General features: G+C 60.4%; 46 protein-coding genes (1 of these 46 cut by a window edge). 33 read left to right on the top strand and 13 right to left on the bottom strand.

From position 1 onward, the window contains the following. Positions 1-77 precede the first annotated feature (77 nt). The 4 genes from GR702_RS11770 to GR702_RS11755 all read left to right on the top strand — a co-directional run bounded on the left by GR702_RS11770 (position 78) and on the right by GR702_RS11755 (position 4,976). The gene (locus tag GR702_RS11770; RefSeq protein ID WP_160986094.1) at positions 78-752 is read left to right on the top strand and encodes a TolC family protein; all 675 of its coding nucleotides are present in this window, start codon (positions 78-80) and stop codon (positions 750-752) included. Between the two features lie 50 nt (positions 753-802). Beyond that, positions 803-2,533 (top strand): type I secretion system permease/ATPase, encoded by a 1,731-nt coding sequence (locus GR702_RS11765; RefSeq protein ID WP_160986070.1) that lies wholly within the window; start codon positions 803-805, stop codon positions 2,531-2,533. A gap of 6 nt (positions 2,534-2,539) precedes the next feature. Beyond that, positions 2,540-3,889, top strand: a complete 1,350-nt coding sequence (locus GR702_RS11760; protein ID WP_337192591.1) for an HlyD family type I secretion periplasmic adaptor subunit — start codon at positions 2,540-2,542, stop codon at positions 3,887-3,889. 283 nt (positions 3,890-4,172) lie between these two features. Further along, positions 4,173-4,976 (top strand): sugar transferase, encoded by an 804-nt coding sequence (locus tag GR702_RS11755; protein WP_237449678.1) that lies wholly within the window; start codon positions 4,173-4,175, stop codon positions 4,974-4,976. A gap of 138 nt (positions 4,977-5,114) precedes the next feature. Here GR702_RS11755 and glgX read toward each other — a convergent pair whose 3' ends face one another. From glgX to GR702_RS11720, 7 genes are all read right to left on the bottom strand, one after another. Beyond that, entirely contained in the window at positions 5,115-6,929 is a 1,815-nt protein-coding gene (gene glgX / locus GR702_RS11750) for a glycogen debranching protein GlgX (protein WP_160986069.1), read from the bottom strand. Beyond that, entirely contained in the window at positions 6,926-8,401 is a 1,476-nt protein-coding gene (glgA, locus tag GR702_RS11745) for a glycogen synthase GlgA (RefSeq protein ID WP_160986068.1), read from the bottom strand. Before glgA ends, glgX begins: the two co-directional genes overlap by 4 nt. 116 nt (positions 8,402-8,517) lie before the next feature. Continuing rightward, the gene (gene glgC, locus GR702_RS11740) at positions 8,518-9,777 is read right to left on the bottom strand and encodes a glucose-1-phosphate adenylyltransferase (RefSeq protein ID WP_160986067.1); all 1,260 of its coding nucleotides are present in this window, start codon (positions 9,775-9,777) and stop codon (positions 8,518-8,520) included. A 49-nt stretch (positions 9,778-9,826) separates the two neighbouring features. Then, positions 9,827-12,001 (bottom strand): 1,4-alpha-glucan branching protein GlgB, encoded by a 2,175-nt coding sequence (gene glgB, locus GR702_RS11735; RefSeq protein WP_160986066.1) that lies wholly within the window; start codon positions 11,999-12,001, stop codon positions 9,827-9,829. Next, a complete protein-coding gene (locus tag GR702_RS11730; protein WP_419880297.1) occupies positions 11,998-14,403 on the bottom strand; it encodes a glycogen/starch/alpha-glucan phosphorylase in 2,406 nt (801 codons plus the stop codon). The genes glgB and GR702_RS11730 overlap by 4 nt, the downstream gene beginning before the upstream one ends. Positions 14,404-14,646: 243 nt before the next feature. Continuing rightward, positions 14,647-15,663 (bottom strand): acyltransferase family protein, encoded by a 1,017-nt coding sequence (locus tag GR702_RS11725; protein ID WP_337192590.1) that lies wholly within the window; start codon positions 15,661-15,663, stop codon positions 14,647-14,649. A gap of 162 nt (positions 15,664-15,825) precedes the next feature. After that, positions 15,826-17,391: a carbon-nitrogen hydrolase family protein gene (locus tag GR702_RS11720; protein ID WP_160986063.1), complete on the bottom strand. Its 1,566-nt coding sequence runs from the start codon at positions 17,389-17,391 to the stop codon at positions 15,826-15,828. A gap of 144 nt (positions 17,392-17,535) precedes the next feature. Here GR702_RS11720 and GR702_RS11715 point away from each other — a divergent pair, with 144 nt between their 5' ends. Continuing rightward, positions 17,536-17,808, top strand: coding sequence for a hypothetical protein (locus GR702_RS11715; RefSeq protein WP_160986062.1), 273 nt, complete (start codon positions 17,536-17,538; stop codon positions 17,806-17,808). Between the two features lie 15 nt (positions 17,809-17,823). Here the strand turns inward: GR702_RS11715 and queF are convergent, their stop codons facing one another. Together queF and GR702_RS11705 are read right to left on the bottom strand one after the other, a co-directional pair. Beyond that, entirely contained in the window at positions 17,824-18,315 is a 492-nt protein-coding gene (gene queF / locus GR702_RS11710; RefSeq protein WP_202408216.1) for a preQ(1) synthase, read from the bottom strand. Between the two features lie 475 nt (positions 18,316-18,790). Further along, positions 18,791-18,985 (bottom strand): hypothetical protein, encoded by a 195-nt coding sequence (locus tag GR702_RS11705; protein WP_160986061.1) that lies wholly within the window; start codon positions 18,983-18,985, stop codon positions 18,791-18,793. On the opposite strand from GR702_RS11705, the gene GR702_RS11700 reads away from it, so the two are divergent. The 4 genes from GR702_RS11700 to GR702_RS11685 all read left to right on the top strand — a co-directional run bounded on the left by GR702_RS11700 (position 18,975) and on the right by GR702_RS11685 (position 23,476). Continuing rightward, positions 18,975-19,733, top strand: coding sequence for a hypothetical protein (locus GR702_RS11700; protein WP_160986060.1), 759 nt, complete (start codon positions 18,975-18,977; stop codon positions 19,731-19,733). The genes GR702_RS11705 and GR702_RS11700 overlap by 11 nt on opposite strands. A gap of 72 nt (positions 19,734-19,805) precedes the next feature. Continuing rightward, positions 19,806-21,002: a cystathionine beta-lyase gene (gene metC / locus GR702_RS11695; protein ID WP_160986089.1), complete on the top strand. Its 1,197-nt coding sequence runs from the start codon at positions 19,806-19,808 to the stop codon at positions 21,000-21,002. Beyond that, positions 20,999-22,009, top strand: a complete 1,011-nt coding sequence (locus GR702_RS11690; RefSeq protein ID WP_237449677.1) for a mechanosensitive ion channel family protein — start codon at positions 20,999-21,001, stop codon at positions 22,007-22,009. Before metC ends, GR702_RS11690 begins: the two co-directional genes overlap by 4 nt. Before the next feature lie 165 nt (positions 22,010-22,174). Beyond that, positions 22,175-23,476 (top strand): tyrosine-type recombinase/integrase, encoded by a 1,302-nt coding sequence (locus tag GR702_RS11685; RefSeq protein ID WP_160986059.1) that lies wholly within the window; start codon positions 22,175-22,177, stop codon positions 23,474-23,476. Positions 23,477-23,806: 330 nt separating this feature from the next. On the opposite strand, the gene GR702_RS11680 is transcribed toward GR702_RS11685, so the two are convergent. Then, complete coding sequence (locus GR702_RS11680) at positions 23,807-24,010, bottom strand: hypothetical protein (RefSeq protein ID WP_160986058.1); 204 nt, start codon at positions 24,008-24,010, stop codon at positions 23,807-23,809. Between GR702_RS11680 and GR702_RS11675 the strand changes: the two genes are divergently transcribed. The 5 genes from GR702_RS11675 (at position 24,009) to GR702_RS11655 (ending at position 25,569) form a co-directional block, all read left to right on the top strand. Continuing rightward, complete coding sequence (locus GR702_RS11675; protein ID WP_160986057.1) at positions 24,009-24,257, top strand: hypothetical protein; 249 nt, start codon at positions 24,009-24,011, stop codon at positions 24,255-24,257. The two genes, GR702_RS11680 and GR702_RS11675, sit on opposite strands and share 2 nt — an antisense overlap. After that, a complete protein-coding gene (locus GR702_RS11670) occupies positions 24,247-24,441 on the top strand; it encodes a hypothetical protein (RefSeq protein ID WP_160986056.1) in 195 nt (64 codons plus the stop codon). The genes GR702_RS11675 and GR702_RS11670 overlap by 11 nt, the downstream gene beginning before the upstream one ends. Beyond that, positions 24,438-24,677, top strand: coding sequence for a hypothetical protein (locus GR702_RS11665; RefSeq protein WP_160986055.1), 240 nt, complete (start codon positions 24,438-24,440; stop codon positions 24,675-24,677). Before GR702_RS11670 ends, GR702_RS11665 begins: the two co-directional genes overlap by 4 nt. A gap of 86 nt (positions 24,678-24,763) precedes the next feature. Further along, positions 24,764-24,994: an HNH endonuclease gene (locus GR702_RS22765; protein ID WP_160986088.1), complete on the top strand. Its 231-nt coding sequence runs from the start codon at positions 24,764-24,766 to the stop codon at positions 24,992-24,994. A gap of 26 nt (positions 24,995-25,020) precedes the next feature. Continuing rightward, positions 25,021-25,569, top strand: a complete 549-nt coding sequence (locus tag GR702_RS11655; protein ID WP_160986054.1) for a hypothetical protein — start codon at positions 25,021-25,023, stop codon at positions 25,567-25,569. Positions 25,570-25,847: 278 nt separating this feature from the next. Here the strand turns inward: GR702_RS11655 and GR702_RS11650 are convergent, their stop codons facing one another. Then, positions 25,848-26,636 carry a hypothetical protein gene (locus GR702_RS11650; RefSeq protein ID WP_160986053.1) on the bottom strand — a complete coding sequence of 263 codons (789 nt, stop codon included), beginning with the start codon at positions 26,634-26,636 and terminating at the stop codon, positions 25,848-25,850. A 171-nt stretch (positions 26,637-26,807) separates the two neighbouring features. Here GR702_RS11650 and GR702_RS11645 point away from each other — a divergent pair, with 171 nt between their 5' ends. The 4 genes from GR702_RS11645 (at position 26,808) to GR702_RS11630 (ending at position 30,819) form a co-directional block, all read left to right on the top strand. Continuing rightward, entirely contained in the window at positions 26,808-26,984 is a 177-nt protein-coding gene (locus GR702_RS11645) for a P27 family phage terminase small subunit (protein ID WP_160986052.1), read from the top strand. A gap of 135 nt (positions 26,985-27,119) precedes the next feature. Beyond that, the gene (locus GR702_RS11640) at positions 27,120-28,331 is read left to right on the top strand and encodes an IS256 family transposase (RefSeq protein ID WP_099231114.1); all 1,212 of its coding nucleotides are present in this window, start codon (positions 27,120-27,122) and stop codon (positions 28,329-28,331) included. Positions 28,332-28,600: 269 nt separating this feature from the next. Beyond that, on the top strand, positions 28,601-30,196 hold the full coding sequence (locus tag GR702_RS11635; RefSeq protein WP_160986051.1) for a terminase large subunit: 1,596 nt from the start codon (positions 28,601-28,603) through the stop codon (positions 30,194-30,196). A gap of 182 nt (positions 30,197-30,378) precedes the next feature. Next, positions 30,379-30,819, top strand: coding sequence for a hypothetical protein (locus tag GR702_RS11630; RefSeq protein ID WP_160986050.1), 441 nt, complete (start codon positions 30,379-30,381; stop codon positions 30,817-30,819). Positions 30,820-30,888: 69 nt separating this feature from the next. Here the strand turns inward: GR702_RS11630 and GR702_RS11625 are convergent, their stop codons facing one another. Further along, a complete protein-coding gene (locus GR702_RS11625) occupies positions 30,889-31,185 on the bottom strand; it encodes an addiction module antidote protein (RefSeq protein ID WP_202408214.1) in 297 nt (98 codons plus the stop codon). Beyond that, positions 31,185-31,478, bottom strand: coding sequence for a type II toxin-antitoxin system RelE/ParE family toxin (locus GR702_RS11620; protein WP_160986049.1), 294 nt, complete (start codon positions 31,476-31,478; stop codon positions 31,185-31,187). The genes GR702_RS11625 and GR702_RS11620 overlap by 1 nt, the downstream gene beginning before the upstream one ends. A gap of 93 nt (positions 31,479-31,571) precedes the next feature. Here GR702_RS11620 and GR702_RS11615 point away from each other — a divergent pair, with 93 nt between their 5' ends. The 15 genes from GR702_RS11615 to GR702_RS11545 form a co-directional block, all read left to right on the top strand. Beyond that, a complete protein-coding gene (locus tag GR702_RS11615; RefSeq protein ID WP_160986048.1) occupies positions 31,572-32,897 on the top strand; it encodes a phage portal protein in 1,326 nt (441 codons plus the stop codon). Then, positions 32,894-33,496 (top strand): HK97 family phage prohead protease, encoded by a 603-nt coding sequence (locus GR702_RS11610; protein ID WP_160986047.1) that lies wholly within the window; start codon positions 32,894-32,896, stop codon positions 33,494-33,496. The genes GR702_RS11615 and GR702_RS11610 overlap by 4 nt, the downstream gene beginning before the upstream one ends. Positions 33,497-33,567: 71 nt before the next feature. After that, positions 33,568-34,731, top strand: coding sequence for a phage major capsid protein (locus GR702_RS11605; protein WP_160986046.1), 1,164 nt, complete (start codon positions 33,568-33,570; stop codon positions 34,729-34,731). An 89-nt stretch (positions 34,732-34,820) separates the two neighbouring features. After that, positions 34,821-35,033, top strand: a complete 213-nt coding sequence (locus GR702_RS11600; protein ID WP_160986045.1) for a hypothetical protein — start codon at positions 34,821-34,823, stop codon at positions 35,031-35,033. Next, a complete protein-coding gene (locus GR702_RS11595) occupies positions 35,033-35,572 on the top strand; it encodes a head-tail connector protein (protein ID WP_160986044.1) in 540 nt (179 codons plus the stop codon). The genes GR702_RS11600 and GR702_RS11595 overlap by 1 nt, the downstream gene beginning before the upstream one ends. Then, on the top strand, positions 35,572-35,928 hold the full coding sequence (locus GR702_RS11590; RefSeq protein ID WP_419880296.1) for a phage head completion protein: 357 nt from the start codon (positions 35,572-35,574) through the stop codon (positions 35,926-35,928). The genes GR702_RS11595 and GR702_RS11590 overlap by 1 nt, the downstream gene beginning before the upstream one ends. A 7-nt stretch (positions 35,929-35,935) precedes the next feature. Next, positions 35,936-36,334, top strand: coding sequence for an HK97 gp10 family phage protein (locus tag GR702_RS11585; RefSeq protein ID WP_160986042.1), 399 nt, complete (start codon positions 35,936-35,938; stop codon positions 36,332-36,334). Beyond that, a complete protein-coding gene (locus tag GR702_RS11580) occupies positions 36,331-36,702 on the top strand; it encodes a DUF3168 domain-containing protein (RefSeq protein ID WP_160986041.1) in 372 nt (123 codons plus the stop codon). The genes GR702_RS11585 and GR702_RS11580 overlap by 4 nt, the downstream gene beginning before the upstream one ends. Before the next feature lie 59 nt (positions 36,703-36,761). Further along, entirely contained in the window at positions 36,762-37,190 is a 429-nt protein-coding gene (locus tag GR702_RS11575) for a phage tail tube protein (protein WP_160986040.1), read from the top strand. Between the two features lie 33 nt (positions 37,191-37,223). Beyond that, a complete protein-coding gene (locus GR702_RS11570) occupies positions 37,224-37,616 on the top strand; it encodes a gene transfer agent family protein (RefSeq protein ID WP_160986039.1) in 393 nt (130 codons plus the stop codon). Positions 37,617-37,841: 225 nt separating this feature from the next. Beyond that, the gene (locus tag GR702_RS11565) at positions 37,842-40,778 is read left to right on the top strand and encodes a tape measure protein (RefSeq protein WP_160986038.1); all 2,937 of its coding nucleotides are present in this window, start codon (positions 37,842-37,844) and stop codon (positions 40,776-40,778) included. A 30-nt stretch (positions 40,779-40,808) separates the two neighbouring features. Further along, positions 40,809-41,378 carry a hypothetical protein gene (locus tag GR702_RS11560; protein WP_160986037.1) on the top strand — a complete coding sequence of 190 codons (570 nt, stop codon included), beginning with the start codon at positions 40,809-40,811 and terminating at the stop codon, positions 41,376-41,378. Beyond that, a complete protein-coding gene (locus GR702_RS11555; RefSeq protein ID WP_160986036.1) occupies positions 41,378-42,025 on the top strand; it encodes a hypothetical protein in 648 nt (215 codons plus the stop codon). The genes GR702_RS11560 and GR702_RS11555 overlap by 1 nt, the downstream gene beginning before the upstream one ends. Positions 42,026-42,067: 42 nt before the next feature. Then, positions 42,068-42,484, top strand: coding sequence for a DUF6950 family protein (locus GR702_RS11550; RefSeq protein ID WP_160986035.1), 417 nt, complete (start codon positions 42,068-42,070; stop codon positions 42,482-42,484). Continuing rightward, a protein-coding gene (locus GR702_RS11545; RefSeq protein ID WP_160986034.1) for a hypothetical protein crosses the window boundary here: on the top strand, positions 42,484-49,315 show its 5' portion. 3,308 nt of this gene lie beyond the right edge of the window; only the first 6,832 of its 10,140 coding nucleotides appear in the window; its start codon is at positions 42,484-42,486; its stop codon lies beyond the right edge, outside the window. Before GR702_RS11550 ends, GR702_RS11545 begins: the two co-directional genes overlap by 1 nt.

Genomic DNA, 49,315 nt, shown 5'->3' with positions numbered 1-49,315 from the left:
GACCACGACACGATCAGATCCGCCTGCACATCACCATCACGTCGCATCGCCATCGTCGCTGACCGCCTTCTTTCCGTATCCAGGCTGAATCAGATCACACCGACTTCGTCAACGCGCTGTTAAGTAGGTCAGCACTGACGATCGAACGTGATGATCCAAAGGAGCTTTCCGCCCAGGTCCAGGTCGGACTCACGGTGCCGTTATATTCGGCTGGGCTGCTCTCCTCCCGGGTACGGGAAGCGAGGGAATTGGCTGATGCAGCCAGCCAGCGATTGGAGCAGACATCGCGAGACGTGCGTGAGGATATCGCAAGTTACTGGGACCAACTGGCGGCCACTCGTCGCGCACTGCCGGCTTATGCGCGCGCCGTCGCCTCTGCACAAAGCGCGCTCGATGGCGCCCGGGAGCAGCAACTTGCGGGCCAAGTAACCTCCCTCGATGTGCTGGATACGGCTCGCGATCTGCTGACTTCACGGCAGGCTAGGGCGCAGGCCCAGGCGCAGCTGTACGTACAGCATGCCTTGCTCCTGGGAGCCATGGGACAGCTGCGGATCGAGAGTTTCGCCGAGAGCCTGCCGCCCTTTGATCCCGATTCATACCGGCCAGCCCTTCCAGCGGGTCTCCCCGCCGGGCCGATTATCGAAGCGCTGGATGCAGTCGCCCTTCAAACCGGATTCCGCCCTTCCCCCGTTCAGTTGGAGAACGACGCAGAAGCTGGCCACGAAATGGCGCCTGAGCCGACGGAGCAATGAGGATGCGGAATGTGAAAAAGGTTCCTCCATCGGCTGCAGGACGTCACTGAATGGATCCGCTACGAGAAAACCTGCTTTCCGGCGTGCGTGGCATGCTGCAAGCCGTACTCCCCGTCCTCTGGCCGATCCTGATGTTCAGCGCCGTTTTCAATGTGCTGCTTCTTGCAGGCTCATTCTTCATGCTGCTGGTATACGACGATGTGCTGGCAAGCCGCAGCGGCGCAACCCTCGCGGGCTTGCTGCTCATGGTGACGGTCGCGTATGGGTTTCAGGGCGCCATCGACGTGATCCGCTCGCGTGTCCTGCTACATGCTGGCGCGAAGGCCGATCGACGCCTGTGCGACCGTCTTTATGATGTCATCAGTCGTTACGAGCAGGAGATCGGCCCTCTCCCTTCAGGCGCGGCGCCCGTGCGCGATCTTGATGTGATCCGAGGGTATATAACCGGGCCCGGTCCCTTGGCTCTTCTAGACCTCCCTTACGTTCTGATGTTCCTTCTGATCCTCACCCTGTTCCACTGGGCGCTGGGCTTGGCAACGCTCGGGGGTGTGCTTGTCATGGTTTCCTTGATGGTTCTGGGGGATCGACGGACTCGAACGCCCGCCCTGCAGGCGGCCGCGATTGCTGCAGCCCGCTTCAGCATGGCTGAGGACATCCGGCGTAATGGCGAGGTCCTGCGTGTCCTTGGGATGGGTGGGCGTCGCCGCGCGAGTTGGGACACTGTGAGCCTGAACCTGATCGCCGCACATGACGAATTGGCCGACGTCGCCGGCCGCACGCAAGTGCTGAGCAAGGCCTTCCGCCTGTTCCTCCAATCCTTCGTCCTCGCGGTAGGAGCATTTCTCGTGATCGAAGGTGATGCGACAGGAGGCGTCATCATCGCAGGCTCGATCCTGAGCGCGCGCGCCCTGATGCCCGTCGAGCAGACTATCGGCCAATGGAAACAGATGACCGAGGCCAGCCAGGCGTGGCGCCGGCTCAACGCCCTGCTTGATCGAGTCCCTTTGCGTGAGCCGCCCATGCCGCTTCCACGTCCGCACAACAGCCTTGAGGTTCAGGGAGTCGTCTGCGGCCCACCCGGACGCCAGAAAGTGACAGTCTCCAACATCTCCTTGAAGCTGGCTGCAGGAGAAGCGCTCGCCGTGATAGGCCACAGCGGATCGGGCAAGTCCACGCTGATGCGGGCGGTGACTGGCGCCTGGCCCTTGTTGCGGGGTGCCGTAAGGCTGGATGGAGCCTCGCTCGAGCAATGGGATCCTGTCCAGCTTGGCCGCGACATTGGCTACGTGCCCCAAACGATCGAGCTTTTCGATGGCACTGTCGCCGAGAACATATCCCGCTTCGAAAAGAACGCCGATCCTGAAGCCATCATCAGGGCCGCGCGCGCTGCGGCCGTGCATGACATGATCGTAGCTTTGCCGGGTGGGTACGAATACATGCTGGGAGGCTCCGGGGGAGGTGGGCTTTCCGCCGGACAGAAGCAGCGCATCGCCCTCGCACGGGCCCTTTACGGCGATCCTTTCCTGATCGTCCTGGACGAGCCGAACTCGAACCTGGATGCGGCGGGAGAGGACGCGCTGGTCGAAGCTGTGCGCGCAGCCAAGCAGCGGGGTGCAATCATCGTGATTGTCGGTCATCGCCCCACCGTGTTCGCGCACGTCGATCACGTGATGATCATGGCCAATGGAAACGTCGTGCAGATGGGAGAACGCGCCGAGGTGCTGAAACGCATCAACTTCAATCCCGCGCCTCAAACCATGCCTTCTCCTTCAAGCGAGTAAAGCGCCGTGTCCAATCCTGCCATCCAATATCGCGGTAAGCCCACCGACGCGTCTCCTCCCTCCTACCAGCCGGAACGAAGCCTGCGGAAGGAAGTGCGTACCGGCCTTATTCTTTGTGGCGCACTGGTCTTGGGCCTTGGCGGCTTGGCGGCTTTTTTGCCGATGACAGGTGCGGTCATCGGTCCCGGCGAGGTCACGGTTTCAAGTTACGTCAAGCAAATCGGGCATCCTTCAGGAGGGGTAGTGGCAGACATCATGGTGCGAGACGGCGACCATGTTGCGAAGGGCCAGGCGTTGATGCGCCTGGATTCGCGAGTCACAGGTGCGACTGCGGATTACACTGGTGAAAATGTTGATCAGCTGCTTGCCCGTGCAGCGCGGCTCGCCGCCGAACGAGATGGGGCCAGTGCCATTTCCTTCCCTGCCGAACTGACCGAACGCGCCGGAAATCCCGCGATTGCAGGGTTGCTTGAACAAGAACGTAAAACCTTTGCTTTGCGGCGGGACGCGCGTCGATCCATGATTGCCCAATTGGCACAGCGGATCAGCCAGACCCAGGCGGATGTTGCGAGTGCCCGAACGAAGGCGCGAAGTTACTCCGAACAGGCAGCCCTGATTACCGGCGAGCTCGACGCTACCCGGCGGCTCTACGAAAAACGCTACACCACGCTTGATCGCCTGAATGCCTTGGAACGATCGGCCTCGGGCCTAACCGCAGAGGCAACAAGTGCACAGGAAGGCGCAGTTTCAGGCGTTGCACGGATCGGCGAACTGCGCTTGCAGATGGGCTCGATCGAAGCTGAAGCGAGAAGTTCAGCGGCCAGCGAGTTGATGGACCTTCTTTCGCGCATCAGCGAGCTGCGGCGAGCACAAGTCGCCGCCGACGACAGCTACGATCGCTCGATCATTCGGGCGCCGCAAGCCGGTGTCGTTGACAAGCTCGCGTTTCGGACGGTTGGAGGCGTGATCCCCGCAGGACAGACGATCCTGGAGCTTGTTCCTGACGACGAGAACATGGTTGTCGAGGCTACGGTGTCACCGACTGACATCGATCAGGTGCGCGTGGGGCAGACAGCGGTCGTTCGCTTCAGCGCCTTTTCCGCGCGCACCACGCCTGAACTGATGGGAACCGTGAGGCACGTCTCGGCAGACCGCACCGAAGATCAGGCGAGTCAAAGCGCGTTCTACCGGGTCACGGTTTCGTTGGACAAGAACCAGATCGCCCGACTGGGCGAACTTCGTTTGCGGCCCGGAATGCCTGCTGAGACCTTCATCCAGACTGGTCGTCGTACAATGCTCAGCTACATACTGAAGCCGTTGTCCGATCAACTCGCCCGAGCTTTCCGGGAAGGGTGAGCACAGCGGAAGCATGTGGCTCCGCACTGCAAAACGTCCTTTCCAACGCACAACCATCGCCAGCACTTCATACCTGAACGAGGTGACTTCTCTTCAGATTTATGAGTGATACAAAATCTACAGACAGTTATAAGTACAAATCCGCAAGCGTGTTTATGTTCATCCAAATATATGTACAAACATTCATTTTCGATCAGTTAGTCATACCGCATTGCAGCAAGCCCTTATTGACCTGGCCTTAACTTCTATTACCATGCCGTCAACCATAAGGGGATGGTATCTCATGATCCGCAACTCGGTTGAAATCTGCTTGGATGGATCGACGGAAGCTGCACCGGCTCATCGCGGTGAGGCGATGCGTACCGGCCAAGTCGTGCCTTTCACGATGTATCAGAGCAGTTCCTGCACCGACTTCACAGAAGCCCGGCAGGATGGCGTTCCGCTGGATAGCGGCGAGATGGACGAGCTTCGTGTCGGGACCAGTCCCCGTGGGCGAGCTTTCGACATCTGCGTGGCATTGGCAGCCATCCTAGTTTTTCTGCCGTTCCTCATTCTCTCGGCTCTTGCGATCAAGCTTTCCGCGCCAGGCCCCGTCCTGTTCGTGCAGCACCGCGTGGGCCGAGACGGCAAGCTGTTCCCCTGCCTCAAGTTCCGCACGATGGTCGTCAATTCGCAAGAAGTTCTGGAATCTCTTCTCGATTCATCGGCTGATGCACGAATAGAGTGGGAGCGGGATCAAAAACTCCGAAATGATCCTCGCATCACGCCAATTGGCGCTATTCTACGCAAGAGCAGCCTGGATGAACTCCCGCAATTGTTCAACATCCTTGCAGGCCATATGAGTGTTGTAGGCCCCCGCCCCATAATCGAGGGGGAAATCTGTCGCTACGGCGGCCGGTTCGGCGCCTATTGTTCGGTACGTCCTGGGCTGACCGGACTTTGGCAGGTCAGCGGGCGTAACGAAGTGTCGTATGAGGCGCGGGTGCGTCTGGATGCTCTTTATGCCCGCCGCAAATCCACGCGCTACGATCTCTCCATCTGCCTGCGAACTGTTCCTGCCGTACTTGCCTCGCGTGGAGTGTACTGAAAGGCAGCACTTCGATCAGATACCTGCCGTCAGGCGCTTTTGAATGTCATCGAGCGGAGACATGAGCTTCGGGCGGTGTGTTATCGCCTCACCTGCAAAGCTAAATATCATTGCACTTTCAATCGGGCGCAGGCGTTTTTATTCATCACTACTATTGTCACATACTACGGAGCGACGGCTACGATCTATTATGAATGCGCGGCAATTGTCGCCCTCAAGCACTTCATAACGTATCCAGCTTTCGCCAGGCCGCTCCCAGTCTTCGATTGTCATCGGTGCGCCATCTCGGCGCAGCCACCTGATTTCCTTGGCGAGTTCCCGATAGCTTGTGATTTCCTTGGCGCGATCGGCAGAGAGGACGGCGACCTCTTCCTCAAGCGTCAGATCCCGCGCTGCCCAGTTGATCCAGCTGAGCGGGTTGTCCTGGCAGTATGCATTGTTGTTGCCCTTCTGAGTACGGCCAAACTCGTCGCCTGCCGTCAACATGATGGTGCCTGTGGAAGCAAACAGCGTCCTCAGAAGCGCACGCAGGTCCTCCGCCCGGCGGGCGATTACATCATCTACATCGCTGGCGCCCTCAACGCCGTTGTTCCAGCTAAGGTTCTCTGCATGGCCATCCCGGTTGTTCTCACCATTGGCTTCGTTGTGCCGTTGCTCGTACGACACGACGTCTGCCAGAGTGAATCCGTCATGAGCCGCAAGGAAATTGATTGATCGGCAGGGCTGCCCGGGAGGTGGATGCCCGAAAATGTCGGTCGATCCGGCAAGCCGAGAGGCCAAGTCGCCCAGCTTCCCATCCCCTCTCCAGAAACGGCGTACGTCATCGCGGAACCGATCATTCCATTCCAGCCAGTTTGGTGGAAACCTGCCTAGCTGATACCCACCCGGGCCTGTGTCCCAAGGCTCCGCAATAAAGATGCGATCCGCCAACAAGGGATCGATGGCGACTTCTTCGAAGAAGGGCGCCGCAGGATCGAAACCCGGAGCGCGAGCGAGCACGGGCGCAAGATCGAAACGAAAGCCGTCCACGCCACATTGCGCGACAAAGTGGCGAAGCGTTTCAAGAGCCAGCTTGCGAACAGCGGGGTTTGCGAAGTCCAGCGTGTTACCGCAGCCCGTGTCGTTGATCAGCTGTCCGTCCGCTGCCCGCGAGTATGCAGCATCGTCCAGCCCCCGCAGCGATAGAACGCCGCCCTGCATATCGCTTTCGCCAGAGTGGTTGAGAACGAGGTCGAGAATGACGCCGATACCCTCGGCATGAAGTGCGGCTACCGTATTGCGCAGCTCCGCCACGCCGCCGGGGCACAGGCCGGGGTCAAGCGCCATCATGGCGACCGGGTTGTACCCCCAGGCATTCACGAGTCCGAGCGGCGGCAAATGCCGCTCATCGATCCACGCCACTATCGGCATCAGCTCGACAGCGGTGACCGACAGCTTCTTGAAGTGCGCCAGGACGGCAGGGTGCGCCAAAGCCGCGATGGTGCCGCGCAGGTGCGCTGGCACTTCCGGGTGCAACATTGTGAAGCCGCGGACATTGAGTTCGTAAATCAGCCCGCCGTGCGCGAACCGCGGGGGCTTGAGAGACACAGGCTGCATCGCCTTCGGAACGATCGCACGCGGAACGATGTCGGCGGTATCATCGCCGAAAATCGTTAGTTTAGGATCCTGTAGGAAGCGCCGGTCAAGCTCCAGCGCATAGGGGTCGACCAGCAATTTGGCGGGATCGAACCATGCTCCTCGTTCCGGAGCCCATTCCCCGGCCGCACGATAGCCGTAGCACGTGCCGGAAAGCTCCCCCGAGACTTCCAACACCCAGTCCAGTCCGCGTCGCTCCATCGGAAAGCGCTTTTCCGCCGCTCCCTCGAACAGGCACAGCCAGACCATGTCGGCAAGCGGCGAGCGGACCGCAAAGTGCGTGGTGCCCGAGAGAACCCGTGCGCCAAGTGCATTCATGCGCTCAGTGCAGCGTACAATTCCGCGTATGCCTTGCCACTGGCTTTCCACGAAAAGTCGCACTTCATCGCGTTCTTCTGCATGCGCTGCCATACTTGCGGCTGCCGATAAAGCGCGACCGTGCGGCTCAATGCGGCAGCAAGTCCATCATAGTTCACGCCCGTGAACTGGATGCCCGTGGCGCAACCTGCCGCGAGAGCTGCCGGGTTGGCATCAATCACGGTATCCGCCAACCCACCCGTGCTTGCGACCACAGGAAGGCAGCCGTAGGCAAGGCCATAAAGCTGGGTCAAACCGCAAGGCTCGAAGCGCGAGGGGATGAGAATGGCATCGCCCCCGCCCTGCATTCGATGCGAAAGCGCCTCGTCATAGCCAACCCGTATGCCCACTCGCCCGGGATGTCGCGCAGCAGCATCGAACAGCGCGCGTTCAATCGCCGCGTCGCCTGAACCCAGCAGCGCCAACCTGCCACCAATCCCCACGAGATGATCGATCGCCTCGCACAGGACGTCCATGCCTTTCTGCCAAGTCAGCCGCGTCACCACGATGAACAGCGGGCCATCACCCTCGATGCTGGGGTCCAGCCCGAACTCAGCCTCCAAGGCTCGCTTGTTGAGGCGGCGGCGCTCAAGCGTGCGGTGGCCATATCGGGACGGAAGAGCGACGTCCGCTGCGGGATTCCATACCTCCGCATCAATGCCGTTGAGAATGCCGTGCACGGCGTCCCCGCGCTCCACGATAAGGCCCTCAAGCCCCATTCCAAACGCGGCGGATCGAATCTCGCGGGCGTAGGTCGGGCTGACGGTAGTTACGGCGTCGGCGCAGGAAAGCCCGGCCTTCAGCATTCCCACGCCCCCGTGGTACTCCACACCATCGAGCGCCCATGCCTCAGGAGGCAGACCCAGGCGTGGAAACACTTCCGGGCCGGACCAGCCCTGGAAGGCCATGTTGTGGATCGTGATGACGGAGGGCCGCCGTCCTTCCGCGCCATGCGGCGCAAAGCGCAAGTACGCAGGCGCGAGTGCCGCCTGCCAATCGTGGGCATGGACCACGTCGAACTGCTGTCTCTTTCCACGCTTCAAGATGGCGCCGCCCGCGATATCCGCGGCAGCCCTGCCAAGCGCGGCGAAGCGTTGCCAGTTGTCGCCCCAGTCGCGTCCGGCAGCATCGGTGTAAGGCGCACCTTCGCGCGCGTAGAGAGCCGGTGCGTCGAGGACGAACAGCGGATGCCCCTTGTCGTCCAGATCGCCTGCGAGCAGGCGGGCTGGCGTACCGACTAGCGAAGGCCAGCTATGCAGAACGCGTGGGCGCCGTAGGGTCGAAAGAACAGCCGGGTAGCCCGGCAACAGGGTCGTCACGTCGACGCCATGCGGAGAAAGCGCGGCCGGCATCGCTCCGACCACGTCGGCCAGGCCGCCCGTCTTAACAAGCGGAACGGCCTCTGAGGCGACAGACAGAACCTTGAGTGTCATGACCGGATCGAAATCATGGAGCGTTTCTTCTTGAGGTTCGAAGGACTGGTACAGGTCCGCTCAAGGGCATTGCACGCAAGGCATTTCGCACGCGAACACATCCCGCTTTCAGTCGATTACAGGTCCAACCGGTCGATCATCGGCTTCGTGATGAGGCAAACGCCATTCTCGGTTCGCCGGAAACGCTGCGCGTCGAGTTCCGGGTCATCACCTACCACAAGCCCTTCCGGAATACGGACGCCGGAATCGATGATCACGCGTTTCAGGCGGGCATGGCGCCCGATGTTGCAATGGGGAAGAACCACCGCCTCCTCCACACAGGAGAAGCTCCCCATCTTCACGCCCGTCATCAGCAACGAGCGCTTGGCGAGCGCGCCCGAGACGATGCAATCGTTCGAAATGAGTGACGAAATTGCATGGCCGCGGCGGCCATCTTCGTCATGGACGAACTTGGCAGGAGCAGCGACGACGGCATCGGACCAGATCGGCCACTCACGGTCGTACATATCCAGCTTCGGCACTGTATCGGTCAGATCGAGGTTGGCTTCGAAATATGCGTCGAGAGTACCGGCATCGCGCCAGTATTCCTCTATTTCTTCCGCAGCGCGGATGCAGCTGTCCGTGAAACGATGCGCCTGGGCATGGCCGTGCTTGACGATGTACGGGATAATGTCGCCGCCAAAGTCGCGCTTGCTGTCGGGGTCGGCCGCATCCCGGCGCAGTTGGTCGAACAGGAAGTCGGTGTTGAAGACGTAGATGCCCATGGACGCCAAGGCCATGTCTTCCTGGCCCGGTATGCCGGGCGGATCGGCAGGCTTCTCGACAAAGGCGGTGATGCGGTCTGAATTGTCGACATGCATGACGCCAAACGCCACTGCTTCCATGCGCGGTACGACAAGGCATCCCACCGTCACGTCGGCCCCGGAGTTGACGTGCTGCTGCAACATCAACTCGTAGTCCATTTTGTAGACGTGATCCCCCGCCAGGATGACCATGTACTTGGGATCGTGCACTTCGATGATGTCGATGTTCTGGTAGACGGCGTCGGCCGTGCCTTCATACCAGAGGAGTTCCGAAATACGCTGACTTGCCGGAAGAATGTCGAAGCTTTCGTTGCGCTCCGGCCGCATGAAGTTCCAGGCGCGTTGCATGTGCCGGATCAGACTATGCGCCTTGTACTGCGTGGCGACACCGATACGGCGGATGCCCGAGTTGATGGCGTTCGAAAGAGCGAAGTCGATGATGCGCGCCTTGCCCCCGAAGTAAACCGCAGGCTTGGCCCGATTATCGGTCAGCTCCTTGAGACGGCTGCCGCGCCCGCCGGCAAGGACGTATGCCATGGCTTCGCGCGCAAGCGGGCCTGACGGTGTTCTCATCGCTCACTCTCCATGGTCGCCATGCGACGGGTTATCGTTGTGCCGTTGCTCAGCCGGCATACTCGAGCATGATCGTGGCCATCGGGGGCAGTGTGACGCTTGCCCGGCCGCCATTTGCCTTCACCTGGCCCAGGTTGCCCTTGCCGGTTCCTCCGTAGTGAACGGAGTCGCTGTTAAGGACCTCGTTCCAGTTGCCGTCATGAGGGAGAGGCACGTCATAGCCGCTGTGCATCTTTGGAGTCATGTTGGCGATCACTGCGACCGGATTGGCGCCCGGCGCCTTTCGCAGCCACGCGAAGACAGAGTTCGCGGCATCATCCACGATCAGCCACTCGAACCCGCCTGCATCACAGTCTCCGGCGTGAAGGGCTTGTTTCGTGCGGTACAGGCGATTCAGATCCTTGACGAGGTTGCGCACGCCCTCGTGAGCCGGCGCGCCTCTTAGATCCCAATCGAGCGCACGATCCTCGCTCCATTCCCGGCGCTGAGCAAACTCCTGCCCCATGAAGAGCAGCTTCTTGCCCGGATATCCCCACATAAAGGCATAGTACGCGCGCAGGTTTGCGAACTTCTGCCAGTCATCACCGCTCATCTTGCCGAGCAGCGAGCCCTTGCCGTGCACCACCTCGTCGTGGCTGAGCGGAAGGACGTAGTTCTCGGAGAAAGCATACATCAGGCCGAACGTCAGATCGTCATGATGGTAACGCCGGTGCACGGGATCGCGCGCCATATAGCGCAGCGTGTCGTGCATGAAGCCCATGTTCCATTTGAAGCCGAAGCCGAGAGCGGTTTCCTTGCCCTTGCCGTCGCCCTCATAGGCCGGCTGGGTGACCCCCGGCCATGCCGTGGATTCCTCGGCGATGGTCATGAAGCCGGGATGCTGGGCATAAACGGCGCGGTTCGTTGCCCTCAGGAACTCCACGGCTTCCCAGTTTTCGCGGCCACCTTCCTTGTTGGGTATCCACTCCCCCGCTTTGCGCGAGTAGTCGCGATACAGCATTGAGGCCACGGCATCGACGCGCAGACCATCGACGTGATAGCGCTCCGCCCAGAACAGGGCGTTGTTGACGAGGAAACTCGATACCTCGCGGCGACCGAAGTTGTAGATCAGCGTGTTCCAGTCGGGCTGAAAACCGAGACGGGGATCCTCGTGCTCGTAAAGGGCGGTGCCGTCGAAACGCACGAGCCCATGATCGTCCTTCGGAAAGTGTGCCGGCACCCAGTCGAGCAGAACGCCGATACCGGCGCGATGGGCGCCATCGACGAAGCGGGCAAAGCCGGCCGGTTCACCGAAGCGGGAACTCGGCGCGAACAGGCCGGTCGTCTGGTAACCCCACGATGGATCGTAGGGATGCTCGCTGATGGGCATGAACTCGATGTGAGTAAAGCCCATCTCTACCACGTAGGGGATGAGCTGGTCGGCAAGGTCATCCCAGTTGAGGAACCAGTCCCAACGGTCGCGCTGCCAGGAACCGGCGTGCACCTCATAGATGGAGATCGGCGTCTTGCGCGCATCGACCGATGCCCAGTGCGACCGGTGCGCCTCATCCCCCCAGTCGAGCTTGGCCGGAAGCGCTGTCATCGACGCGGTCGCTGGGCGAATCTCCGACATGAAGGCGAAAGGATCAGCCTTCAGCGGCTGCACCGATCCATCGGCGCCGACGATGTGATACTTGTAGGCGCGATAATCGCCGATGTCCGGGATGAATATCTCCCACACACCAATGTCGATGCGGTTGCGCATGACGTGGCGGCGGGGGTCCCAATCGTTGAAGTCCCCAACCACGCTGACGACCTGGGCATTTGGAGCCCACACGGCAAAGTGAACGCCTTTCGCGCCCTCGTGCTCGATGATGTGGGCACCCAGCTTGTCGAACAGACGGAAGTGCGTACCTTCGGCGATCAGCAGATCGTCCACCGGTCCCAGGACCGGACCGAAGGTGTATGGGTCGGTGATCAGCCAGTCATGCTCCTGCGCGCTGCAGCGGTAGCGGATAGGCTGAGGCTTGATCCGTAGACGGCCCTCGAACAGGAAGCGTTCGTCGACCTTCTCGAGAGTACCGAGGCGCCGCCCGTCCAGGCTGAAGGCCTCGACGCATTCGGCGCCCGGCAGGATTGCACGAAGATATGTTCCGTCGGGCGCGGCATGTGCACCCAGCAGGGAGAACGGGTCGGAGTTTACCCCGTGAAGCAGCGTATCGATGGCACTTTCGGATGGCTTCACAGGACTTTCCAGATTTCCTTGGCGTACTCACCGATAGTCCGGTCCGAGGAGAACCACCCTACATTGGCAATGTTCCGTATCATGGAAGCCCGCCAACCGGCTTTATTCTCCCACCGGTCGTCGACCTCGCGCTGGGCGGCGGCATAGGCGTCGAAGTCCGCCGCGCACATGAACCAGTCGTTTTCGTAGATGCCGTTGATCAGGCTGTGATAGCGGTTGGGATCGTCGGGCGAAAACACGCCCGAAGCGATCGCGGAAAGCGCCTGTGAAAGCTCGCGGGATTGTTCGATCAGCTCACGCGGGTTGTACTCCCCCGCCCGCTTTGCCGCGACTTCCTCGGCTGTCAGACCGAAGATGACGATGTTATCGTCGCCCACGCGCTCCTTGATTTCCACGTTCGCACCATCAAGAGTACCGATGGTGAGCGCGCCGTTCAGCGCGAACTTCATGTTGCCGGTACCGGAGGCTTCCATTCCGGCCGTAGAGATCTGCTCCGAAAGATCGGCAGCGGGAATGATCCGTTCCGCATAGCTCACATTGTAGTTGGGAACATAGACCACCTTCAGCAGGCCACCGACCGAGGGATCCGAATTCACGCGTCGGGCAATGTCGTTCGCCAGTTTGATGATCAGCTTGGCGTTGTGATAGCTTGGCGCCGCCTTACCGCCGAAGATCTTTACGCGCGGCACCCAGTCGCGTTCGGGATGACTGCGGATCTGGTCGTACAGCGCGACAGTCTCGATCAGGTTGAGCAGTTGGCGCTTGTACTCGTGGATGCGCTTGATTTGCACGTCGAACAGTGCACCCGGATCCAGCCGAATGCCCATGGTGCGACGGATATGCTCGGCAAGAGCGACCTTGTTCGCCCGCTTGACCTCGTCGATGCGCTCGCCCAGCGCGGCATCCTCTGCCATCGCCTGGAGGTCTGAAAGCCGGGCTGCATCGTCCAGGAAGGCAGGCCCGATCGCGTCCTTTATGACCTCGGTGAGCCCCGGATTGCACTGCTGCAGCCATCGGCGAGGCGTGACGCCATTGGTCTTGTTATTGATGCGCGTGGGGTAAAGCGCATGGAGATCGGCGAAAACGGTCTCCTTCATCAGCTCGGTATGAAGCGCCGCCACGCCATTGACGGAATGAGCGCCCACAAAGGCGAGGTTCGCCATGCGCACCCGCCGTTCGCCGCTCTCGTCGATGAGGGAGATCGCGGCAATCTGCGCGTCGGTACAACCGGTCTTGCGCGCTTCACGCAGGACGCGACTGTTGATCGCATAGATGATCTGCATGTGCCGGGGGAGCAACCGCTCGAACAGCGGCAAGGGCCAGGTCTCGAGCGCTTCCGGCAGCAATGTATGGTTGGTGTAGGAGATGGTCTTCTTGCAGACTTCCCACGCCTCGCTGAATTCAAGCCCATGGACGTCCACAAGCTGGCGCATCAGCTCGGCGACAGCAACCGATGGGTGCGTATCGTTGAGCTGTATCGCGGCCTTTTCGTGCAAGGTCCGCACGTCTCCGGCGTACTGGACGTGCCGGCGAACGATGTCCTGAATGGAAGCGGCGGTGAAGAAGTACTCCTGTCGCAGCCGCAGTTCCTGCCCGGCCGCGCTGGAATCCGCTGGGTAGAGCACGCGCACAAGGCTTTCGGCCCGCATTTGCTCCGACAGCGCCCCCAGGTGGTCTCCCGCGTTGAACGCGTCCAGCTTGAGAGGGTCGACCGGATTGGCTGTCCACAGGCGCAACGTGTTTACGCGCTTCCCCTTCCATCCAACCACCGGCGTATCGACTGCGGTCGCTTCCACTTTCTCGGCCGGGTCCCACACCACGCCGTCCCCATGCGCGACAACTTCTCCTCCGAAGCCGATGAGGTAGGTGCTCTCCACCCGCTCGAACTCCCAGGGGTTGCCGTGAGCAAGCCAGGTTTCCGGTAGCTCGACCTGCCAGCCGTCCTCGATGCGCTGGCGGAACATGCCGTTCACATAGCGGATGCCGTAGCCGTAGGCCGGAATATCGAGAGTGGCGAGGCTCTCCATGAAGCAAGCCGCGAGCCGGCCCAAACCGCCGTTGCCGAGCGCCGCATCTGGCTCCATCTCCTCGAGCTCGGCAAGGTCAAGGCCGTGGGCGGCCAGGGCTTTTTCCATCTCGCGGGTCAAGCCCATGTTCGACAGGGCGTCGCGCAGCAAGCGCCCGATCAGGAACTCCATGGAAAGATAGTACACCCGCTTTCCGCCTGCATCGTATGTGCGGCGGGTGGATTTGAACCAGGCATCGATGATTTCGTCGCGCAGGGCATAGATCGCCGCGCGGTACCAGTCGTGCTGCTTCGCCGCGCGCTCGTCCTTGCCCACCCGATTGCGGAGGACGCGCATGATGTGCTGGTCCAGTTCGGAGGACGTGACGGGCTTGATACCGAGCTCGGATTCACTGGCCACGAGAGCACTCCTTGACTTGCTGCGACGAGCGCCGGAACGCGGCTGCCCCGAGACGCCAAGATCAACGTCGGAACGCCCGAGCGATGCCTTGCCTGTCCTGAGCGCCAATGGCTAGCACAGGCCCCGCTAGCGGCAAGAGCCATTGTGCAATGCGGCATGATTCTCGATTTGAGGCACGGCACGGACGATGACATCGAGTGCAACTGCCGCGCTGGACCTCTACCCGGCCGTATTCGGAGATGGCCGCAAAGTCCGTACGTCCATTCGAAATGGAAAGCCGCGGCCGATCACCCACTGGCTGGGTGGGACCAGTCTTTGGAGGAGCCAGGTCGCACCCAAGGCGCAAAGGAACGCGGCCGTGACGGTCGTGTAGCTGCCCTCGCCGCTCACACGATAGAAAACGGCAAGCCAGAAGATGTGAGAGAGGTATACCCCAAGCGTGCACGACGAAAGCGGCTGCACGTCGAGGTTGGCCGGAAGACGCCACCTGTGCCCCGCAATAGCTATCGCCGCTGCCAGCGTTCCCACCAGATAAGGGCCACTGACGCCCGGCACGATCCCGAAGGCAAGGCAGATCAACGCCGTTCCGACCAGCGTCGCAGCAAACGCCCGTGCGGTGAAGGAAAGCTGGCCCGCCAGACCGAGCGCCACTCCGATCAGGAGCCCCGGCGCGGCATGTATCCACTGGCCAAGTGGTGGGACGAGCCCTGCCCCGGCGCTCCGCCAAACAGGTGCACTCGCCAGAAGCAGGGCCGCGCCAAGCGCCGAAATCCAGAACAGCACAGGCACCGGAATACGCTTCGTAAGGAAATTTAGCAGCGCGATAGCAATGAAGACGGCAGGCAGAAACCACAGGTGCTCGCTTGTGCCGTAAAGCAAACCCGCGACGGGATTTTCGACCGGAAGCAGCGGCCTCCCCCATTTTAGGTTCAGCATGCCATAGAACAGTAGCCAGAACAGCCATGGCACGAGGTAAGCCACCGCAAGGCTCCTGACGCTCCGGGCCTTCTTGCGGTTTCCGGCCAGGCTCACGTACGGCGCAAGGATCAGGAACACGACCAAGCCCGCATACGTAACTTCCCTGAACGGCGCGCCTGCGTGGTAAGCCACGATCCCGTAGGCGGCGACGATGCGGAGGAGTTCGATGGCCTGATTGCGACGGGGCGGGACGCGATACGACGAAGGCTCATCGCGGCCCGGGCACGTGCCCCGTCTTACATGCGCACGGCTGTCCACCCACTGCTCCCGCTACCGCAAACGAGAAACTCAGCATGTGAGATGTCACCCGGGCGCGCCATTGTCGGAAATGGGAAGTGGATTATCCCGGGTCAGCCGTTGACCGTTGCCGGTACCCTTGAAACGTTCGTCCTGCTTACGCCCGCACCAGGTCTCGCCACATCAACCGCCGGTTTGTGTCCATTCCACGCGATAGAGGTCGAAGCGACGGTCCTTGAGGTTCTGCACGGCACCAGCCTGACGCGCCGTCAGCAGAGCGTCCAGGCTGAGATCGGCTATCGCTATCGTCTCGGTATTTGGCGCGGTGTCTGCCGCAACCCCGTCACGCGCGAATGGGAAGTCGCTGGGCGTCAGGATGGCGCTCTCGGCGTAATGGACATCCATGTTCTCCACGTTGGGGAGATTGCCGACGACCCCTGAGGTGACCACGTAACACTGGTTCTCCACCGCCCGCGCCTGTGCGCAATACCGCACGCGCAGGTACCCTCGCCTCTCGTCCGTGCAGAACGGCACGAACAGCATCAGTGCACCCTGGTTGACCAGATGCCGTGCAATTTCGGGGAACTCGCTGTCATAGCAGATCATCACGCCGATCGGACCGCAGTCAGTCGGGATGACATTGGCGCCGTAGCCGCCCCTGATGTTCCACCATCGCCGCTCCGAGGGCGTGGGGTGCAACTTCTGCGTCTCGTGGACCGATCCATCGCGAAGAAAGGTATAAGCGATGTTGCGAATCTCGCTCTTGCCTTGCCCCAGCCTCACGCGGGTCGGGTGCGAGCCACCGATGATGTTGATGTTGTAGCTCACCGCCATTCGCTGCATGAACTCGACGAACCGTTCCGTGTAGGTAGCCACCTTCTCGATAGCTTCGACCGGATCGAGCTTGGTCTCCTCGATGGAGAGAAGCTCCAGAGTGAAAAGTTCAGGAAACGCCACGAAGTCGCTCTCGTAATCGGCGGCCACGTCTATCCAGTACTCGACCTGATGCTCGAACTGGTCGATCGTCTCGATCTTGCGCATCTGGAACTGGACGGTCGCAACCCGCACGCTCGAGGGCACGCGCTCCTTGAGGCCCGGAACGGCCTTGCCAGTGTCGAGCGGAGCGAGAGGATTGGTCCAGTACATCAAGACCGCGTTGCCTCCGCTCTCGCGGTCGGTGGGGATATAGTCGGGCAGGATTCCCCGGGGCTCGTAGCCCTCGTTCATCTGGAAATTTATGACCTGGTCACGAAGCTTCTTGTCCTTCACGGCCTGAACATAGTCGGCCGGATCGGGGTACTGCCGCTTGCGACGCATGTAGCCCGGCATTCGCCCTGCGAAGGCGATGCCCTTCAACTCGAAGTACTGGCACACCTCCCGGCGCTTGCGATACAGGCGCTGGCCGATGCGGAGCCGGCGATAGTCGGGATCGACGCATACCTCGAAGCCGTAGAGCACATCCCCTTCCGGCGCAGGAGGGCGACCGTAGCCGCCGTTGCTGATCTCTTCCCAGGTATGCGGCTTGAAGGCGAGTTCCGAGGTGACGATCATCGTGGCGCAGTGACCAACGACCTTGCCCTCGTATTCGGCCACGAACTGGCCTTCCGGAAAGTTGATGACCTGTCCGCGGATTTCCGCGCGGGTGAACGCGTCTGCCTTGCCATAGACCTTGACGGAAAGACGGGCGATCGCGTGGGCATCCGCCACACTGGCCTGACGGATGACGAGCTTTGCTTTGGTCTGGTCCATGAGTGCGCATACTACGCCCGGGCGGCGGCATGGTTCCCGGCACGAAGGCGACCGTCACGATATTGATCGGATTCGGCTTTTTCAGTGCCGACCGGGATACATGTAGTGGGCCAGCCGTTCTCTTTGCATGGAAGGAGACACACTATGAGCGCTACTCTCTTCGCCCTTGCACTGTTCGCCTGTTCGGACGACGGCAAGGCTTGCGAGCGGCTCGCTACTCCGGTCCAGACCTATGAAACCAAGTCGCTCTGCAATGCCCGGCTGGACGATGCGCTAAACACCGATGCAGCGCGCCGTGCCGAGGCTCCGACGGTGTACGCCCAGTGCCTCAGCAATCGGCAGATGGCGTCGATCGGCACCGGCGTGATCGACCTGACGCGCGTCAACGGCGCGCGCTTTGCCGATGCGGCCTATTGACCGATAGCGCTGGGGTCAGCCGCGTCCCCGGTAGCTTTGCACGCCCTGATCCGGCACCCAAAGGCCTTCCGGCGGAGTATCAGACTGCCAGAACACGTCGATCGGAATGCCGCCTCTGGGATACCAATATCCTCCGATGCGCAGCCACCTCGGCTTCATTTCATCGAAAAGGCGCTGCCCGATCCCGACCGTCACGTCTTCGTGGAAACCGCAGTGATTGCGGAAGGAGCCGAGGAAAAGCTTCAGGCTCTTTGATTCGACGATCGACTCGTCTGGCGCGTAATCCAGAACCAGGTGCGCGAAATCGGGCTGTCCCGTCACCGGGCAAAGCGACGTGAACTCAGGCGCTGCAAAACGCACGAGATAGAGGCTGCCTGCGCGCGGATTCGGCACATAGTCCAGCACAGCCGCTTCGGGAGATTCGGGCAGCTTGCTTGCCTGCCCCAGATGCAACGGCATTTGCGCCGCATCGCTTTCGGAAGATGGTCCACTCATGGCATCAGCCATGCCGCCAAGCCCGCAGCATGACAAGGCATCTCTCGTGCTATCGGCCGGGACAATGAACAGTCTGTCGTGTAGAGACGCTGCATTAACGCTCGGTTCACGGGCGCTCGGGCGACGATGGCAGGGTCATGAGGGGCAACATCTACACTTCGCGCGCAAGGCATGCGGCCGCCGCACTGCCTATTGTTCTTACCGGCATGCTGGCCGGTGCCCAGGTGGCTTCGGCACAGTCGGCTGAAAACTGGAGCCTGCCGGAACCCACCAGTTCTCCAAGTACACCCACGGTGCAGGGGCCGATCGACGGGGAAAACCCGGTTGTGCGTCCCCGATCGGTGCCAAGTGCGGTACCCACACCCACCCTGAACGTGCCGCCGCCCGCGCCCACAACGCCCCTCCCGCGCCCGTCGCCGACGGCAAGGGATGCGCCAGCCCCGCAGCCAGCGCCCCCCACCTCACCTGCCACGCAGCCGTCCTCTACTCAGACGGCCGCGCAACCCGAGCCCGTGACGACGACTGCTCCGTCTGCAGTTCCTGCACCTGAGCCGATTGCCGCGGAGCCGACGGGATCGCCAACCTTTGCAGGCACGCCTGCCGTTCCCTCGGAAGCCGCGTCCCCGGCGGTATCCTCTCCCATTCCAGCGTGGTGGTGGGCCGTTCCTCTGATGCTGCTCATCGGCCTCAGCGTCTTCCTGACGCTACGCAGGCGAAAGTCGGAGGCCGTGGCTCCTCGCAGCTCAAGCACCGATGATGGACCGGAACGGACCGCCGAAGATGTACAGAACACGCGCGTGCTCTCCAAGGCTCCCCAGCCCTCGCCTGCCGCTCCACTGCCTTTCGCGGCTGACCGGCGCCCGCCGTCGCGCGTCGAACCGCGCGCCAACATACCCGTGGCGCAAGAGCCCGGTGGCCTTGCCGCGCTTACACTCGAGCCTGCATGGCTTCGCCTTTCGCTCGTCTATGCCACGCTGCAGTTCCGAATCTCCATCGCGCCGGAGCACGACTTTGCCGGAGGACGCCTCCTCGGCGACATGATCGGCGCTCATGCGTCGATCTCGCCGGATCAACAGCTGGCACCTGCTATCGAGGCCTTGGCGCTGCTGAAAACCGTGCCTGCCGCACCCGCCGGCGAGACAGTCGAACTGACGGGCCAGATCCAGTTGCCCCTCAACGCCATCCCGCCGTTGCAACAGGCAAATGCCACGTTCTTCGTCCCACTGGTGCGGATCGCAATCGTCGACGCGAGCGGGGCACCGCTGCTTCGCCGCGTGTTCACGGTAGGACAGGACAGCGGCGCTGCCGCACTTGCACCCATTCGCACCGACCTTGGTCCCCGTGAAATGCGCGAACTTGCAGCGCGCGAGGTCGAAGCCGCGCGCTCCTATCCCCTCCTCGCCACCGATCTCCAGCGGGCCGCCGGATGACTTGCCGCCTCGTTGAAAACTACTAGTTTGTCCGTCCAAAACCTGGAGATTGAGTTGGACAGCAGCAAGGACATGGACGATGTGGCGGCAGCGACGCGGATCGTGAATGCCGGGCGACGCGCCGCCTGGACCGGAGCGGTGGTCAATCCGCCGGTCTGGCGTGCCAGTACGCACCTGTACCAGGACACGGCCGCACTATTCGAAGGCCGCCGCACGAATGAGGAAGGCCGCTTCTTCTACGGAAGGCGCGGAGCTCCTACTCAATGGGCCCTCGCAGATGCGCTGACCTCGCTCGAACCGGGCGCTGCGGGCACGGTCCTGTACCCGTCAGGCGTGGCGGCGATCGCTGGCGTCATGCTCACGCTTCTTCGTCCAGGTGACGTTCTGCTCGTTGCCGACAATGCTTACGACCCGACTCGTTCGATGGGCACCGGTCTTCTGTCGGACCTGGGGGTCGAAACCCGCTTCTACGATCCGCTCGATCCGAAGGCCTACGCAGCCCTCTTCTGCGAACGCACGCGGGCTGTGCTGCTTGAGGCACCGGGAAGCCTCTCCATGGAAGTCTGCGACGTCCCGCTTCTCGCCAGTATCGCGCGGGAAAAGGGTGCCACCTCGGTGCTGGACAACACCTGGGCAGGCCCGCTTGGCTTCCAGGGGCTGGAGCGCGGCGTCGATGTGGTGGTGATGGCGCTCACGAAACATGTGGGCGGACATTCCGACCTCATGATGGGCAGCGCCAGCGCGGGTCCCCAGCTCTACGCGCAGCTACGCGAACGCGCGCAGCAGCTGGGCAACATCGTGTCACCGGACGATGCCGCTCTCGCGCTTCGCGGGTTGCGCACGCTCCATCTGCGGCTGAAGCAGGAAACCGAAAGTGCGCTGACGATCGCGGGGCATCTGGCGGAACGGCCGGAAATCGCGCAGGTGCTTTGCCCGATGCTTCCCGGCGCGCCCGGACATGAACTGTGGCAGCGCGACTTCACGGGTGGCTGCGGATTGTTCAGCTTCGTCTTCAGGGGAAGCAGCGCCGCGGCGCGCAACCGCTTCGTCGATGCCCTGCGGCTGTTCGGGATCGGCTATTCCTGGGGCGGGTTCGAAAGCCTCGTGGTTCCGGTCGAACCCTCGGGATACCGCAGCGTCATGTCATGGCCGCCGGGCGGCGCAGACGGCGACGATCGTTACGGCGTTCGATTGTCAATTGGGCTGGAAGATCCGGCCGATCTCATCGCCGATCTCGAGCAGGCGCTCGACGCCTGGCGCGAAGCTTGAACACTCCGGCCGCCACTCCGACACCTACAGCTACTGCCACGGCGGTGGTGATCGAAGAACCACAGATTTCCGGTGCCGATGGCATCAAGGAAGCCGTCTCGTCACGCAGTGATACGGTCGGGGACGTCGTCGACACGCTCGACAGGCTGGCATTGCAGGTAGGCTCGGCGCGCCTGTCGCTTTGGGATTTCGTAGTCGTCGTATCGGTGCTTGCACTGGTCGTCACGCTTGCCTGGAGCGCCAGCCGACTCTCAAGCCGCCTGCTCGCGCGAGCGAAGAGGCTCGACCTCACTCAGCGCCTGCTGATCGAGAAGATGGTCAGTCTTCTGATCTGGACGGTCGCTTTCCTCGTCGGCGTGGACGTGCTGGGGATCGACCTGACCGCCCTTACGGTATTCTCGGGTGCGTTCGGCCTCGCGATCGGCTTTGGCCTGCAGAAGACCTTCGGCAACCTCATCGCGGGAATAATCCTGCTGATGGACAAGTCCATCAAGCCGGGCGACGTCATCGCCATCGCCGACCAGAGCGGACAGTACACTTTCGGGCAGATCCGCCGCATCGGGATCCGTGCCGTCTCGCTTACCACGCGCGACCAGAAAGAATATCTCATCCCGAACGAAAACCTGATGGTCAATCAGGTGGAGAACTGGTCCTATTCCTCGAAGAACGTGCGTATCCAAGTTCCGGTATCGGTTCCCTATGCGACCGATCTTGAGGAGGCCGAAGGCTTAATGCTCGAGGCCGCGCGCTCGGTGAAGCGTGTTCTCGCGGCACCTCCACCGACCGTCTGGCTCGACAGCTTCACCGAAAACGGCTTCGCTTTCGTCATCCACGTCTGGATCACCGACCCTGAGGAAGGCACAGGAAATGTGCGTTCTGAGGTACTTAAAGGTCTTTGGAAGCTAATGCGAGCGAATGGGATCAAGGTGCCCTTCCCCCAGCGCGATTTGAACCTTCGCGACACCGAAGCTTTGCGCGACTTGATAGAAGCGTTGCGGAGCCAGTAGCAATCAGCGCCCGCCTGATAGCTAAGATACAAACTGACACGGGAGACCCGATTTGGCCTTGCGTGTATCCTAGTTCGGTTTTAGCAAGCTCTGGCACACGGCTAGGATACAACTAGGATACTTCCTTCTAGGATACATCCGGCCCTTTTGACCGGAGGTATACCCATGGCGAAAGCCAAAACCATGTTGACGCCTGCCGAGGTGAAGGCAGCCGACGCCGCCCGGATGCCTGCCCGGTTTGCCGACGGCACTCCGGGGCTGGCCTTCGTTGTCGGCAAGCGTGGTGGCGTCTGGCAATGGCAAGGTCGAGTAAGAGGCGAACCCCGCAAGATCACAGGGGGGCGCTATGACTCCGGGCGTGGGATGTCGTTGAAACAAGCTCGTGAGTGGGCAAACGAGATCAATGCTAAGAATGCCCAAGGCGTTAACGTATATGCGGAGTTCGGCAACGGCGCTCCGGACGAGCCTACCGGACCGACTGCAAAGCCCAGCCGAAAGGTGATGACCTGTCAGGAAGCATGGGACATCTATGTCCACGAGGCGGAGGCAACTGAGGAAAACGCTGAGCGAACGCTGATAGACAAGCGCCAGACGTGGAACCGCCTGTTTGCGTCTGCCATCGGCGAAAAGCTTCTTACAGATATTACCTACCTCGAACTCGCGGATATCGTAGACCCCATCAAGTCGGCGGGCAAACGCGCAGCTTTCAACAACGCCGTCCGGTATGTGAAGCGGTTCTTCACTTGGGCCGAGGAGTCTGAGGCTAGAACGGGTCTCTCCGATTCCCCGGCTAGACGCCTCAAGACCGACAAACAGAACGAGGCTGACCGAACCTTGTCTGAGGTCGAGGTCAGATGGTTCTGGGATGCAGTCGGCGAACTTGACGCCACTGCACGTGCGTATTTCCTCGTTCTTCTCCTCACCGGCCAGCGCCGCGATGAGGTATTAGAACTTGTGCGCGAGGAATTAGACATGACCCGATCTTTGATGGATTTGTCCGAAAGGCGCATGAAGTCCAAACGGGCACATATTACGCCATTTGGCGATAAGGCGCGAAGTCTGATTGAAGGTCGCCTTGGCGCGCACAAATTCGATTTCGTTTTCCCGTCGCAGCGCTCATATCTCAAGCAAGCCCCATATTCCGATTATGAGTTAGGCAGAGCGTTGAATTTCTTGAACGCTATGATGGAGCGAAAGGCAGAGACATCTGGGAAGACCTATGAACGATGGACACCACACGATCTCCGTCGTACCTTCTCCACCCTTGCGAATGCCATCCTCGACGATGAGGAGGACACCGTGCTCGACGAGAACCATATCGAACGTGTCATGGCGCACAAGGTCGGCGGTAAGGTTGCGAACGTCTACAACAAGCACCAGTACCTCAAGGAGAAGCGAAAGGTGCTTAAAGTGTGGGAGGACGAAGTTCGCCGGATAGTCGGCGGCGAGGCCTTCGACCGCTACTGACAGGCAATGCCATCGTGCAAGTCAGACTTCGTCAGATTTGCACGATGGCCAATATTTAGTTGTGAACCGCCTTCATCAAAGGCTCTCCGCGCGGGCATGTGCCCGCGTTAGAAATCTCGACGATAGCCCCTTCCGGGATTGACCGCTGGAAAGCCCCTGAACAGGCTCCTGCAAAACTGTCCTCCCAGTTTCCGTACACATTGCCATTCTGCCGCCTTACAGTCCGCGTTTTAGCGAAATGCGTATACAAGAACTGTTGCACTTCCCCAACGGGTCCGTCGAATTCGGGGATACTTTGAACATCTATATTAAGATCAGCAACATTTTCTGTCATGGGCTTCCTCCTAATAACGCCACCCGCTGCACGATTATCATGAAAATATAGCGATCAATATTGGGATTTTTACTCGGAAAGACCAATAGCCGGAGCATTTCTCCAGCTTGATCATTCGCGATACGAGTGATGACGCAAGCCCAGTCTAGGATTGCTACCGCCGAGCCGTGATCGACTATCCATTCGATAAATAGGTCCATGAGCACCTATTCCCACCTCTATGACGACGACGGCACGATCAACATGGGCACAAAGCTGTGGTTCCTCGACGTCGTCGATGGCCGCATCGCTCTCCCGCCCGAGCAGACCGACGATTTCCTCTTTCTTCTGGAGGAGCGCGGTCACGGTCGCTTTTGGGATTCGGCGACCGAAGCGTACATCATCGAGTTCCAGCGCGTTCAAGGCCTCTTCCACTACATGCTTGAGGAGATGGCCGATGACGAATGACGTCCTCAAGGCGCTCGCTATCGGCAACGTGCTGGTGCTGACTGGCACGTCAGCCATCAGTCTGATGGACCTCACCCCTCTCCCGCTGGACTGTGCCCTCGGCATCGTGGCCGCTTCGACCTTCGGTGTCGCAGGCTGGCTCGCACTATTTACCATTTCAAACATCAGGACCCAAAATTCATGAACCCTCTCGACCGCGACGACGTCGCTCTCCTCCTTTCAAAGGATATCGCCACATGGGGCAACGTCACCTCCCATAAGGTTCTGGAGCGCTGCCTCCGCGCGCTGGCGGACAAGATCATCGACTATGCCCATCTGCACTACAGCGCTGGCCAGACCACGATGGCAGACGTCAAGCGGTGGATTGAAGAGAGCGCACCGACTTCATCGGTCCTCCCCGGTTTGCCCGGATCACAGTGAGGCGCGACGACCGCAGCGATGAGGCTCACGCTTACCGTCGCCTCTATAACAATCGAGCGTGGCGGGATCGCCGCGCCGCCCTGCTGATGGCCGAACCACTCTGCCGGTACTGCGCGCGGCTCGGCAGGGTTGAGGCTGCCACGGTGGCCGATCATATCGTACCCCACCGTGGCGACCTCGACTTATTTGCAGGAGAGTTGCAGCCGCTGTGCGCGTCCTGCCATAGCAGGGTGAAGCAGGTTGAGGAGATCGGCGGGTACAGCGGTGCAGTGGACCTTGATGGCTACCCTATTGATCCACGGCACCCGAACGCCTAACCGCAGATGAGTAAGGGGGAAAAGTGATGGACGATCCTGCAAAGCCACGGGTAAGAAACCGGTCGAAGCTTCTCGATAGTGACCGGGCTGAACTCAAGAAGTTTTTGTTCCAACTCGCTGACCAAGGCATCACGGGCTACGATGCGCAACAGCAGGCGGTTAAGCAGTTTCGCTACACCTCGACCGTTATAGGCGACTTCTACCACAAAGAGGTTCAGCCAACCTTATCATGGCGTGAAAGAGAGCGAGAAGCCGCAGAGCGTTTTCGAGATAGCGAACCAGCCCCACAGCCACGTTCGCGTAAGGGCATCATCATCGCCTCAGCCGTGGCTCTTGTCATTATTGCGGTTATTGGCCCTGACATCCTGATGGTGATGCGTAACAGCGGCGGCGGAAGCTCAACAGTGGAAAGCACCACGGGCCAGTCCAGCCCGTCGACCAAGTATGCTGAATGCAAGGCGATCTTACAGCCAACGCTTGAGAGTTGCTTGTCAGGTCCAGACGAAAGCGCTTGGGCAGGCTGCAAACAAATTTTCATGGATGCTATGGCGGATTGCACCAAGCAGCCCCGCTAAACGCTTTGACAGCGGGTGAAGCCGCCTACCGGCGGACACTAGCACTCAAACTTTGACAAACGAGCGCCCGCCGCCCCTCGTTTACTAAATAGAATGCCGGGTCGGGCCTCTCGATCCTGCCCCGGTTGGTCGATGAGCGTTCCGACCGACCGGGCAATCAGCCCCAGCCCTGACCGGGAGGGGGTGGTTCGATCACAAAACCCGCCGCCCGGAAACCGGCTGCCAAATCACGCGCGAATGCCCGCATTTCAGCAGGTTATTTTTAGGCCACCCTCTAGCTACTTGATCTCGTACGCGGCCAGCACCGCATCGTTCCCATCAGTAAGCAATCCACACTGAAGGTCCGCGACCATGACTTTGTGCAGATCATCTGTCACGTCAGGATCACTGATCGTCGGACTTCCTCCGCTATGTCTGGACTCAAAGTAGAACGGCGCTTTTGGGGTAGTCACGAACGCGATGCGAAGGTTCGGTTTTACCCGCTGGGCAATCTGCGCGTCCATGGCGACTGGCGGAAGTTGATCCTGCCGTTCAATCTCTGTGAATATAGGCTCGTATCGGTCGAAGCCCGGTAATGCCCGGTCAAAGATGGTGTATACCGAGCGCTCCCTCCGTGTGACAGTAGCAGACGCGCCATAGCCGTTCTGCGCTTCATAGGAGCGTACTACCTTGGCCTCGTCACTATCCACTTCCACGGCCACGTTAGACCCTCGGCTGAGGAGATTTTTTGGCGCACCCCTCCAAAGTTTCAAGTACCATTCTGAGACGGGCTGAAACGCGTCAGACCTAATCCTCATCACCTGTGCGTCTGCATCGTACTTGACGTAAATATCGTTGATGCGCTTTGCAACCACAATGGTACTCGGCGATCCTGCCGCCTTCAAACGCGCATCATATTGCGCCGTCGTTTCGAATTCGCTCTTCGGTTCGACTTTTGGCAAGCCCGCAATTGCTTGCTGAATAGTGATTGGTTTGACCGTCTGACCAACATATCCAGCACATGTCTGTGCGGCTGCGCCCGTTGAAAGAATGAACGTCCCCATACCAAACAGCAAACCGAATTTCATGTAACCCACCCCGATTGACGCTCCAACTGCACTGAACCGTCCGCAGTCGAGCGTTGCCTAAATACGGGTGCAATGCCCCGAACAGCAACCCCCACAGTTATAAAGGAAAAGGCCGGAAACCCCGGCAAACGTCCGCTCAACAAGTCCGAACCGCAACCCACTGGTGGACCAGTGCGGCCCACCATCATGACCAGCGCGGCGCGCAAGGTATGGACCCGGCTCATCGCCGCAATGCCGCGCGAGGTCTATACCGCCTGTGATAGCGCGCTCCTCGCCGCTTACTGCGAAGCCGTTGCCGCCCATTCGTCCGCCACCAAGATCATGTTAGCGTCCGCGCTCGTGGTGTAATTTCCGGTGTAGATTGAGGTGATCGCATGGGGTTGGGCATGCCCAACCCCATGCGATTTCGAACTCGGTGGCCACCGGGCTCATCGGTAAGGTGGAGTTACCACACTTCACACGCCCACCGAGGAGTTGATCCCGATGACCGACGACAGACTACCGCTTGCCGAACTGATGGCGAAGACCGGAGATGGAGATTTCCTGCGTACGATCGCCGAGAGCGTATTGCAGATCATTATGGAGGCCGATGTCGACGGCCTGGTCGGCGCTGGCCGCCATGAACGATCGGGCGAACGCACGACCTGGCGCAATGGCTACCGCGACCGCAGTCTCGATACCCGGCTCGGCACGCTCAACCTCAAGATCCCCAAGCTGCGGACCGGCGCCTACTTCCCCGGCTTCCTGGAGCCGCGCAAGACTGTTGAGAAGGCGCTGGTCGCAGTAATCCAGGAGGCGTGGATTGCCGGGGTCAGCACCCGGCGCGTCGATGAGCTGGTGCAGGCGATGGGCATGACCGGGATATCCAAGTCCTCCGTGTCAAAGCTGTGCAAAGACATCGACGAGCGCGTCCATGCCTTCCTCAAGCGCCCGCTCGCCGGTGACTGGCCCTACCTCTGGCTAGATGCCACCTACCTCAAGGTGCGCGAGGGGGGACGGATCGTCAGTGTCGCCGCGATAATCGCCGTCGCCGTCAACACTGAGGGCAAGCGCGAGATCGTCGGCCTGCACATCGGCCCTTCCGAAGCCGAGCCCTTCTGGTCGAGCTTCCTCAAGGACCTCTCCCGCCGCGGCCTGACCGGCGTGAAGCTGGTCATCTCCGATGCCCACGAGGGCCTCAAGGCAGCGATCACCCGCGTGCTCAGCGCCACCTGGCAGCGCTGCCGCGTCCACTTCATGAGGAACGCGCTCGCCTACGTGCCCAAGGGCCAAAACACGGTTGTTGCTGCTGCGATCCGCCAAGTCTTCCTCCAGCCCGATCATGCGGCCGCAACTCAGGTCTGGCGTCAGGTCGCCGATCAATTGCGCGCCAGATGGCCCAAGCTCGGCGCCTGCATGGACGATGCCGAGCACGACGTGCTCGCCTACATGACCTTCCCCGAGCAGCACCGGGTCAAGCTTCACAGCACCAACCCGCTGGAACGCCTGAACAAGGAAGTGAAGCGCCGCGCCGATGTTGTCGGCATCTTCCCGAACGAGGACAGCATCATCCGCCTCGTCGGTGCCGTCCTGCTCGAGCAGAACGATGAATACCAGCTCCAGCACCGCTACATGCAGATCGAGGGCATGGCCGCCCTTGCCACACCCATAACCGAGGAGGTTCAGCCGCTACAGATTACACCCAAGGCCGCCTGAAAATGCAGCCCGATGGCCAGCACCGAAATTACACCACATTGACGGACGTGACCCAAGATCATCGCCGACCGTGATTTTGAGGCCATCGGCACGGGCTCGACCGGGCAACAGGTCATCCATCCCGCGTACAAGCTTCAGGCTGACCAAGCTCGGTTGATCGCCACGCTCGGTCAACGGCTCGGCCTCGATCCCATCGCGCGGCAGGCGATCAATGCCTCCCCTGAAAGTGCCAGCACGAACCCGTTTGCCGACTTCGTCTCATGAGCCTGATGGACAAGGCGCGCGCTGATCGCGTGATCCGATTCATCGAAATGCTCCCGATCAACGACGGCCCTGCCGTTGGTCAACCGATCAAGTTGGACGCGTGGGAGGAGAATTGGATTCGCGAAATCTATGAGCCGGTGAAGGAAAATGGGAAGCCGCTGGTCACCCGCGCCGTCCTTTCGGTCGCTCGAAAAAACCGGAAGTCACTCCTCGTCTCCTGCCTGCTACTGGTTCATCTGATCGGCCCAGAAGCCCAGATCAATGGGCAGATTTATAGCTGCGCGGTCGATCAGAAGCAGGCCAAAGTCATCTTCAACATGGTCAAGCAGATGCTCGAACTGCGGCCAGCGCTGAAGGAATACATTCAAGTCTATCCATCGACGTCGCGCATGGTCGTGACGCGCAGCGACGTGCGAGGCAGCGGCTCCGTCTACCATGCCCTATCGGCTAAGGCAGAGAGCAAGCACGGCTTGGGCGCGGATTTCTTCGTGTACGACGAATTCGGCGAGGCCCCGAACGAGAACCTGTGGAACGTCATGTATGATAGTCAGCAGCTTCGCGCGCGCCCGCTGGCTGTGGTCATCAGCACCCAGACGAACGACCCGCAGCACCCGCTTTCGTTGATGATCGATGCCGGACTCGCGCATGACGATGACGGCAACAAGATTGATCCGACGACCGTGTGCCACCTCTACGCGGCAGACGAAGATTGCGACCTCGACGATCCGGAGCAATGGCTCAAAGCCAACCCGACACTCGCGACTTGGAAAACGCCCGATCAGCTTGCAACGGCGGCCAAAGAGGCGATGCTCACGCCCACGAAGGAAGCCAACTTCAGGCTCCGCTACCTCAACCAGCGGGTCAACGCGTTCGCGACACTCATTTCCCAATCTTCGTGGAAAGCCTGCCGCGTCGATGCCGTGGAATTCGAGCGCGGAGAGCCGGTCTACCTCGCCCTTGATATGTCTTACCGCGTCGATCTCACCGCGCTGACGATGGTCAGCGCTGGCCCTACCATCCGTACGAAGTCGTGGTTCTGGAAACCGGCAGCGCTACTCGCGGAGCACGCTAAACGCGACCGCGCCGCGTACGATGTGTGGGCACGACAAGGCTTACTCGAAACCTGTCCGGGCGAGATCATCACCCCGCGCCTGATCGCACTCAAGATTGCCGAACTGTACGAGACCTATGACGTGCGCGGCCTCGCCTTCGACCGTTACCATACCAGCGAGTTGCTCGGTCATTTCGACGACATCGGGCTGGCCGTGACGAAGGATGATGACGCCTATGGCGCGCTAAAACTCGTCGAGTGGGGACAGGGTTTCCGCGATATGTCACCGGCAGTGACCGCGTTCGAAGAAGCTGTCGTGACGAAAACGTTGGTTCACGACAGCCACCCCATCCAGAACATGTGCGTCATGAATGCCATGGTGGTGATGGACCCTGCTGGTAACCGTAAACTCGACAAGTCGGCCTCACGCTTCCGCATCGACGGTGCGGTCACGCTCGCTATGGCGCTCGCCCTAAAGGTGCGGGAGGGAAATAAGGCTCCCCCGGTGAGCCCTTGGGAAGACCCGGACTTCTCGATCTCCCGGCTTTAGCCGTCGCATCAGATTCCTCGGATTTGACCAACCCAAAATCCATTTTGAGGTCATCAAAATAAATTCACGGGGCCCGTGTTTCGCGGTTGACTAATCGTCATGGCAATGACAGGTAGCGAAGAGAGGGAGCCGGGTGCAACCGACTCCCTCTCGATTAAGCAAGCTACATGAAGGGAAATTTCATGAACCTGACACTTAACGCTCGGGACATTAGCAAACTCTCGCACTCAGCGCGAGCAGAACTTCAAGCTCTTCTCTTCCCGAAAGCCGGTCTTGTTTTGCCGGAAGGGTTCACCGAAGACGACTTTAAGAATGTCGTGGACCTTACGCTTGAGCAGATTACCGAGTTCATGGAGAACTGTTCTCAATCTACTAAGGATGGCCTTGAAGTAATGGCGATCCACGGACCTGTCGTAGATGCCCGGCTACTTTACGAGGTTGAAATCGAAAACCTTGGTAGCTGGCAAGGGGGCATCACGAAGCGCACCCGCACAGTAACTGGCGACAGAAAGGCTTACATGTTGGCTTGGGATGACTGGAGTAGCGCTCCGGACAACATCGGGCGATATGCCGTGACTCCGATTACTCATCAGTCGCTTCAGGCCTACTTCGGCGAGGAATGAGGTCTAAAAATCAACGATAGCGCGAGGGGCGGGCCACTGGTCCGCCCCTTTTTCGTCCGCAACTTCGGCTTAAACGTGGCGCGTCGAGAACGATGCCTTGATGTCGAGCGCCTTCATGATGCCGATGAGGCTCGATAGCGACGGGTTGCCGGTCGGCGATAGCGCCTTGTAAAGGGCAGGTCGCGTGATCCCGGCCTTCCCGGCAACGTCGGTCATGCCCCTCGCCTTCGCGATCACCGAAAGGGCATGGGTCAAGGCGGGGATGTCGCCATCCTCCCACGCCATGTTGATCAGTTCCTCTTGCACCAGCGGATCAGCGGCAGCCTCGACGCTGTCGAAGGTCTCCAGTTCGCTTATCTTCATCATCAGTCCTCCAGTTCCTTCGCGATGGCCTTCGCCTTGTCGATATCCCGGCTCTGCGTCTGCTTCGTACCCCCGGCGAGCACCACGACCAGCACCGCGCCACGCTGCACGAAGTAGACCCGGTAACCGGGACCATAGTGGATGCGGGTCTCGGACACCCCTTCCCCCACCGGCTTAACATCGCCGAACGACCCGGCCTCGAACTGGATGAGCCGCGCTTTCACCTTCGCCGCCGCGCGCGCATCCTTGAGGCCCTTGAGCCATGCCGCGAATTGAGGGGTCAACCTGACGTCCATGTGTCTCCTATAGTTTACACATGAAGAACCGTCAAGCCGCTTTCAACTGACAGCGAAGCGCGCCCCGTCTGCTGCCCGCAGATAAATAAGGTCATGTTCAACCTATTCGCGAATAAAGAGGCTCGATCACTCGAAAACCCGCAGGTTTCGTTTTCCAGCGCTTCGGCTTGGAATGAGTTTTTCAACCTTGCTCCCACAGTGACGGGTGACAGCGTTACTGAGGAGAAGGCGTTAGGCGTGACGGCCATTTGGCAGGCCGTTAATGCCGTTGCCGGGACAATCGCTAGCCTTCCGCTCCATGTCTACAAGCGTACAGAGGATGGTGCGGAAAAGGACACCCGCAATCCGCTGTATTACCTCATCCACGACCGTCCGAACGATTATCAGACATCCTCTGCCTTCAACCGTTGGCTGGTCTCGCGCCTTATGCTGCAAGGTCGCGCCACCGCCCTGATTTCGCGTGACAAGGTAGGCCGGGTTACGGGCCTCTGGCCTCTTGACCCGAACAAGCTGGAGATCAAGCAAGGGCTGGACGGCGAGTCGATCAAACGCACTTACACATACAAGCTGGATACCGGTTCGGCGGTCTATGACTCGGCCAACGTCATCGACGTCGCGTTGTTTCCTAAATCTGATGCGGTCGGTTGCTATAATCCGATCCACACCAACCGCGACGCCATCGCGTTGATGATCGCGGCACAGGAATTCGCTGGCAAGTTGTTCGCGTCGGGTGGCGTCCCTCCGCTGATGCTGACCAGTCCGGTCGCGATTTCACCACAGGGTGCAGCGCGAGCATCCAACGACATCGGGGAAGCGGTCAAGGCGTCGCAGCGAACAAGGTCCAACGTCATGGTGGTTCCGGCAGGCCATGACCTTAAACCGGTGGGTCTCGATCCGGCCAAGTCGCAGCTTATCGAACTGCGCCAGTTCCTGATTTCAGAGGCGAGCCGGATTTTCAATGTTGCACCTGCGGTCCTCCATGACCTCAGCAACGGCACGTACAGCAACGTTGAGCAGCAGATGTTGTCGCTCGGCAGACAGACGCTCCACCCTCTGATCGAAGCCATCGAACAGGAGTTTAACGCCAAGCTATTCGGAGCGCGCAACACCAAGGGCTATGTCGAATTTTCAATGGACGGCCTTCAGCGCGGCGATTTCGTTTCTCGCATGGATGGCTATCAGAAGGCGATCCATGCGGCGATCATGACCCCGAATGAGGCCCGTGCTTTTGAAAACCTGCCCCCGCTTGAGGGCGGTGATCGCCTCTACATTCAAGGCGCGACGGTTCCCCTTGAGAACGCGGCGAAGCCCGAACCGCAGCCCGAACCGCAGCCCGAACCGCAGCCCGAACCAGATACCACCCCTACCGATCCCGCCAACGAAGAAGGGAACGACGACACCCAAGAGGATGCAGCATGACCATTACCACTGAGACCCGCAATTTCACCCTGACCAACGTCGAGGTGCGAGCCAAGACCGATGATGCCGAAGGTCGTGCCCAAGGATATGCCGCAGTTTTCGACAGCGACAGCCACGATCTAGGCGGCTTCGTCGAGCGCATCAGCCCCGGTGCGTTCAAGGGTTCTCTGGCAGCGGCTGCCGCTGGCGAAACGAACATCTACGCATTGTGGGCGCACCGTGATGACAGCCCGCTCGGCTCCACCGGCTCGGGCAAGCTGGTCCTGCGCGAGGATGCGCACGGTCTTGCCTTCGACCTCGACACCACCCGCTTCACCCCTGCGCAGCTTGATGCCCTGCGGGATGGAGACCTTCGGATGTCTTTCGGGTTCCGCGTCATCCAGCAGCAGTGGCGCGAGGATGACACCGGACGCGTCGAGCGCACACTCCTCGATGTCGATCTCATTGAGATCAGCTTCGTCATCTCACCCGCGTACCCCTCGACAGAAGCAGCGCTTCGTTCCCTTGAGGTATGGCGCTCTGACCGCACTGACGAAAACAAGGATGATATCCGCGTTACTCTTTTCAAGAGGGCTCTTAGTAAACGCTTCCATCATTAATGGTGCGTCGCGCCGCTCAAGTGAAGGCTAAAGATAAATAGTTCGCTAATCCAATTGGAGCGAACTATTTCATGAATACTTTTGAACTTCGCGCACAGGCGCTGGAGATTTCCAACAAGGCGGCACTTGTCATTGCCGAAACCAACGACGTCGAGAAGCTGGCTGAAGCACAGCGCATGCTTGACGATGCCGATGCACTTGAGGCTCGCGCTGCCAGCCTCGACAAGATCGAAGCTCGTAACAAGGCCTATGAGGCCGCTGCTGAACGCCTGCCCGTGGAGAACACCGTCGTCGAGGCCCGCGCACAGGCCGACGTTCATGGCGATGCCTTCCGTGGCTACCTGCGCGGCGATGTTGATGCCCGCGAACTGCGCGCACAGGGCATCGCAACCGCTTCTGCGGGCGGTTATCTGGTCCCCACCGGCTTCGTCCCGAACCTCATCACCGCGATGAAGGCCTATGGCCCCCTTAACGAAGGTGGCCCGGTCACTTACTTGACGACCGCTTCGGGCAACCCGCTGACCATCCCGACCTTCAACGACACGGCCAACAAGGGAGCGCTGATCGGCGAAGGCGAGGAAGCTGATGAGACCAACGTCACTTTCGGCCAGAAGACCCTTGGAGCCTACAAGTTCACGTCGGGCGTCATCATCCTGTCGGAAGAACTCATGCAGGATGCGGCGATCAACGTCGAGGCCACCGTGCTCGGCGCGATGGGCGAGCGTTTCGGTCGCATCAAGAACGAACTGCTGACTATCGGCACTGGCGTGAATCAGCCGCAGGGCATTGTGACCGGCGCTAGCGCTGGCGTCACGTCGGCTGCTGCGAACGCGATCAGCTATGACGACCTCGTCAACCTTCAGCACTCGGTCGATCCGGCCTATCGTGGCGCTGCTGCATTCATGTTCAACGACGCCACGCTCAAGTCGCTGCGCCTCCTCAAGGATGCCAACGGCCTCCCGCTGTGGCAGCCTGCGATGACCGCTGGTGAAGCCTCGACCATCCTTGGTCAGCGCTATTTCATCAATCAGGATATGGCATCCATCGCAACGGGCGTGACCAGCGTGCTCTACGGTGATTTCTCGAAGTACACGGTTCGCAACGTCCGCGAAGTGGGTATCAAGCGCCTCAACGAGCGCTACGCCACCAGCGACCAGATCGGTTTCATCGGCTTCACCCGGTGGGATGGTTTTGTCACCGACAGCCGTGCAATCAAGAAGCTGGTACAGGCGTAAGCCTCACCGGCATCAGCCGCACAATCAGGGGGACGGTCGAAAGGCCGTCCCCCTTTGCCGTCTGCATAAATACATCCATGAAAGTTCGTATGAAAACGGCCCTCGTCGGCCCCAACGTGAACCACAAGACGGGAGAGATCGTCGAAACCGAAGAAGGCGCGCGCTGGATCGAGTTCGGCATCGCCGAACCAGTAGCGGCCACTCCTGCCCCTAAATCGGAAACCATCGAGATCGCAGCCCTGCCCTCCGCAAAAGAGGTGACGACGCGCATGCGCGCCAAGGCGTCGAAGGTGTCGAAATAATGGACTGGACGCGCCTCAAGCTGATCGCCGCGCCGACCGCGCCCGTCGTCACGCTCGATGAGGCGCGCGACCACCTGCGCATCAGTCACGATCTCGATGACACATATATCGAGCACCTGATCGCCACGGCAACCGCCGTGATCGAAGGTCCGACAGGGGCAGGCATTTCGCTCGCCCCTGCCCGCTGGCAACTCACGATGGACCATTTGCCCCGTCACTTCGATATCGACCTCTGCCCGGTGATGTCGGTGGACAAGATCACGCTCAATGGGGAGAACGTGCCACCGCTCTCGTACCGCTGTGACCTCGACAGCGTCCCTGCCCGCGTACACGTGGCGTTCCCCTCAGTGCGCCATGATCTTGGCAGCGTGAAAGTGGAGTTCACAGCGGGTAACGAAACTGTGCCCTCCGACCTTCGCCATGCCCTCCTGATGCTGATCTCTCACTTCTATGAGCAGCGCGAAGCCTTCGCGGCCTCCGACCTCAAGGAAGTGCCTTTCGCGGTAGGAGCCATCATATCTCGGTATCGGGCGTTCTGATGGCCTACTCCCCTCCCCGCACAGGCGAGTACCGCCATGTGGTCCGCATCGAGCGGAAATCAATCTCGACCGACCCATATGGAAACGTCGTTGATGAATGGTCAATCGTGCCCGGACTTGAACGCATTCGCGCCGCCATCGTCGCGCAGCGCGGGGGCGAGGAGGTGCGCAGCATGCGCGCAAGCGGCATCGACCGATTTGATGTCGTGCTGCGCATCCCTGTGGCGGACATCGGCATCGGTGATCGGATGTTCGATCACACTGGCCTCGGGTACGACATCCTTTGGGTCGGCGACCTTGAGGGGCGCGGTCGGCAAATCAATATATCGGCGCAACGCGGTGGCCTCAATGACTAGGCCTGTGGTGGACACTACACAGATTGATGCGTTCGTGGCCAAGCTTGGTCGGATGGCTCCTGCGGTTCGGCAGGGCATCGACGACGTCAACCGCAAGACGGCGGCGGCCATGATGAAGCGCGGCAAGATCATCACGCCCCGCAATGACGATGCTGATGGTCCGCACATCGCGGACACGATCAAGGTGGAAACCGGCGATAGCCGGTTGATGGAGTACACCGTCTCCGTCGGCAGCGATGCCCTCTACTACGCGGTCCCGCTCGAATTCGGTCACGTCGCTCGTGATGGCTCGCATGTTCCCGCGAACCCGTTCTGGGTGCCGCTGACCCGCATCTTCCGCAAACGTCACAAGACCAGCCTGCGCCGCGCTTTGCGGAAGGCCTTGAAGCAGGAACTCGGCATATGAACGACCCTTCTCTCCCCCTTCAGGCGGCTATCTATGCTGCACTCACCGCCGCTGGCGTCGAGCATGTGTTCGCAACCGTTCCTCCCGGCACGTCGCTGCCTTGGACGGTCATCGGCGATGATCAGGTGCTCGCCGCATTCGAGGCAGCCGAGATGTACGAATGTTTTGCGACCATCCACGTGTTTGGCAAAAAACCCATCAATAAGAAGCAGGCGGCCCTAGTCATGGCTGCGCTCAACGCGCCCATAACCATTGAAGGCTTCACCGTCTCAGAATACGGATTTGAAGATTCTCGCAATGTCGAAGAAAAGGACAATCAGATAGGACATACAGTGATGTCGTTTCGATACTTGGTTCAACCTGCTTAAGCGGCCATTATCGTCCGGATCATAAATACTCCTGACAGACTAGTCTAGGAGTTACAAAAATGTCCAGAATTGTTCCCGTATTGGGCGAACGCCTTCTCATCAAGATCGGCAACGGCGCAACGCCGGAAGTTTTCGAGCACCCGACGCTCATCAATACCTCGCGCAGCGTTTCGATCTCGACCACGACCGAGACCGATCAGCTTGTTGATCTTGCCGACATGTCGGCACCGGCAACGACCGTCCGCCGCGTCACGTCCACCGATTTCAAGATTGATGGCGAAGGCCTGATCAATAAGGGCGACGTGCTCGACTGGATGGAGTGGATCAAGTCTGGAGAGCACCGCAATCTCCAGATCACCGATGGTGATTGGATGGTTGAAGGCCCCTTCCTTCTAACGGCATTCCAGATCACAGGCGAACGCGCAAAATCTTCGACTTGCCAGATCACTCTTGAGCAGGCGGACGAAGTGGTGGTCGCAGAAGTCTAATCTCCCGGTGGTGGGGTTCGTGATAAATACATCATGAACCCCTCACAGTCCCGTTCCGCCGTCCTCGAAAACGTATTTGTCGGCGAAGGCTATTTCGATCTCGCCCTCCGGATTGGCGAACTCATCACATTGCAGGAAAAGACCCGCGTCGGTCCCTATGTCCTCGCCCAACGGTTGGGTACTGGCGAATGGCACGTTGAGGACATCATCGAGACCGTCCGCCTCGCCCTCATTGGCGGCGGCATGGACAATAAATCCGCCTTCGATCTCGTCAGCCGCAATATCACCGCAGGCAACCTCATGACCTATGCGACAATCGCGCATGAGGTCATCTTCGCGGCCATTGTCGGCGTGGACGATGAAGTCATCGAACAGGATGACGACGGGGAGAATGACGACCCTTTTCCGGAAGCCCCGATGGATTGATCCCGTGGGGCCGCTTCTATGAAAATGCCGGTGCCGCAGGTTTCACGCCTCGCGAAGTGAAAGAAATGTCACTTTGGGAGTATAACTTCACCCTTTCCGGTTTCCGCAAGTTCCACTCCACTGGAGAGGAAAAGACGAACGCACCCAGCGAGGACGAATTTGAGAGGTGGACCTCGATGTTCGGCACCTCAAGCCCGTCGATACGGTAATCCAAATAAATAGAGCATGGCTTCATCCAATGCTCTGACCACCCGTTTCGCTGCTGACATCACCCAATTCGAGCGTGAGCTTCAGAGGCTTCAGAACCTCAATGCTCGCGCCGCAGCAAGGCTCGCTGCCGATCAGGCTCGGGCCGCGCAGCGCGCAGCAAAGGCGTGGAACGACAATGATCCGTCGAAGCATCTGGAGCGTCAGATTGGATCGATGCGTGACCAGATCAAGCGGTTTGCGCCGATCCTCGCCGGGATGTTCGGTGCGTCCGAAGTGCTGCGCGCTGCCGACACGTGGACCCGTTTCACGAACTCGCTCAAGGTCGCAGGGGTCGCGACGCTCGACCTCTCACGCGTGCAAGGCGAACTGTTCGACATCGCGCAGAAGAATGGCGTGGAGTTGGAAAGCCTTGGCGTCTTGTACGGGCGCACCGCAGGTAGCGCGGGCGAGCTTGGCGCGACCCAGCAAGACCTCATCAAGTTCTCCTCCACCGTTGCCACGGCCCTGCGCGTACAGGGTGGATCGGCGGAGGCCGCAAGCGGCGCTCTCCTCCAGCTTTCGCAGGCGCTCGCGGGCGGCAAGATTCAAGCCGAAGAGTATAATTCCATCATCGACGGCGCGCGCCCGCTGCTAGAGGCGGCTGCCGCTGGCAATGACAAGTGGGGCGGCTCGGTCGCGAAATTGACCAAGGATGTCAAAGCCGGAAACGTCACGTCGAAGGCGTTTTTCGACGCGGTGCTCGCCGGTTCGGACATGCTCGATGCGAAGGCGGCAAAGGCCGTGACCACACTGTCGCAGGCCATGACGGTCCTCTCAAATTCTTTCACCCGCTACATCGGCGACAGCAATCAGGCCAGCGGTGCGACCCTTATTCTCGTCAACGGGATCAAGACGCTCGCTGACAACTTGCCGATGGTTGCAAACGCGCTCGCCACCATCGCCGCGATCTATGCGGCCACGCTCGTCCCCGGCATTGCCCGCGCGACAACCGCCTTCGTTGCCAATGCTGCGGCGGCTGCGTCGAGCGCCGCTGTCTACACAGTCGCCACCCGGTCAATCGCAGTCGGTGCGACGGCCATGAACACCGCCACCGTCGCGGCGTCGGGTTTGTCCGCTGCTCTCGGTGGTCCGCTCGGAATTGCGTTGATCGCGGTGACGGCTGCCATGGGGTATTGGGCATACTCCACCGCACAGGCAAACCAGCGCAGCAACGATCTCCGTTCGCAGATTTCCGAACTCGCCACCAAGCTGGACGTGGCGGCCGATGCTGCAACGAATGCTGCACTCGCCACGGGCAACGTCACCAAGGCGAGCGTCATTGCAGGGGCGAAAACGCGTGGGCTGAAAATCGAGATCGAGGGCCTCACCGACAAGTACAAGCTACTCGCAGAGGCTGCCCGTCAGGCCGCGTTTGACATCGCCAATGCTGCGGTGGTCGATGCCCAAGCCAACTACAACAAAAAGGTAGCCGAGGAGAAGGCTAAGGTCACCCCGGCTGTCAGCACGTTCGGGCGCGATCCGATGGATCGGCGCGTGGGGATCAACGACGGTCGCGGTGCATGGGAACAGCAGGCAGTCAGCGCGGCGAACAACTCGCAGGAGGCCCGCGACCTCGCTCAAGCCAAGGCGGTGCGCGATGCGTTGCGTGATCCAAAGTCGCGCGACAAGTTCCTTGAGAAGCCGACGAAAGCGGAAGTCCCGGAAACGAAGAAGCCCAAAGGGTCGAAAAAAGCCGCGCCAAGCGATGGCACAGACGAGACCCGTCAGCTTGAAATTGAGCGCCGCCAACTCCTTTTGCAGGAGAACAACAACCTCGCCGAACGCCTGCGCCTCCAGAACGAAATCCTCGCGCTCCAGACTGAGGGCAAGATCGACGCCATCGATCAGCAGGTGAAATCCGGCAAGCTGACGGCAGCGGCGGGTGAAAGCCTCAAGGCCAAAGAGCGTGAACTCGCTGCTATCGAAGGCAACAATATCGCAATTGCGAACGCGCGCGAAGTGCAGGAGCGCAAGAACAAGATCGCGGATGAGGAGACCGCCCTCGCCGCTGACACGCTGCGGGCTGAAGCTGACTATCTCGATGACCGGGCGAAGTATGCGCGCACCGCGACCAAGCGCCATGACTATGAGCTTGAGGCGTTGGAAAAACGTCAGGAGGCTGACCGTCTTGAATTCGAGGTGCGCCGCCAACAGTACGAAGCCGATCTCGAACTCCTCGGGCTATCGCGCCAGCGCATCGACGCCATGCTTGCGCAACTCGACAAGAATTTCGAGGATGGTCAGACCCGCGAAACTGACAACACCATCCGAACTCAGTCCAAGGATGACCCCGGCGTCAAGGGTCGGGTCAAGGAACATGCGGATTCCTTCGGCACCCTCAATGCCCAGCTTGGCAGCATTGCGACGGGCGCGCTCGACAACATCACGAGCGGCCTGATGGATGCCATCATGGGGGCGAAATCCCTTAAGGAAGCCTTCGGCGACATGGCCAAAGCCGTGATTGCGAACTTGATCGAAATGGCCGTCCGGTTCGTCATTTTCGAGTCTCTTGGGCGCGCATTCGGTGTGTCAGGATTGGGCAAGTCCGCGCTCGGCATATCGACGCAATCCACTCCCGGTGTGTCCATCGGCAAGAATGCGACCGGCACGCACAATTGGCGCGGGGGCCTCACCATGGTGGGCGAAAAGGGTCCGGAACTCTTGTCCCTGCCGGGTGGGTCGCAGATTGCTCCGCACAACCTTCTGTCGAGCGCGATGCAGCAGAGTACACGGGCAATGGGCGCGGCACCGTCACCGATCAACTTCAATACGACGGTCAACGCGCAGGATGCAGTCCTGACCTCAGCGGTGAAGGGCTGGATTCAGGAAAGCCAAGTCCAGTCGGTGCAGGCCGCACAGAAGCTGACCACTCGTGAACAGACGAAGCGAAATCGCAATACGCTGTACCGGTAAGTGGAAAAGTGATGGCCGGATAAATATTGAATGGCAATCACTTTCCCGTCGCTTCCGTTCGGCAGTAAGACCGATATCACCCTCAACTCATCTGCGGTTGACCATAAGCCTTTCTTGAGTGGCCCCATCCAGCGTATCGCGCGGCTTGGCGACAAGTGGTCGGTCGCAGTGGACTGCCGCAAGATGTTTGCGAGGCAGGCAGGGCCAGTCATCGCAGCACTGATCGGGGGCCTATCCGATCTCGTCATCATGGCCGTGCCGCAACCCGGCATCGACACATCGAAGTGGAGTGCCGGCACCATCGCAGCCGCAGCTACGGGCGGTCGGCAGATAACGATCTCGGGTGGCGGTGCAGCCAAGGTCGTCGGCCAACTTTTCTCCATCGAAAAGGCATCCATCCATTACCTCCACCAGATCACTGCCGTGACCGGCAACAACCTGACGATCCAGCCTGCGCTCAAGACCCCTGTGGCGGTTGGTGACACGGTCGATTTCAAAACGCCTAAGATCATGGGTTTCGTCTCTGGCAATTCACAAAGCTGGTCGGTCGGAATTGCCGAGAACCTCGGTCTCTCGTTCCAGATTGATGAGGCGTACTGATGGACGCGGCGCTTCTCACCAGCCTCGCGGCCCCGTCTCTGCGGATGTTTCAGGCTGTGCGCATCGACCTGCAATCCACCGGCACCGCCATCAATCTCCTCGACGGCAGCGCTTCGCTATCCCTGTCCGTGGATGGTGTTGCGACCACGTTCGCGGGGCGTGATCCCATCTTCGGGACACTCGGCGGTATGGACACCATCGCGGAGCAGATTGCATCGGAGGCACCATCGGTCAGCTTGTCGCTGATGCCTCCAAGCGCCAACGCCATCGGCGAATTGTCGGCTCCCAAGAATCAGGGGAGCCGGGTGCGCATCTGGTTCGGCACAGTCAATGACATGACTGGAGCGGTGATCGGCACCGAACTCCTCTGGAGCGGTCGTCTCGACACCGTCGTCACGCACGTGCAGCCCAACGCGCAATCATGCGAACTCGTCACCGTTTCGGCCTATGACCGGATGTTCGCCACCAACGAAGGCGAAGCGCTCAACAAGGAATGGCATCAAGCCATTTGGCCCGGAGAGACCGGCTTCAACTTCAACGTCGATTCCACGGTAGCGAAGTTTTGGGGTGGTGATGCAGGAACACCATCGACGACGGCGACTCCCACAATCGGCACCAAAGATTACAGCTATTTGTTCAAAAAGTGATCCGACGTGGGGAATGGTCGCCTGAATAAATAGAGCATGAACTTGCTCGAACGCGTCCAGAAAACCCAGCTTACCATTGATGAATTCTTCGGCCAGCCATTCAATTGGGGCACCGCCGATTGCGGAATACTCGCAGGCCGTCACCTTGAAAACATGGGTTTTGAAACCCGGCTCTCGGAGGCGCGCAACTACTCTACGGAAATTGGCGCGCGGCGCGCGATGACTGCGCTGGGGTGCTCCTCGATGGAGGACTTCATCGACGCCTATGGTTTCGAGCGCATCCCGCCTGCGATGGCCCTTCCCGGCGACGTGGTCGGATTTCCCGGTGGCGAGGACGGCAAAGAATGGACCGCGCTCGGTGTCATGATTGACCCCGGCGAGCATCTTATCGGCTTCGCGAATGGTGAGGTCATGCGCGGCCCTGCCCACGTCTGCACCGTGGCATGGAGGGTCATCTAATGCCTATGGCAATCCCGATCCTCGGTGCGGCATTCCTCGCAGCCGGTTCCGTGATGACTGCTGTCGGTGTCACGGCTGCGATTGCGGGCATCAGCCTCGCGACGATTGCAACGGTCGCAGGCGCGGCCCTGATGGCGGTCAGCATGTTGACGATGCAGGTCCCCAAGCCGTCGAGCGCAGGCACACAGCTAGACACCCTCACGAGTTCGAAGGCGGCAGTACCTGTGCTGTACGGTCGCACAGCCACCGGCGGCACGGTGGTCTATGACGAACTCTCAGGCAAAGAGAACCGCTACCGTTGGCTCGCCATTGCACTGTCTGCGGCGGGTCCAATCGCGGGCGTCGATGCGGCCTATGCCAATGACGTCGGGCTGAATTTCTTTGGCGATCCGACCACGGCGATCTCGATGGTCACCTCGACCTCGCCTGCGTCCAAAAAGCTGTATCGCAACAAGTTCGCGCAGCGCTGGCTTGTCGGCGAAGCGCCCTCACCTACCACTATTTCGCAAGGCTTCGGCTCCTACGGCCCCTCTCCGAAGGCACCCGGCAAGGCATCCGGCCATGCGCTCGCGCTGGTCTATGCTGACTATGACTCGGACCAGTTCCCGCAAGGGTTTCCGAAGCTTCTTTGGACCGTTCGCGGTGTCAAAGTATATGATCCGCGCAAGGATTCGACTTATCCGGGTGGGTCGGGATCACAGCGTCTCGCCACACCTTCGACATGGGCATTTTCCGAGAATCCTTACCTCTGCGCGCTGCACTGGACGCTTGGTAAGTACGAGAATGGCCGCAAGGTCGTGGGTATTGGTGCCCTGCCCTCTGAGGTCGATTTTGCCGCATTCGTACGCGGTGCGAACGTTGCCGATGCTAATAACTGGAAGTGCGGCGGTGTCGCTTCGACCTCGGATGACAAGTTCGCGGTCCTGTCCACGATCCTCGCCGCTGGCGGCGGTGTGCCCATCGCTCGGGGCGCTCAGATTTCGTGTTTCGTCAATACACCGCTGACCACCACAGCATCCATTGTTGCTGCCGATGTCATTCGAGATGTCGAAATCCAGAACTCGGCCTCGCTGCGCCAGCGCTACAACACGGTGGCCCCGACCTACCGTGAACCGTCGCAGTTCTGGAAAATGGTTTCCGGCGAGCAGGTCACTTCGACCGTCTACATCGAGGAGGACGCTGGATTCAAGGCTTCTAAGGAAGTCGAATTCACAATGGTGCAGCAGGCCAAGCAGGCTCACCAGCTTGCGACGTACAATCTTGTGAACTCGCGTGAGATGCTCACTTTCACGGTGGGTCTCAAGCTGCGCGCCCTCTCTTATCGTGTTGGCGATGCAGTCACGGTCAACGTGCCCGAAATCGCCTCGGGCGCGACCAAATGCCTAGTCATCAACCGCGAATACAACCCCTCCGATCAGGTTGTCACCCTCACCCTCAAGAGCGAAAACGACGCCAAACACGCGTTTGCGCTCGGACAGAGCCAAATCGCCCCGCCGACTATCGCGCTCACCGGCTATGACAAGACCGACCTTGCCGCTCCGGAATCGACCGCATGGATCGTGACCGGAAGCACGCTGACAAGCGCAACCGGTACGAAGCCGATCATCCGCGTCGGTGGAGCGCGGGATAACCCCTACGCGGCGGCGATCATCGTCGAGTACCGCCCAGTTGGTGCCGCCGACTGGCAGCAGGGTGGCACCTATTCGCGCGATACCACGGCTATCGAAATCAGCACGGTGACGTCGAACACCGCATATCAGGTTGCGATCTCGTACCGGTCGAGCAGCGGCGCGGTATCGGATCGCACGATCTATGGCCCGGTGACCGCTGGCGGTGAGGCATTCCAGTGGCAGGCAGTCACTGGTCCTGCCAAGCCGCAGGACGGCGCGACGGTCGGCGCACCTCCGGGGACGCAGGTTGGTGGCGTCCCTGCCGAAGACATTGCGGCGGGCGTCGGCGCATACGTGCAATGGCGCGACATCAGGCCAGCTAAGGTGACCTTGGCTAAGGCTGGCGTCACATCGTCGCTCGACGATGCGCAGAATGCCAAGCTGATCGTCAAGTGGACCGCATTGACCGGCATCTCAGATTATGAGGTCGCGGTCAGCAAGGCTGGCATGAATGAGTGGGATTACTACCCGGCAGGCCAAGCGGCTACCGCGACGATCCCCGCGTTAGCCAATGTCGAGTACGACGTGCGCGTCCGTGCGAAGTCATCGGCAGGCGTGGTCGGCGATTGGTCAGATACGATCACACACAAGGTGGCGAAGGACGAAGTTGCCCCCCTGCCCCCCGTCGATATCTACACCGAAGATTCATATGGTCGCTATGTCATTGGCTGGAAAAACGATGCCGCTGCCGATCTCGTGCGTGTGGACATCTACTCATCGGAAACCAACGATCCCGCGACAGCGACGTTATTTGCGAGCGAGACGGTTTCGCCCGGCACCACCACCGTCGCGCAGCCTCCTGAAACGGCTGTCGGCCTTACCCGCTACTTTTGGTTGAAGAGCGTCGATAGGTCTGGGAATGCGAGCCCATTCTCGGCGCGCGTCTCTGCAACCACTATCAAAATCGAGGGACCGGCCCTCGGAGCGGTTCCGGGTGCGAACATCACGGACAAAATTCCCGCGAACGTGCTGCCGCCCGTCCCCGCCGAAATCATTTTCGGCGAGTTGCACGAGGACGTTCTCCCCGTCACCCCGGTCGAAAAAGTCCCCGTCCTCACGGAGGCCCACATTCCGGCGATTTCGGCGGACAAGCTGACACCGGGCTCGATCCTCTCTGACACCATTCTGATCAGAGGCACGAATACCACCCTCGCGGCGATGAACACCAACGTCAACGACTTGATCAGCGACACAGTCCTGATGCCGTCGGAAAAGCCTGCGGTGATCCGTGAGCGTGACCGGATCGTCGCGGCGGCGGCGGCGCTGATCGCGGAAGCTGGTGTCTACAGCATTTCCACCACTGCGCTGGTCAATGCCCGTGATGCGCTCACCACCTACCTCAATGGCCTTACCCCGGCGCTGACCAACACCACGGTCAAGACGACGGTGGTCGTTGCGACCCATAACGCTCGCTTCTCCGATTATTACGCCGCCGAATCCAATCTCAAGGTGTTGGTCGAGAACGCTGCGAAGTCGCGCTCAGATGCCACCGTCGCCGCCAAGAATGCAGCCGAAGGCGCTCTCGCAACTGCCACAACCAAGGCATCTGAAGCCGCAGCATCGGCAACGCAGTCCAGCACTTCGGCAGGCGTCGCAAGCACGGCGGCAAATGCAGCCACTTTGACGACAGCTAACGGGCCGATCCTGCCTTCGGCCTTCGATGAGGATGGGAAATATTGGGGACCAACTGGCTCCGGTCAGCCCACCCGCGCAAGCCTTGCGGCGACCCCCGCAGCGGGCATCACGTTCGTGACTGTCGCGGGTGTTGGGCGGGTTGCACAGATCGATGCATCTGCACAACGCGGCGTCGCGCCACTCGGATGGATGAACTGGAAAGCGGGTCAGCGCTACCGGATCGAGGCAGTATATCGCGCGATTTCGGGTTCGACGACCGCACGTGTCTATCGCGCGTCGTTCAGTGAAAGTGCCACCGATACAGGCAGCCCGAACAGCGCGCGCTCGACCACCACTGATTGGCAGACACATGCTTTCGAGATGACCGCCGATGCAGGGGCCGGAACTGTCTATATCCGCCCGTGGATACGTTTCGAAGCATCTGCCGGGTGCGTGGTGCAAGTCTCCTCGCTCTCTATCACCGACGTGACACAGACATTGGCGGCGGCAGGTTCGGCCACGGCTGCGGCAAGCTCGGCCTCGGCAGCCAACACGTCTGCGGGTGCCGCAGGTAGCAGCGCGAGTGCGGCTGACACGGCTAAGACCGCTGCGGAGACCGCGCGCGGGCAGGCGCAGACCTTCGCCTCCAACGCCAGCGGTAGCGCAGACAGTGCAGCCGGGTCGGCCTCGACGGCAGCCACACAGGCTGGTGTCTCGGCCTCATCGGCCACGAACGCGGCCAACGCGCAGCGCGCGGCGGAGCTTGCGACGCAGCGCGGGGGCGTGAGCACGTTCGAGGACAAGGGTAAGTATTTCTTCCTTACCGCCAATCCCTTCGCCACCACGAATTCGATCCCGGACACAAGTTTCCGCAATGTCAGTGGTGTGGGCAACGTCTACTTCGTAACGAACGCCGGGACGTCAGCGGTCAGCAGCTACCCCAAGACCCGCAAACTTCTGCCCAACGCGCCGGGACGTACCTACCGAGCGACGGTCGTGTTCCGAGCCATCGACGGCAATGTGACGGGGCGCTCATTCGGGCTTCTGTGGCAGGAGACCGGCACTCAGGCGAACTTCACTGCCGGGACGAACACCGTGGTGACCCCCGCAATGGGATGGTTCACCGCAACGCACGATTTTGTCGGATCGACCGGCGCGTATCCGTTCGTTTCTATGCAAGCTGAGTTCTCCATCGCCGCAGGCGCGACCGTCGAGGTCCGTTCGCTCGATATCGTGGACGTCACTTCTGAGGTTGCTGCGCTTGGTTCGGCAAATGCTGCGGCAACGTCGGCATCGAGCGCGAACACCAGCGCAACCAATGCGGGCCAGTTCGCAACGGCGGCATCGAATTCTAAGACCAGCGCGGAGACGGCGGCAGGCAATGCCAGCACCTCGGCAACGCAGAGTTCGTCATCTGCCACTCAAGCTTTGGCATCCGCCACCGCGATGGGCCTTCAGAGCAATGCCAGTTTCGACGCGGCGTTGGTCAATTGGACCAACTCCTACACAGGCAACACGCAGGCGGGGGGCGCGAGCGGGCAGATTCAGGCCAGCTATCAGGGCGCGTCCAACGTGCTTTTAACGCCTGCGAATTCGCGCGCGGACATCGCTGGCGAGATCAAGCCGATCTCGAACGCCCGCACTTATCGCATCACAATCAGGGTCTATGCGTCTGTCGCGGGCGTCCCGCTGCGCTTCGGTATGCACGTGCGGAGCGATGCCGCTATCGGCAATACTGGCGGCAATGTCGAACTTGATGCACCGTCTCTCTCACAAGGCTGGAATACTGTAACGGCGGAATTTGGTGCGGGCACCGTCCGCACGTGGGCGTCTGACAAGGTCTGGGGCAAGCTGTTCCTGATCATGAATGGTCCAAGCCCTGTCTCTGGTCAGCTTGCCATCGACTATGCGATGCTGGAGGATATCACCGAGAGCAAATCGGCTGCCACGTCGGCGACCGATGCGGGCACTGCGGCAACCGCTGCAACTACCGCCAAAACTCTGGCTGAAACTGCCCGTGGGCAGGCTCAGACGTTTGCTGCCAATGCGTCTACGTCTGCCGACAATGCTGCGGGTTCGGCTTCGACCGCGACCACTCAGGCTGGCATCTCGGCCTCCAGTGCGGCGGCAGCCACGCAGACGGTGGCCAACGGAACAATCCTGCCGAGTGATTTCACGAACGGCGGCACCTACTGGTCAACCACGTTCTCGGGGGTACCGACTCGCGCATCGATTACCGCCAGCGCCACCGGCATCACGTTCCCCAGCGTCTCAGGTATAGGAACCGTTGCGCAACTCGACGGTACAAGCAGCACGCGCGACATAGCGGCTTTGGGCTGGATGACCTACACACCGGGTCGCCGTTTCCGCGTGACGGCCCGCTATCGCTGCCTGAGCGGCTCGACGAACGGTATCCTGTACATCGTTTGGCTGACTAGCGCGGGTGCGCAATTGGGTGCGAACAACTTAACGTCGCTCCCGGCAGCAAACACCGATTGGACGACGGTCTCGGTGGAAATGACCGCCGATCCGGCGACTACAACGGCATACTTGCGCCCGCTGGTCCGCGTCCAAACCGGATCGGTCATGCAGGTCGCTTCGCTGGTGATAGAAGACATCACGACTGCGGCGGCTGCCGCGAACTCGGCCACCGCTGCCGCTAATTCTGCTTCCAGCGCGAACACGTCAGCGACCAACGCAGGCAACTCCGCCACGGCTGCCAACAACAGCGCGGTGGCGGCAGCGTCGAGTTTCTCGGGTGCTCAGATGGCTGCGGCGAACGGTGCAGTCCTTCCGAACGATTTCGCGCAGAACGGCAGCTATTGGGCGAGCAACTATCAGGGTCTTCCCACGCGCGCTAGCTTCGGCTTGGGCAACGCCAACCTCTATTTCCCGACCGTTTCGGGGGTCGGGACTGTGGCGCAGATGAACAATGTCGCGGGCGACCTCGACATCTCAAACCTCGGGTGGCTCACGCACAATTCGAGCAAGCGCTATCGCCTCAACGTCCGCGCCCGGACGACCTCGGGCACGGCGCAAATGGTCAGCTTCATGATCGGGCTGACCGACACGGGCACTGGCGCGGGTAGCTATCCATCTCGCACCGACACCGTGACCACGACGTGGCAGACGTTCACGCTGGAGAACACAACCGGTTTCCCCGGCGTGGAGGCTCGTGCTCTGGTCCGTCGCACGGGCAGCACGAGCAATGGCATCATCCAAATCGCGTCTATCGAGTTCATCGACATCACGAGCGAAGCCGGTGCAAAGGTCTCGGCAGATGCGGCGGCGACTAGCGCAAGCACGGCCACGACAAAGGCAGGCGAGGCGGGCACAAGCGCGGCGGCTGCATCCGCCAGCGCGGTAACCGCCAATACCAAAGCCGGTGAGGCATCGTCCAGTGCCTCGGCTGCCTCGGCCAGCGCCACGCAGGCGTCAGCGTCTCAGGCAGCGGCAGAGACGATCACGCGCGTCGCGGCCTCGCTCGGAACCGGTTCCTCGATCTACAACACTGTTTTTGCAGATTGGGTAGAGAGTTCGCCCGTCC

The sequence above is a fragment of the Novosphingobium silvae genome (genome assembly GCF_009856825.1).
In the GTDB taxonomy this organism is placed as follows: Bacteria; Pseudomonadota; Alphaproteobacteria; order Sphingomonadales; family Sphingomonadaceae; genus Novosphingobium; species Novosphingobium silvae.
This window is presented reverse-complemented; position numbering and strand designations above follow the sequence as displayed.

Bases quoted from the DNA above. Each gene is read 5' to 3' on its own strand.
- GR702_RS11705 (WP_160986061.1), bottom strand. From the start codon at position 18,985: ATGAGCAGCATCAGAGGAACGGCCCACCACCACGCTGGAATGGGAGAG.
- glgC (WP_160986067.1), bottom strand. From the start codon at position 9,777: ATGAGAACACCGTCAGGCCCGCTTGCGCGCGAAGCCATGGCATACGTC.
- GR702_RS11635 (WP_160986051.1), top strand. From the start codon at position 28,601: ATGGACAAGGCGCGCGCTGATCGCGTGATCCGATTCATCGAAATGCTC.
- GR702_RS11675 (WP_160986057.1), top strand. From the start codon at position 24,009: ATGAGCACCTATTCCCACCTCTATGACGACGACGGCACGATCAACATG.
- GR702_RS11595 (WP_160986044.1), top strand. From the start codon at position 35,033: ATGGACTGGACGCGCCTCAAGCTGATCGCCGCGCCGACCGCGCCCGTC.
- GR702_RS11650 (WP_160986053.1), bottom strand. From the start codon at position 26,636: ATGAAATTCGGTTTGCTGTTTGGTATGGGGACGTTCATTCTTTCAACG.
- GR702_RS11605 (WP_160986046.1), top strand. From the start codon at position 33,568: ATGAATACTTTTGAACTTCGCGCACAGGCGCTGGAGATTTCCAACAAG.
- GR702_RS11755 (WP_237449678.1), top strand. From the start codon at position 4,173: ATGATCCGCAACTCGGTTGAAATCTGCTTGGATGGATCGACGGAAGCT.
- GR702_RS11665 (WP_160986055.1), top strand. From the start codon at position 24,438: ATGAACCCTCTCGACCGCGACGACGTCGCTCTCCTCCTTTCAAAGGAT.
- GR702_RS11680 (WP_160986058.1), bottom strand. From the start codon at position 24,010: ATGGACCTATTTATCGAATGGATAGTCGATCACGGCTCGGCGGTAGCA.
- GR702_RS11560 (WP_160986037.1), top strand. From the start codon at position 40,809: ATGGCAATCACTTTCCCGTCGCTTCCGTTCGGCAGTAAGACCGATATC.
- GR702_RS11640 (WP_099231114.1), top strand. From the start codon at position 27,120: ATGACCGACGACAGACTACCGCTTGCCGAACTGATGGCGAAGACCGGA.
- GR702_RS22765 (WP_160986088.1), top strand. From the start codon at position 24,764: ATGGCCGAACCACTCTGCCGGTACTGCGCGCGGCTCGGCAGGGTTGAG.
- GR702_RS11620 (WP_160986049.1), bottom strand. From the start codon at position 31,478: ATGGACGTCAGGTTGACCCCTCAATTCGCGGCATGGCTCAAGGGCCTC.
- GR702_RS11565 (WP_160986038.1), top strand. From the start codon at position 37,842: ATGGCTTCATCCAATGCTCTGACCACCCGTTTCGCTGCTGACATCACC.
- GR702_RS11615 (WP_160986048.1), top strand. From the start codon at position 31,572: ATGTTCAACCTATTCGCGAATAAAGAGGCTCGATCACTCGAAAACCCG.
- GR702_RS11590 (WP_419880296.1), top strand. From the start codon at position 35,572: ATGGCCTACTCCCCTCCCCGCACAGGCGAGTACCGCCATGTGGTCCGC.
- GR702_RS11765 (WP_160986070.1), top strand. From the start codon at position 803: ATGGATCCGCTACGAGAAAACCTGCTTTCCGGCGTGCGTGGCATGCTG.
- GR702_RS11685 (WP_160986059.1), top strand. From the start codon at position 22,175: ATGGCGAAAGCCAAAACCATGTTGACGCCTGCCGAGGTGAAGGCAGCC.
- GR702_RS11580 (WP_160986041.1), top strand. From the start codon at position 36,331: ATGAACGACCCTTCTCTCCCCCTTCAGGCGGCTATCTATGCTGCACTC.
- GR702_RS11720 (WP_160986063.1), bottom strand. From the start codon at position 17,391: ATGGACCAGACCAAAGCAAAGCTCGTCATCCGTCAGGCCAGTGTGGCG.
- GR702_RS11625 (WP_202408214.1), bottom strand. From the start codon at position 31,185: ATGATGAAGATAAGCGAACTGGAGACCTTCGACAGCGTCGAGGCTGCC.
- GR702_RS11610 (WP_160986047.1), top strand. From the start codon at position 32,894: ATGACCATTACCACTGAGACCCGCAATTTCACCCTGACCAACGTCGAG.
- queF (WP_202408216.1), bottom strand. From the start codon at position 18,315: ATGGCTGATGCCATGAGTGGACCATCTTCCGAAAGCGATGCGGCGCAA.
- GR702_RS11700 (WP_160986060.1), top strand. From the start codon at position 18,975: ATGCTGCTCATCGGCCTCAGCGTCTTCCTGACGCTACGCAGGCGAAAG.
- GR702_RS11715 (WP_160986062.1), top strand. From the start codon at position 17,536: ATGAGCGCTACTCTCTTCGCCCTTGCACTGTTCGCCTGTTCGGACGAC.
- GR702_RS11600 (WP_160986045.1), top strand. From the start codon at position 34,821: ATGAAAACGGCCCTCGTCGGCCCCAACGTGAACCACAAGACGGGAGAG.
- GR702_RS11670 (WP_160986056.1), top strand. From the start codon at position 24,247: ATGACGAATGACGTCCTCAAGGCGCTCGCTATCGGCAACGTGCTGGTG.
- GR702_RS11655 (WP_160986054.1), top strand. From the start codon at position 25,021: ATGGACGATCCTGCAAAGCCACGGGTAAGAAACCGGTCGAAGCTTCTC.
- glgX (WP_160986069.1), bottom strand. From the start codon at position 6,929: ATGAATGCACTTGGCGCACGGGTTCTCTCGGGCACCACGCACTTTGCG.
- GR702_RS11555 (WP_160986036.1), top strand. From the start codon at position 41,378: ATGGACGCGGCGCTTCTCACCAGCCTCGCGGCCCCGTCTCTGCGGATG.
- GR702_RS11630 (WP_160986050.1), top strand. From the start codon at position 30,379: ATGAACCTGACACTTAACGCTCGGGACATTAGCAAACTCTCGCACTCA.
- glgA (WP_160986068.1), bottom strand. From the start codon at position 8,401: ATGACACTCAAGGTTCTGTCTGTCGCCTCAGAGGCCGTTCCGCTTGTT.
- GR702_RS11575 (WP_160986040.1), top strand. From the start codon at position 36,762: ATGTCCAGAATTGTTCCCGTATTGGGCGAACGCCTTCTCATCAAGATC.
- metC (WP_160986089.1), top strand. From the start codon at position 19,806: ATGGACGATGTGGCGGCAGCGACGCGGATCGTGAATGCCGGGCGACGC.
- GR702_RS11570 (WP_160986039.1), top strand. From the start codon at position 37,224: ATGAACCCCTCACAGTCCCGTTCCGCCGTCCTCGAAAACGTATTTGTC.